We start from the raw sequence: 55,935 nt of genomic DNA, 5'->3' as shown, positions 1-55,935 counted from the left end.
GCGCAGACCCGCGGCGGCCTCGGCGTCTCGATCCCCGCCTGACCGCCCCGGTCCCGGGCGCCCGTACATCACCTCTGCGGGTGCGGGCGGCCTCGGGACCGGCCTACTCCCGCGCGGCCCGCACGGTGTGCTGGAGCAGCAGGGCGGTGGTCACCGGCCCCACTCCGCCGGGCACCGGCGTCAGCGCTCCCGCCCGCTCGGCCGCGGCCGGGGCCACGTCGCCGACGAGGCCTCCGTCCTCGGTGGGGTTCGTGCCCACGTCCACCACCACGGCCCCCGGCTTGACGTGCTCGGCGGTGATGAGCCCGGCCCGGCCGACGGCCGCGACCAGGATGTCGCCCGCCGAAGTCACGGCGGGCAGGTCGGCGGTGCGCGAGTGGCACACCGTGACGGTGGCGTGGCGGTCCAGCAGCAGGTGGGCCGCGGGCTTGCCGACGACCGTGGAGCGGCCGACCACCACCGCGTGGCGTCCGGCGAGCTCCACCCCGTGATGCTCCAGGATCCGCACCACCGCCTCGGCCGTCGCCGGCGCGAAGGCGGGGAGTCCGGCGGCCAGGCGGCCGAGCGAGAGCGGGTTGGCCCCGTCGACGTCCTTGGCGGGGACGATGGCGGAGGCGAGGTCCTCAAGCTTGGCACCCCCCGGAAGGGGGGTCTGCAGAATGATCCCGCTCACCTGGTCGTCGGCGCTCAACGACTCCAGGCGCTCCCGGATCTCCGCGACCGGCGCCTCCGGGCCCAGGTCCACGACCTCGCACGCGATGCCCGCCTTGCCCGCCGCGGTCACGATCGAGCGCACGTACCAGGCGCTGGACTCGTCCGCGGTGGCCGTGACCACGGCGAGCTTCGCCGGCCGGCCGGCGGCCGCCAGCTCGGCGGCCCGCTCCGCGGCGTCCGTCCGGATGGCGGCGGCGAGGTCCCTGCCGGACAGGGGACGCGCACTCATCGGCTGATCTCCTCACGCACGGCGGCGGTGACCCTCTCGGCCCCGGCCGCGATCTCGTCCACGCCGGCCGCCCTGCCGGCCAGCCCGGCGCGGACCTCCTCGTCCTTGATGCCGCCGAGGTTGACCTCGACGTTGACCCGGGCGGTGGTGGCCGCCGCCCGGGCGGCCTCCGCGGCGGCGGCGACGTCGGTGATGACGTTGCGGTTGCCGACGGGCAGCAGCTCCTCCGCGAGTTCGACCAGGCGCCGCGCGGCGGCGATGGTCTGGGCCGGGGGTTCGGCGGCTGCGGCCAGTGCCCCGGCGATCGCCGCCGAGCGGGCGGCCTTCTCCTCGTCGGTGGCCTTGGGCATCCGGTAGGAGTCGGTCACGGCGGTGAACGCCGCCGCGTCGTCCTCGGCGAGCTGGAGAGCGCGGTCCCGCAGGGCGTCCGTCTCGGCGAGGATCCGGCTGATCACCTGCTCGTGCGCGGCGTATCCGGGGCCGTCGCTGTAGCGGGCCACCATGCCCAGCAGCGCGGCGGCCTGGGCGGCGTGCAGGGCGGCCGACGCGCCCCCGCCGGGCGCGGGCACGCGGCCGGCCAACCGTTCCAGAAAGTCACTGATCGTCTGGTCGCGCATCCACGTCTCCCCGAGCCGTCCAAGAGATCGGGGTGGACCCGATCTCTTGTTGATCACGTCGTGGGTGTCACGTTACCGGGCTCGCGCGCCTTGCCCCTCCCCGGGAGACGGCGACACCGGCGAGGCACAGCAGGCCGCCGGCGAGGGTCAGCCAGCCGGGGACCTCCCCGAGGACCGCCCAGGCCATCAGGACCACCAGGGCGGGGACCACGTAGGTCGTGGCGCCCATCTTGCCGGCGGTGGTGCGGGCGAGCGCGTAGGCCCAGGTGGTGAACGCCAGAGCAGTCGGGAAGACGCCCAGGTAGACGACGTTCAGCGTCGCCGGCAGCGGAGCGGCCGCGATCTCCGTGACGAGCGGGCCCGCGAACGGCAGGCAGGCGGCCGTCCCGACGAAACAGCCGAACGTGGTGACCTGCAGGGCCGAGGCGTGCTTCAGCGCGGGCTTCTGGCAGACGACGCCGCCGGCGTACGTCACCGCCGCGAGCAGGCACAGCAGGACGCCGACGATCGACGCGCGGCCGCCGTCGGACATCGAGATCCCCACCACGACGGCGCCGGCGAACGACACCGCCATCCCCGCCAGCAGGCGAGGCGGGAAGCCCTCCCTGAGCAGCCAGCCGCCGAGGAGCGCGATCAGCATCGGGCCGACGTTGACGACCATCGCCGCCGTCCCCGCGTCCACCTCCTGCTCGCCCCAGTTCAGGACGACCATGTAGAGGCCGAACCACAGGAGCCCCGAGCCCAGGATGCCGGGCCACGCGGCACGCGGCGGCAGTCCCTCGCGTCGTGCCAGCCAGATGACGCCGAGCACCACCGAGCCCGCCAGCAGCCGGCCCAGGGCCAGGGCGCCGGGGGAGAAATACTGCGCGGCGCTGCGGATGGCGACGAAGGCCGAGGCCCACAGCACCACGGTGATGCCCGCTGCCAAGAGCGCCCGACGGTCCACGCGGGTCTCTGGCGCGATGATTTGCTCCATATGCGGAACTTTAGGGGTCGGACACTTCGCCCCCCGCCGAACTGTCGGCTGGCGGGCACGCAGGGACGGATGGCTTTTCCTGCCTTTATGACTGATTTATGAATGGTGAAGGCCGACGAGGGTAACGCCGTATTCCATCGAAGACGCCCCGGTCACGGACAGGGGCGGCGGCTCCACTCAGAGACGGTGCACCCATGTCACAGCACGACATCGAACGGCCGGCGGGCGACGGACCCCCGGCGGGCGGACCCGACCTGGGGCCGGAGAGCGAGACCGCGCCCGGCAGCCCGGCGGAGCTGCCCAAGCGATCGTGGTGGGACGTCCTCAAACGCACCGTCAAGGAGTTCCAGGAGGACAACCTCACCGACTGGGCCGCCGCGCTCACCTACTACGCGGTGCTGTCGATCTTCCCCGCGCTGCTGGCCGTGATATCCGTACTCGGGCTGTTCGGCCAGTCGGCCACCCAGTCGCTCGTCGACAACCTGGGCGCCCTGGCCCCCGGCCCCGCCCGGCAGACCATCGACACCGTGCTGCAGGCCCTGCAGAGCAGCCAGCGCGCCGCCGGGATCGCCGCGATCATCGGTATAGCCGTCGCGCTCTGGTCCGCCTCAAGCTACGTGGGGGCCTTCATGCGGGCCGCCAACGTCATGTACGAGATGCCCGAGGGCCGTCCCGTCTGGAAGACCCTGCCGCTGCGCCTGGGCATCACCGCCGTCCTGGTGATCCTGATGGCGGTCGGCTCGGTCGCGGTCGTCTTCACCGGCGGGCTCGCCGAACAGGCCGGAAAGGTCCTCGGGGTCGGCGAGACCGGGCTCGCGGTCTGGGGCGTCGTCAAGTGGCCGATCCTGGTGATCATCGTGGCCCTGGTCCTGGCCCTGCTGTACTGGGCGGCGCCCAACGTCCAGCACCCCGGGTTCCGCTGGATCACCCCGGGCAGCATGATCGCCGTCGTGCTGTGGATCGCCGCGTCCGCCGCGTTCGGGTTCTACGTGGCCAACTTCGGCTCCTACAGCAAGACCTACGCCGCCCTCGCCGGTGTCGTCGTCTTCCTGATCTGGCTGTGGATCACCAACATCGCCGTGCTGCTCGGTGTGGAGTTCGACGCCGAGCTCGCCCGCGAACGCGCCATCGAGGCGGGCCAGCCGGCCGGCGAGGAGCCCTACGCCGAGCCCCGCGACACCCGGAAGTTCGACGAGTAGCCGCCGGGCCCTCCTTGACCCGCTCGGGGACGGATACGGGCCCGGCGGAAGCCTCCGGCCCGCACCGAACACCGGCGCGGACTGAGCGCCGGTTACGGACCCGGCGGAGGGCCCCGGCACGGCGGGGGACGGACACTGCGGGGGACGGACGCGGAAGCGGGGTCAGCGGAAGTCGCCGGCGTGGTCGGCCGCCCACTGCCGGAACGTGCGGGCCGGCACCCCGGTGATCTCCTCCACCGTGGACGTGATCCGCTCCGGCTCCGTCACCATCCCCTCGTGGGCGTCGAAGATGCCTTCCACGACCGAGGCCGGCCAGCCCGAGTCGAGCATCTGCCGGCGCGCCTCCTCGGCCGGGATCTCCTCGAAGCGCGCCGGACGGCCGGCTGCCTCGCCGACGGCGCGCACCTGCTCGACCGTCGACAGCAGTTCGGGCCCGGTCAGGTGATGCTTCGCCCCGCCGTGCCCGTCGCCGGTCAGCACGCGGACCGCCACGGCCGCGATGTCCCGCTCGTGGATCAGCGACCTGGTCGCCGCGCCGAAGGGAGCGCGGACGACACCGCCGTCGCGGATCTCCGGCGCCCACGCCAGGGCGTTGGCCGCGAACCCGCCGGCCCGCAGGAAGGTCCACTCCAGCCCGGACCGCTCGATCAGCCGCTCGACGTCGGCGTGGAACTGGTTGATCGGGTCGCCCTGCCTCTCGACGTCCTCGCGCACGCCCGCCGAGGAGAGGTAGACGATGCGGCGCGCGTGCCGTCCGACCGCGTCCAGGACCGCGGGGGCACCGTCGGCGGTGAGGAACGGCCACACCAGGAACACGGACTCGACCCCGTCCAGCGCCGCCTCCAGCGTGTCCGGCGCGGACAGGTCGCCGCGCACGACGTCGACCTTTTCGGGCAGGCCGGCGGAGGAGGGATCGCGGACCAGCGCCCGGACGGCGACGCCCGCGTCCTGGAGCTGGGAAACGACCTGCCGGCCGACATTGCCGGTCGCCCCGGTAACAAGAATCATCAGATGTCCCTTTCATCGCCGATGGAGATCCCGCGGCCCGTCACCCGCGGGGATCTGCGACCAGCCTGCAACTTGAACCTTGGTTTAAGTCAAGCCGCCTCCGCTCCCGCGCAGCCGTACGGGAGACCGCGGGCGCAGCCGTACGGAGCAGCGGGGGCGTCAACGTACGGAGGCAGGAGCGTCAACGCATGGAGAGGGTGAGGCATCAAGGAGGTACGCCCCCGGATGACCGATTCGATAAAGGGGGTAAGACGAGCGTATGAGCGACAACCGGAGCAAGGACGCACCGGCCGCCGGCGCCGTGGAGGAAGACCAGCATGACCGAGGACAGGGAGCGGATCGCCACGGATTTTCACCAGGCGGTCAACATGACGGCCGGCGAGCTGGAGAGCTGGCTGGACACGCGGGAGTCCAAGGCCGTCGGGGACAAGTCCGGCCGCGGTGAGTCGATAGGCCACGAGTCCGGCCGCCGGATCATGGGGATTCTCCGGAAGGGCGCGGACGACCTGTCCGAGGAGGACTACGCCCATATGCGGGAGGTCGCCGGTTACGTCCGCCGCCACCTCGCGCAGCGCCCGTCAGGCGACGTCCACGACACCCCGTGGAGATACTCCCTCATGAACTGGGGGCACGACCCGCTCAAGTAGGCGTCCACCGGCTTCCGCGGTCGCGTCCGGGCCCGCCTGCCCGCCGCGACCGTCACCGGGGAGCCCTCGGGCAGGCGGCCGCGGACACGGCCGGCGGCGGCCGGCTGAGGGGCCGCCCCGACCGGGAACCGTTCCCGGCCGATCGACCCGGGAACCGTTCCCGGGCGGCCGTCCCGGACCGCTCCGGAAATCCTTTTGTCGCGCCTTTTCCCAGTCGCTGTCGGGGCCTGACAAAAAGCCGCCGACAATTGATTTCCAGCGATAAGAGTTTCTCTCCGCATGGGTCTAACTTCACAGCCATCCGGCTGTCAGGAGGAACCATGCGATCACTCCGGCTTCGGCGCCTGATCTCGATCTTCATCGGGACGGCCCTGGTCACGACTGCGCTGACCGGTACGGCGGGCGCCGAGACGTCCCCGGACGGGGCGAACGACTGGAATTGCAGACCGTCGTTCTTCCATCCGCACCCCGTGGTACTGGTCCACGGCACCTTCGAGAACATGGCGTTCAACTGGAGCAAGCTCTCACCGGTACTCAAGAAGAACGGCTACTGCGTCTTCGCGCTGAATTACGGCGGCGTCCCCGACGCGCCCGTTCAGGGAACCGGTGACATCGCGCAGTCGGCCGGGCAGCTGTCCGCTTTCGTCGACCGGGTGCTGCAGGCCACCGGGGCGCCGGAGGTGGACATCGTCGGCCACTCCCAGGGCGGCATGATGCCGCGCTACTACGCGAAGTTCCTCGGCGGCGCGGCCAAGGTCAGGAAGCTCGTCGGCATCGTGCCCTCCAACCACGGGACCACGGCCTCCGGCCTGGTGACGCTGGGCAGGCTGCTCGGCCTGCTGGACCCGGTCATCAGGGCGTGTCCCGCCTGCGGGCAGCAGCTCGTCGACGCGGAGTTCCTGGGCGCCCTCAACTCGGGCGGGGAGACCCTGCCCGGCGTCGAGCACACGGTGATCGCCACGAGATACGACGAGGTGGTCACCCCCTACACCTCCTCCTTCCTCAACGGCTCCGGAGTCAAGAACATCCTTCTCCAGGACAAGTGCCCCGGCGACACCAACGCCCACCTCGGCGTCAACTTCGACCCGGTGGTCCACCGGATCGTGCTGAACGAGCTCGGCTTCCTGACCGCCTACTGGCCGGTCGACTGCTCCGACCCGCTCGGATAGGGGACGGGCGGGCCGGCCGGCGGGCCGGCTCAGGGGCGGGGTCGTCGGTGGATCGAAACCCGTACGCTGGGCCCGTTGTCCCAGGTCAACGCTGGTGTGTGAAGCGGGTGGCACAGGGAGCGCCGACCAGGATCATATGGGCCGGGTTCATGACGCGGGGGCTTGTGCCGCTGATCGGGTTTGCGGGCGTGGGAGGCGGAACAGTTGGTGCAGTCGGCGCAGGGCTTGTTGGTCGCCGGAGGCGGAGGCGGCGCCGTTGTTGATCGCTTCGGCGAGGGTTGACCGGCCGGCGGCGAGGTCGCGGAAGACCTCGCCGCCGATCGTGATGGTCACGTCGGGGTGCTGGGCCGGGCCGTGCACCGTTTCGATGGTGCCGTCGTCGATGCGGGCGTGGAAGATCTCCTCCTCGACGCGGAACTCATACAGTGCGTGCAGGCCGGTGGCCGCCTCGGCGTCGAAGCACGCTCTCAGGCCGAGCACAGCCCAGCCGGGGTGGAAGGTCTCCTGTTCACGGGGTTCGTCCATTGCCCATTTCAGGCCCCACCGGGCCAAAGCCAGCACTGCGGGGCCGAGCTCCTCGCCAGCCCGGGTGAGGGCATAGGCCGCGGTGCGGGCCGGGGGAGGGAGGGTGACCTTGTGGACCAGTCCTTCGCGTTCCAGATGCTTCATCCGTGCGGCCAGCAGGCCGGTGCCCAAGCCGCGCAGGCTGTGTTGCAGGTCACCGAAGCGTTTGGGGCCGGTCAGCAGCTCACGGACGAGTAGCAGGGTCCAGCGTTCCCCGACGAGATCGAGGGTGCGCGCGGTCGCGCAGTACTGGTTGTAGGTTCGCTGTTCCACTTCAGCATTCTAATCCTGAAGCTTCTTGTTATTGAACTGAAATGTGTGGGCCTCCAGGAGGAGGCGGGCCAGAGCCTGCGGATGGGTGAGCATCACGTCGTGTGGGCCGTCCAGGACGATGGTCCGATACCCGATCGCCGCGGCGAACTGGTCAAAGGCATAGGTCTGCGGCCGGCAGTAGATGCCTGTGCCCGGTATCCGGTCGACGGCTCCGCTCAGCCGGGTCGTCTCGGTGAAGGTGCGCAGCGGCTGGGGTCGCAGGCGCGGGGCGAGCCAGGCCGCGTCGTCGGGGTCGGTGATGCCGAACATCGCCGGAGCCGGGGCGGGGACCTGGTTGCCTGCGCCGGTGCGGGCGGCGGCGGCCTGGATCGCGTGGACGAAGGCCTCAGGCGCCAGGCCGAACATGCTGGCCCCGTCGTCGCCGGCCCAGCCGTCCACCAGGATGACGTGGTCCACCAACCCGGGTCGCAGATCGGCCACCTGCCGGACGACCAGGCCCGCGTAACTATGCCCGACCAGCACCAGATCGTCTCTCAGGTCGTCTGCCAGGGTGTCATCGGCCACGGCGTCGAGGGCCGTGAGGACCTCCTGGACGTGCGCGTGCAGGCCGATGTCGCCGTTCAAGGTGAGGGCGGGGGTGATGGTGCGCGCCCCCGCTTGGTGAAGGAACGGGGTGAGGCGGTCCCAGGCCCAGGGGCCGTGCCAGGCGCCGTGTACGAGAACGAAGGTGGTCACGGGTGTCCTTCCGTGCGGATCAGGGGCAGCACGCGGCCGGCGAACTCTTCCAGACCCGCGTGGTGGTCGTCGGCGGCCAGGCGGATCACCACATGGTGTGCTCCGGCGCCGGTGTAGGCGTTGAGCCAGCCGGCGGCCTGGTGTGCCGTACCGGCGAACACGGCCTGGATGGTCTCGACGGCCTCCAGAGGGGCGTTGTAGTAGCGCTCGATGCTGGTTCGCAGGCGCCTGCGCGCACGCTCGGGGTCCTCGTCCAGGCACAGCGTCGCGTACAGCGCGGGGGTGAGCGTGCGGGCCGCCGACTGCTGGATGACAGCCAGGTCGCGAGCATAATCCTGTACGGCGGGCGGATAGGGCAGCCAGCCGTCGGCCAGTCGCGCCACCCGCCGCAACGCCGGTTCGCCGCCTCCCGCCAGCCAGATCGGCGGGCCTGCCGGCCGAGTCGGCGCAGGAGCCAGCCTCACGTCGTGGAAGTCGAAGTGCCGGCCGGTGAAGGAGACCTCCTCTGCGGTCCACAGCTGCCGCATCGCCTCGATCGACTCCTCCAGGCGACTGATACGGCGAGAAAAGGCGACACCGACCGCGGCGAACTGGGCCTCGGTGCCGACGTTGGGGAATCCGCCGCCCATACCGACGATCAGCCGCCCGTCGGCGAGCCGGTCCAAGGTGGCGAGCTGGTGCGCCAGCAGGATCGGATGGCGCAGCGCGGGCAGCAACACCGCGGTACCGAGCGTGATGCGCCGAGTGGCGATGGCCACGGCCGCCAGTAGAAGCAGCGGGTCGGCGCGTGGCCTGGTGACGGGGCTGTCGCCGGCCCAGACGGAGTCGAAACCCAGTGCCTCGGCGCGGCGTGCCAGGTCGATCAGCTGCTCCGGATCGTGGTCGCCGCGGACGGCCTGATCGCGTGTCGGCAGCAGGTAGCCGATTTTCAATGGAGTCATGCGGTCGCCTCTCAAGGTCGTCAGGTTCCTGATCCTAGGCGTTGACTTCCTGATTTTGAAGTCTAAGATTCATTTTCAGGAACTACCTGAGAGGATCTCATTATGACGAGCGCTCTTTACACCGCACAGGCCCACGTGACCGGCGGCCGGGCGGACGGCCACGGGCGCACCGCCGACGGCAGGCTGGAAGTGGACCTGCGACAGCCCAAGGAGCTGGGCGGGGACGGCGAAGGGACCAACCCCGAGCAGCTGTTCGCCATCGGCTACGCCGCCTGCTTCGCCGCCTCACTGGCGCTGGTGGGCCAGCGCAAGCAGGTGCGCGCGGATGACGCGGCGATCGACGCGAAGGTCATGCTCATCCCCGCCGGCAACGGCGGATTCAAGCTGGGTGTCGAACTCGAGATCGGGCTGCCGTCGATCGCGGACGCCACCCAGGCCTCCGACCTGGTCCGGGTGGCGCATCAGGTGTGCCCCTACTCCAACGCCACCCGCGGCAACATCGACGTGGCGCTGGTCGTCAACGGCACGCGACTGTGACCTCGCGCCGCGCGATGGATGCGCCTTCATGGAGAGTGCACCCGTCGCGCGGTGCGTGCGTTTCACGCACTACGGCTGACCTGCAAGAACAGGCTTAGCGTACGGTCGCGTTCCGCTGGATCGGAACCGACCCCGGGCGGAGCCGATCTGCTCTGTGGTGCACGCAGGTAGCCGTTGAGCGTGGTGCGCTTGACACCCGCCTCGTCGGCCGACCCGGCATCCCCCGAACACGCCGCGGCACCACCGGCGGGTCAGAGCCTGCCGAACCAGTCGCGCACGGCCCGCGGCCCGCCCGTCCCGAGGGCGACCATCAGCGCGGCGCGCGCCTTCGAGGGCGCGAGACCGCGGGCGCCGATCGCCCCCACCTTCCCGGCGAGGCCCGTGCCGAGGGGCAGGTCCTCCAGCGGGACCTCACGAGTGCGGCACCGGGAGGCGACGACCACCGGGATGCCCCACTCCGTCAGCTCGCTGATCGTCGTGAAAAGGCTGACCGGCACATTGGCCATACCGGTCCCCTCCAGCACGACGCCCCGGGCCCCGGCGTCCACGACCGCGGTCAGCAACACGGGATCCATCCCCGGATAGGTCTTGATCAAGGCGACGTCCGTCTCCGGCTCCCCCGCCGCCGCAGGCGGCCGGGACGGCGGCTCGGCCAGCGTCTCGACCCGCCCGCCGACCACGCGGCCCAGGACGGGGAAGGGGGCCGAGGAGAAGGCGGCCACGCTCGTGGCGTCGGTCATGGTGACCCAGCGGGCGGCGTGCAGCTCGTCGTTGAGGCAGACGACGGCCCCGGCGCCGCGCAACGCGTGATCGGCGGCGGCCGTGATGGAGGAGGCCAGGTTTCGCGGGCCGTCGCTGGACAGGTCGTCCAGGTACCGCATGGCGCCGGTCAGGACGATGCCCCCGCACTCCGCCGCCCGGCCCGCGAGCAGGTCGGTGAGGAAGGCGCAGTCCTCCAGCGTGTCGGTGCCGTGAGTGATCACGACCCCGTCGAATCCCCGATCGAGGATGGCCGAACGGGCCCGGCGGGCCAGTCCCAGCATGGTCGAGGGCGACGTGTCCCAGCCGGGCTCCGCCATCACGTCCTCCACCACCACGTCCGCCGCGAGCGCAGCCGGAGGGATGGTCTCCAGGAGCCCGGCCCCGGAGGCGACGCCCGCGGGATGGCGGGAGTAGGCGATGGTGTCACCGGTCGCCAGCAGCAGCACACGCTTCACCACATGATCCCTTCGACGGTCGCTACGGGGGCCGGCCCCGAGGGCGCCCCACGGTCCGGCGGACCGGACCGGGCCGTCCCGGACCGCGGTGGCCGGTGGTTCACGCCCGATCACCGCGGCCGGCGCGGGGGCGCCCACGGCGGTCGCCCCTATTTATAACCCATCCATACCCCCATTGGGGTTATTTGCAGAGGATCGGCTCCCCTCGGCGTGACCCGGACGGCGCGCGGGCCCCACCGAACCTCACGGGGACCAGGACGATCTCTCCCGCGGCGCGGCGGGCCGAGACGACCGGGTTCCGTCGCGTCCCGCGGCCACCGCCCCGCCCCCGTCACGATTCACGGCCGCGACCCGAGTTCCGTTACGGGAACGGCCGCCGTTCCGAGTTCCGTTACGGCGAGCGGTCACGGTCCGGGTTCCGTTACGGTTCGGGGCGCGGCGACAGTTCCGTCACGGCCCCCGCGACGCGGCCGTACGGCCCCGCCCCGCCCCGGCGGCCCGGCCGTCCAGCCGGGGCGCGAGCCGCCTCGACCTCGGCGGGACGGCCACCGGAAACGACCTTCCACCTGGCGCTCCCCGCCACCCGCCCTCGGAAGCGCACCCCCGCCCGCCGCCCCGCCCGCCGTCCGGCCAGGGGGCAGGCGGACCGCAGGCTCCCCGCCTGCGGACGCTGTGGCCGTCCCCGGTATCCGGGCGGTGAGTCGGTGACTTCAAAGTGCCGTCTTCCACTGCCACCCACGGGTGTCACATGATGCGTCTACTTACAAGAGGGAACCGACCGGTCGTAAGAGAACCGATCGAGACCCGGTCCCTCCTCTCTCGCATCAAGGAGTCATCTCGTGTCCACACCGCAGCCCCCGACGCTCGACGGCGGCACCGACCGTATGAGCGGACGCGCCTGGGCCGTGCTGCTCGTGCTGTGCGGCGCCATCTTCCTGGAAGGCATCGACGTGGCGATGCTGAACGTGGCCCTGCCGTCGATCCGAGCCGACCTGGGCATGTCCACCGGAGCGGTGAGCTGGGTGATGAGCGCCTACGTGCTCGGCTACGGCGGTTTCATGCTCCTGGGAGGGCGGACCGCCGACCTGCTGGGCCGGCGGCGGATGTTCCTGTTCTGGCTCGTCGTGTTTCTCGCCTTCTCCGGCCTGGGCGGGGTGGCGAGCGAGGGATGGGTCCTGATCGTCGCCCGTTTCGTGACAGGCGTGGCCGCCGCGTTCATGGCGCCCGCCGGCCTGGCCATCATCACGACGAGCTTCCCCGAAGGCCGGCAGCGCAACAAGGCCCTGCTGGTCTACGCGGGAACGGCCGCGGCCGGCTTCTCGCTCGGGCTCGTCGTCGGAGGCCTGCTGACCGCGATCGACTGGCGGTGGGTGTTCTTCGCCCCGGTCATCATGGCGTCGGTGATCCTCCTGGCCGCCCTCCTCCTCATCCCGGCCGAGAGCCGTCCGGCGCGTTCCCCCCACAGCTTCGACCTGGCCGGGGCCGCCAGCGTGACGGGAGCGATGCTCCTGCTCGTCTTCGCGGTCGTCAGCCTTGAGGATCCCGGGGCCGGATGGGGCCGGGCGGTCGCCGCCCTCGTCGGCGGCCTGGCGCTGCTGGCCGCCTTCGTGGCGATCGAGCGGCGGTCGGCCGCACCGCTCGTGCGCCTGGGCATCCTGCGTTCGGGTCCGATCGTGCGCGCCAACCTGGGCGCGATGCTGTTCGCCGGCTCGTTCTTCGGCTTCCAGTTCATCGCCGTGTTCTACCTGCAGGAGCTCCGGGGCTGGTCGTCCCTGGAGACGAGCCTCGCCCTCCTGGCCGTCGGCGTCGACGCCGTGCTCGCCCCCACCGTCACGCCGCGGCTCGTGAGCCGTTTCGGCAACGCCCGGGTGATCTTCGGCGGCCTGCTTCTCGCCGCCACGGCCTACGCCATGTTCCTGCCGATCGGGCTCGACTGGACCTACGCGGCCATGTTCCCCACCATGATCATTCTTGGCCTCGCCTTCGCCCTGGTCTACGGACCGCTCACCATCGCCGCCACGGACGGCGTCACGGAAGAGGAGCAGGGGCTCGCCGGCGGCCTGCTGTACACGTCGTTCCAGTTCGGCGCGGCGCTCGGCCTGTCGGCGGTGACCGCCGTCAACGCCGCGGCGGCCGGCGCCGGCGGCTCGCCCCAGGCGGGGCTCGACGGCTTCCGCGCGGCGTTGATCGTGCCGCTGGTCGCGGTACTCCTCGGCGCGGCCGTCACCGCGTCCGGCATGGGCAGGCGGCGCACGGCGGCCGCCGGGGCCCCTCACGAGGCGCTGGAGGCCGCAGAGGCGTCGCGCTAGGGCCGGCTTCCGGAGTCCGGGCGCCCCTGTGATCGCCCTTCCCGGACTCCGGGCCTCCCCCGGACGGCCGTCCCGGAGTCCGAACCTCCCCCCGGCAGGCCGTCCCCGACGGCCTGCCGAACCTTCCCGGACGGCGTAACGAACGGGCACGGTCCAGGAACTGAACAGGGAGGAGACAGCGGGCAGCCGGCGGTCCGGACCGGGAGGAAAAAGTGTCGGCCCAGTTCAGGGCGGGAATCCTCTATCTCCTGGACCGGTCGCGCTCGGGAGCGCTTCAGCGGAGAGGACGCGCCACGACGTCATGAATGTCCCAGATGTCCAATCAGGAGGAGACAATCGTGGAGTCCTTCACCGGCGGTAGGCTGCCGCCGGACGATGTCGTCGTGGCGGCCCTGCGCGCCGGAGACGAAGCGATGTTCGCGACGCTGCTGGACACCTGGTCGCGGGGGATGCTGTGGCTGGCCCGCACGCACGTGTCCACCAACGACTCGGCGGAAGAGATCGTGCAGGACACCTGGCTGGCGGTCGTCAGGGGGATCGGCGGCTTCGAGGGACGCTCGTCGGTCAAGACCTGGGTCTACCGGATCCTGGTCAACACGGCCAAGAAGCGAGGCATGCGCGAGAACCGCACGGTCCCGTGGAGCAGCGTCTTCGAGCAGGAGAGACCGACCGTCGACCGCTCGCGTTTCCAGGGCGTGGACGACCCCCTCCCCGGACACTGGAAGGAGCTCCCCGCGGCCTGGCCGACCCCGGAGGGCGAGGTGCTCGCCGCGGAGGTGCGCGGCCGGATCGCGGCGGCGCTGGCGGAGCTGCCGCCCCGGCAGCGGGCGGTGATCACACTCCGCGACGTGGAGGGGTGCACGTCTGAGGAGGTCTGCGAGATCCTGGAGATCTCCGCGGCCAACCAGCGCGTGCTGCTGCACCGCGCCCGCGCGTCGGTGCGCGGGCAGCTGGAGGACTATTTCGAGACGGCGAGGCGGTCGGCGTAGTGGAATCGGTTCAGCATCGAGACGGTAAGGCGGTCAGCGCCGTGAAGCGGTTCACCTGTGACGAGGTGGTGGAACTCGTGACCGTCTACATGGAGGGCGAGCTCGACGGGCCCACGGGCTACCGGTTCGAGGAGCATCTCGGCGGCTGCGAGGGCTGCGAACGCTACCTCGGCCAGTTCCGCACCACCGTCGCCACCCTGGGCGACCTGCGGCCCGACGGCCCGGCCGGCGACACGCGCGAGCGGCTACTGTCCGCCTTCCGCGACTGGCGGCGTTCCTGAGCCGAGGAAGGCCCCGCACAACCTCCTGAGCACCCGATCCGGAATGCCGTCGGCCCCGAGACAGCCGAGAGCCCTGATCATCGCCTGCGTCTGCTCCAGGTGAACGGAACACTCGGCGCATCCCGCCAGGTGGGCCTCGAAGCATCGCCGCCGCTCGGCGGAGAGTGCCCCTTCGAGATAGTCGGTGACGAGCTCCGTGATCTCACGGCAGCCGGCCGATCGCCCGGATCGGGATCCCGCTCGCATCATTCCCACCTGTGCCCCATGTGACGTAGTGCCGCTTGCGGATCGATCCGTTACACGCCGCCCCTCTGTAACGCTTGCGCGCCTCGCGGGTCTATAGATCCATACGCGCCGGGCGAAGGGGGCACGATGACCGATCTGGCCGCCGAGGACATGGTGATCCGGGATACCTCGGATGTGACGGACTTCGCGCGAAACTGCTTCCACGGCTCCGCCGGGGACCAGGTGGGGGTCGAGCTGGAGTTCCTGGTCTTCGACCGCACGTCTCCCGACTGCCACGTCCCGCTGGCCAGGGTCGCCGGCGCCCTGCCGCCGCTGCCCGGCGGGAGCCGGGTGACCTTCGAGCCGGGTGGCCAGCTCGAACTCTCCGGTCCGGCGGGTCCGTTGCCGGAGGCCATCGCCCGCCTCGCCGCCGACGTGGACGCCGCCCGCGCGGCCCTGCGGGAGGCGGGCCTGGTGCTGGCGGGAGTGGGCCTCGATCCGATACGGCCGGCACGGCGGCAGCTGCGCCTGCCCCGCTACGAGGCGATGGCGGAGTTCCTCGGCACGCCGTACGGGTCCCTGATGATGTGCTCGACGGCGTCGATCCAGGTCAACCTGGACCTGGGCGACCGGCCGGCGGTGCGGTGGGAACGCGCGCACCTGCTGGGGCCCGTCCTGACGGCGGCCTTCGCCAACTCGCCGCTCAGCGGCGGCCGGCCGTGCGGGTGGATGTCCGGCCGCCAGGCGGTGTGGGAGAACCTGGACCGCACGCGGACGGCCCCCGTCCCCGCGACCGGCGACCCGGCCGCGGCCTGGGCGGAGTACCTGCTCGACGCCCGGCTCATGCTCGTGCGCGAGAACGGGGACCGGTGCCGGACCGTCCGCGACGGCTCGACCTTCCGCGACTGGCTGGCCGCGCCCGCGCGCCCGCTGACCCTGGCGGACCTGGCCTACCACGCCACGACGATCTTCCCTCCGGTACGGCCGCGCGGCTGGCTGGAGATCCGCTACCTCGACGCCCAGCGCCCGGCGGACTGGCCGGTGTGCGTGGCGGTGACCCACGCCCTGGTGATGGACGACCGCGCCGCCGAAACGGCGATCGCCGCCGCCGAGCCGTACGCGGGGATGTGGCCGGGGGCGGCGCGCCACGGGCTGGCGGAGCCGCGGCTGAGGAAGGCCGCCGAGACCTGTTTCCGGGCCGCCCTCGCCGCGCTGCCCCGCCTGGGCGTGAGCGCGGGCCTGATCCGCGAGGTGGCCGCGTTCGCCGACCGTCACGTGACGACCGGCCGCCCTCCGGCCGCCGACCTGCTGGATCTGGTGAAAGGGCCGCCACGACGCCTGTCGGCCTGGCTGACCGAGGAAGGACAGGGATGAACAACTTCAAGGAACGGATCGCCACCGAGCTGATCGCGGTGCGGAACCGGTCGCTGGCCTACACGGAAGCCGAGGACGACCTGCTGGTCAGGCAGCATTCGCCGTTGATGTCGCCGCTGGTGTGGGACCTGGCGCACGTGGGCAACTACGAGGAGCTGTGGGTGCTGCGGGAGGCCGGCGGGATCACCCCGCTCCGCCCCGAGATCGACGACCTGTACGACGCGTTCAAGCACCCGCGCAAGGACCGTCCGAGCCTGCCCATCCTGGGACCGGGCGAAGCGCGCCGCTACATCGGGGGCGTGCGCGGCCGGGTCCTGGACGTCCTGGACGCGATCGACCCGGACAGCCCCGATCCCCTGCACCGGAACGCCTTCGTCTTCGGCCTGGTCATCCAGCACGAGCACCAGCACGACGAGACGATGCTCGCCACCCTGCAACTGTCGAGGGAGCCGGGCCTGGTCCGCGACGGCGACCTGCCGCCCGGCGGGTCCGGGGGCGCCGAGGAGGTGTTCATCCCGGCGGGCCCCTTCCTGATGGGCACCGGCACCCAGCCGTGGGCCTACGACAACGAGCGCCCCGCCCACCAGGTCGACCTGCCCGCCTACTGGATCGACAGGCTCCCCGTCGGCAACCTCGCCTACGCGGCCTTCATCGACGACGGCGGCTACGACGACCCGCGCTGGTGGACCCCGGAGGGCTGGCACTGGCGGCAGGAGAGCCACGCCGCCGCCCCGCTGTTCTGGACCAGGGACGGCGGCACCTGGTGGCGCACCCGCTTCGGCCGGCCCGAGCCCGTGCCCATGGACGAGCCCGTCCAGCACGTGTGCTGGTACGAGGCCGACGCCTACGCCCGCTGGGCGGGCAGACGGCTGCCCACCGAGGCGGAGTGGGAGAAGGCCTGCGGCTGGGACCCCTCCGCCGGGCGGGCGCGGAAGTATCCGTGGGGCGACGACGACCCCGGACCCGGCCGGGCGAACCTCGGGCACCGGGCGGCGCGGCCCGCCCCGCTGGGCGCCTTCCCCGCCGGGGCGAGCGCCTACGGCGTCGAGCAGATGATCGGCGACGTGTGGGAGTGGACCGCCTCCCTCTTCCTGCCCTACCCCGGCTTCCGCAGCTTCCCCTACCGCGAGTACAGCGAGGTCTTCTTCGGCAAGGACTACCGGGTGCTGCGCGGCGGATCCTGGGCGGCCGACCCGGCGGCGGTCCGCACGACGTTCAGGAACTGGGACCACCCGATCCGCCGGCAGATCTTCTCCGGCTTCCGCTGCGCCCGCTCGGCCGGCCCGGAGCAGGCGTAGATGTGCCGCCACGCCGCCTGGCTGGGCGCTCCCCGCACCCTCGCCTCGCTGATCCACGAGCCCGAGTACGGCCTGCTCCAGCAGTCCTACGCCCCGCGCCGGCAGCGCTACGGCACGATCAACGCCGACGGCTTCGGCATGGGCTGGTACGACGCCGCCCGCGCCGAACCGGTCCGCTACCGCCGTACGATCCCCATCTGGGCCGACGCCAACCTGCCCGCCCTCGCGCAGGTCAGCCGCTCGGGCTGCCTGCTGGCCGCCGTACGGTCGGCGACCGTCGGCATGCCGATCGAGGAGACCGCGACCGCGCCCTTCACCGACGGGCGCTGGCTGCTCAGCCACAACGGCCGCGTCGAGCGGGAGGCGGTACGGGAGCTCGCCGACGGCGCGGAGAGCTCCTGCGACTCCGCGTGGCTCGCCGCCGCGGTGTTCGTACGGCGGCGCGCGGGCCACCCGCTCGGCGACGCCCTGGCGGAGGTCGTCGCCCACGCCGGGGCGAAGGACCCCGGAGCCCGGCTGAACCTGCTCGCCTGCGACGGCGCGTCGATCGCCGCGACGGTCTGGGGCGACACCCTCCACCTCCATCTCGACGACGGCGTGCTCGTGGCGAGCGAGCCGCTGGACGACCGGTCCGGCTGGCAGGCCGTACCGGACCGGAACCTGGTTCTCGCCTCTCCCGACGGCGTGCGCGTCCAGCCACTGTGACCGGACGGAGCGAGACCACCGGAGAACACAGCACCCCGGTCACGGACCGACGAGCCGCCAGGCGAGGGGGACCGTGACCCATCGACCCAGGAGGCCCCGTGTCCGTCAGCCAGTCAGCCGTACACCTGGTCAACCATCTCGGCCACGACTACCTGCGCCAGGCACTTGAGAACGACGTCCGCACCGGGCTGACGTCCACGCCCAAGTGGCTGCCGCCCAAATGGTTCTACGACGCGGCGGGCAGCGATCTGTTCTCCCAGATCACCCGGCTGCCGGAGTACTATCCCACCCGCCGCGAGCTGGCCATCCTGCGCAGGGAGGCCCTCGACATCGCCACGCGCAGCGGCGCGGACACCCTGGTCGAGCTCGGCTCGGGGACCAGCGAGAAGACCGTCCTGCTGCTCGACGCCCTCTCCTCGACGGGGACGCTGCGCACCTACACGCCGGTGGACGTCGACGCGGTCACCCTCGGCGACGCCGCGCGGCGCCTCGCCGCCCGCTACCCCGGCCTGGCCGTGCAGGCGGTCTGCGCCGACTTCGAGCACCATCTGGCGCTGCTGCCGCGGGAGGGGCGGCGGATGGTGGCCTTCCTCGGCGGCACCATCGGCAACCTCGATCCGGCGGCGCGCGAGGTGTTCCTCAAGGAGTTGCGCGGCACCCTCCGGTCCGGCGACACCTTCCTGCTCGGCGCCGACCTGGTCAAGGACACCGGGCGGCTGGTCGCGGCCTACGACGACGCGGCCGGGGTGACCGCCGCCTTCAACCGGAACGTCCTGCACGTGGTCAACCGGGAGCTGGACGCCGACTTCGAACCCGACGCGTTCGACCACGTCGCGATCTACGACGCGCGGCAGGACTGGATCGAGATGCGGCTGCGCGCGAGCCGGGCCATGCGCGTGCGGGTCGGCGGCCTCGGCCTGACCGTCCCCTTCGCCGCCGGGGAGGAGATGCGCACCGAGATCAGCGCCAAGTTCCGCCCCGAAGGCCTGCGCAAGGAGCTGGCCGCGGCCGGATTCACGGTGAACCACCACTACACCGATCCGACCGGGGACTTCAGCCTCGTCCTGGCCCGCGCATGATCGCTGAGAGCTGGCGGGCGGCACGGTCCTCCGTACCGCCCGGCCACCTCGACGCCGCCGGATGCAACGTCCCCAGTGACCGGACACTCGACACCGTCATCGGACACCTCCGGCACGAGCGCGAGGTGGGCGGCTACCGGGCGGTCCCGGACCTCCACGCGTCCAGGGCCGCGCTGGCCGCGATGGTCGGCGCCGGCGCGGACGACGTCGCCTTCCTGGAGAGCGGGACGGCCGCGATGGCGGCGCTGCTGGGCGGATGGCCGCTCCCGCCGGGCAGCCGTGTCGGCGTCACGCGCGCCGAGTACGGCAGCACGGTCATGCTGCTGTACCGCCTGGCCCGGCTCCGCGACTGGAAGCTCCTCGAACTGCCCGTGGACGACGACTCCCGCCTCGACCCGGGCGGCCTCGCGTCCATGCTGGCCGGCGGGCTGGACCTGGTCGTCCTGTCGCACGTCTCCTCCCACCGGGGCGTCGTGCAGCCCGCGGCGGCGGTGGGCCGGCTGTGCCGCGCCGCCGGGGTGCCGCTGGTCCTCGACGTCTGCCAGTCCCTGGGCCACGTGGACACCGGCGATGCCGGTGCGACCGCCTATGTCGGGACCTCCCGCAAGTGGCTCGCCGGACCGCGCGGTGCCGGCTTCCTCGTCGTACCCGGCCTGGCCGGGGACATGGACGCCGCGGCTCCCGCGCTCGGCGGGCATGAGTGGGCGCGGAGAGACGTTCCCACATTCGACGGGCCCGGCGACGGGCCCGGCTGGGTACGGGGACAGGCTCCCGTGCTCGACGGGCCCGGATGGGCGCGGGGGGAGGTGTCACCGCTGGCGGGCGCGGCCCGCTACGAGACCTCGGAGGGATCGATCGCCGCGCGGGCCGGGTTCGGCGCCGCCGTACTGGAACACCAGGCTCTCGGCCCCGCCGCGGTCCACGCCCGCCTGGCGGAGCTCGGTGTCACGGCGCGGCGCCTCCTCGACGGGATCGGCGGCTGGCGGGCGGGCGAGCCGCTCGACGAGCCGTCCGCCATCGTCACCCTCAGGCCGCCGCCGGGCGTGGATCCCGAGGCGGCCGTCGAGGACGCCCGGTCGCGGGCGGCGGAGGCGTCCCTGCTGATCGGCACCGTGCCGGTCGGCCGGGCGCCCGCGGACCTGCCCACGCCCGTGCTGCGGATCTCCCCCTCCCCGGGCGCGTACCAGGAGGATCTGCACGCCCTCGCCCGCGTTCTCGACCGATGAGCCGCCCGGAGCGGCCGGCGAGGACACATCCCGGAAGGCAGGATGAGGCGATGCCCCCTCCCCCCTATCCCTCCCCGGACCCGGCCGCCTCCCAGGCTCCGGACCCGGCTTCCCCCGCAGACCCGGCTTCCTCCTCGGCCGTCACCCCCTCTCAGGCCCCCGCTCCCTCCCCGGACCCGGCTTCCTCCCCGGACCCGGCTTCCTCCCCGGACCCGGCTTCCTCCTCGGACCCGGCCGCCTTGCCCGACATGGCTTCCTTCCTGGACAGGGCCCGGGAGCTGCTCGCCGTGCCGTCGACCGCCGATCGGCCCGGCGAGCTGCACCGGGCGCTCGACCTGGTGCTCGGATCGGTCGGATCCGGTTTCACGGTGGAGCGGTTCGAGTCCGGCGGCAAGCCGAGCGCGCTGGTCTACCGCGACGCGGAACGCCCGCGCTTCCGGGTCGTCCTCAACGCCCACCTCGACGTCGTGCCGGCTCCCCCACACCAGTTCAGGCCGCGCCTCGACGGCACCCGCCTCTACGCCCGGGGCGCCCAGGACATGAAGGTGTCGGCGCTGGTGCAGGCCCAGGTCTTCCGCGAGCTGGCCGGCGGCCTGCCGTACCCGATCGCGCTGCAGCTCGTCACCGACGAGGAGGTCGGCGGGCGCGACGGCACGCTGCACCAACTGGAGCAGGGGGTCGTCGGCGACTTCGTCGTCATCGGCGAGCAGAGCGGGCTACGCGTGGTGACCGACTCCAAGGGCATGATCACCGCGGACCTGCGGGCCACCGGCCGGAGCGCCCACGGCGCCTACCAGTGGCTCGGCGACAACGCCCTGCTCAAGCTGGTCCGCAGCCTGGACAACCTGCTGGCCAGGTATCCCGCCGCCACCGAGGAGGTCTGGCGGACGACCGTCAACGTCGCACGGATCGAGACCCCGAACGAGGCCCGAAACCAGGTCCCGTCCCTGGCGGAGGCGTGGCTGGACATCCGCTTCCCGGCCCGGGACGCGGACCTGGACGGCAGGAGCGCCGAGGAGATCACGGCGTACCTGGCCGCCTTCTGCGAGCCCGGGGTCACTCCCGTCGTCCACCACGTCGACCCGCCCCACCATGCCGACCGGGACCGTCCCGAGGTGCGCGGGCTCCAGCGGGCCGCGCGGAACCAGGGCTACCGCGCCGACTTCCTCCGCAAGCACGGCGCCGCCGACGGGCGCTTCTACTACCAGCGAGGCGTCGACGCCGTCATCTTCGGCATCGGCGGCGACGGCCAGCACGGCCCCGACGAATACGCCGACATCACCACGATCGCGCCGTACTACCGGGCGCTGAAGGAGTTCCTCCTGGACCTCGGCACCATGCCCGCCCCTCCATGAGAACGGGCCCCCGGAAGCCGCCCGCATCGCCGGTACGGGGGATATCCGTTCCCTCTCACCGGGGAGATGAGGATCGCTCTGCCCGGCGATCCCTTCCGAGCTGGAAAAACCCAGGATTAAGGCATACGCCAACCGCCTGGAGCCCTTGAGATGAACCCTCGTTTCGCATTCGTCGCCGCCCCCCTGCTCGTCCTGGCCTACGGAGTCATCCGCATCCTCGACGGCCTCGACGGCAGCAGAGGCCCCGGCCTCGCCTGGACCACCGGTCACCTGGCATTCCTCGCCGCCCTGGCCCTGTTCGTCCCCATCTTCTGGGAGATGCGGCGGATGGCGAACCGCGACGCCCTGTCCACGGTGAGCGCCGTGATGGGCACCGTCGGTGTCCTGGCCGCCTCCGCGCAGTTCGTCATCGACATCGTGGTCGGGTTCCTCTCCGCCGACCACGCGGCGATGGGCGTCCTGTTCGACCGGATCCAGGCCGTCCCGGGTGTCTCCCTCGCGATCTACGACGGCGGCCCCTACCTCTTCTACCTCGGCCAGCTCGCCCTCGTCGTCCAGCTCGCCGTGATCGGCCGCGTCAAGGCCTGGACGCCGGTGCTGGTCCTGTTCGACCTCGTCCTCCCGATCGTCGACCGCGACTTCATCCCGCTCGGGGCGATCTTCCTGCTCGTCTCCTTCATCTCCCTCGCCCGCGGGATCGCGCCCACGGCCGAGCCCGTCGCCGCCCACGCCGCCCGGCGTGCCGTCACCCACGCGTGAGCAGCCCGGTACGGGCCGACCGGCGAGCCACCCCCTGGCCGCCGGTCGGCCGCGTGCGCCTCCGGCCCCGGCCATGGCCCCGGCTGTGGTCCTGGCTGTGGTCCCGGCAGGGGCCACCCTCCGGTACCGGGGTGCTCCGAGAGGGAGCAGGATGGGGCATCGTGTCCGATCTGCCATTCATCGCCCGGTTACGCAGCCGACTGCGAGCCCTTCCCCCCTGGTGGGTGGATGTGGCACTCACCTCCGTGGTGATGGTCGCGCAGCTGTGGCCGTTCCTGGCCCATGACAACCCCCACCCCGCGCCCTGGCACTGGTGGGGGTACGCGGTCGTGATCACCGCCGTGACACCGCTGCTCTGGCGCCGCCGGGCGCCTCTGCCCGTGCTGGCCGTCTCCCTCGCGGCGACCTCCATGTACGACTTCGTCGACAACGTGCCCGCGCAGCCGGTCTGGTACACCGGGATGATCTCGATCTACACCGTCGCCGTGTACTCCCCTCCTTGGCCCCGCCTGCTCATGCTCTTCATCACGATCTGCGGCGGACTGCTGCTGGTCGGCTCGTCCGAGACCGCGCTGCGCGGCACCGTGCTGTTCGTCGCCGCGTACGCGGGTGGCAGGGCCGTCTCCGTCTCCCGCGCCTACGCGGCGGTCCTGGAGGAGCGGGCCGCCGAACGGGAGCGCGAGCACCGGGTCGAGGCGGAGCGGGCCGCCGAACGGGAGCGGGCCAGGATCGCACGCGACATGCACGACATCCTGGCCCACGCCGTGAGCATCATGGTGGTCCAGGCCGAGGCGGGACCCGTGGTGATCAGAAGCGATCCGGCCAGGGCCGAGGCGGCCTTCGACGCGATCGCCGCCTCGGGGCGCGACGCGATGGTCCAGCTCCGGAGGATGCTGGGAGTGCTCAAGGAGGAGGAGGGGCCCCGCGCGCCGCAACCGACCATCGGCGACCTGCCCACGCTGGCCGGCCAGGTCACGGGCACCGGGCTCGACGTGGCCTACAGCACCCGGGGCGAGCCCCGGCCGCTCCCTCCCGACGTCGAGGTTGCCGCCTACCGGATCACCCAGGAGGCGCTGACCAACATCGTCAAACACGCGGGCGCCTCCCGCGCCGACATCCGCCTCCGCTGGGAGGACGACGCTCTGACGATCGACATCACCGACGACGGCCTCGGCTCCGGGCTCTCCCTCCCGCCGGGCGGCAACGGCCTGATCGGCATCCGGGAGCGCGCCGCCGCCTGCGGTGGCACCGCGACCGCGGGACGCCGCGCCGACGGGCCGGGGTTCCAGGTGTCGGTACGGCTGCCGCTGACCGCCGTCGCGGCCCGCTTCACCGTCTGAGCCCCGTACACCCGCGAGCGCGTGTCGTACCCGGCGACGCTGTTCCGAGCCCCGTACACCCGCGAGCCGTACCTCGGGAACATGTGCTCCTCGGAGGCCGGCTGCCGGGAGCCGTGCACCGGCGGGCGGCAGGCCCGCCGGTCGGTGGGATCAGACCAGGTCGCGGGCGACGGCGCGGGAGCGCAGGCGATGCGCCTTCTGCCGGCAGGCCGTACCGCAGAACCTGGCGGGCCGGCCCGTGCGGGCGAGGTGGATGGGGGCGCCGCACGTCTCGCACCGGGGCGTGGTCGCACCGGCCCGGCTCCCGTCACCACCCGCGGCCGCCGCCGGAGTGCCGTCACGATCCGCGGCCGGGGTTCCGTTACGGCCCGCGCCGGGAGTTCCGTCGCGCCCTGCGGGCGGGGTTCCGTTACGGCCCGCGGCAGCGGTTCCGTTACGGTCCGCGGTCAGGGTTCCGTTACGGCCCGGGACCGCAGGCCGGCCCCCGGTACGGCCGGCCGCCATGGCTCCACGGCTCACCGGAAGCGGCGCGACCGGCGCGGCGGAGGCGACGTCGGCACGGGCGTCGTAGTCGGCGCGGGCGACGGCGATCTCGTTCTGGTGCCTCTCCGTCCACATGACGAGCGACTGGATCGTGTCATGCAGGGTCACGCCCAGAGGCGTGAGCTCGTAGTCCACCCGGGGAGGCACGACGGGATGGACGGTGCGGCGCACCAGGCCGTCGCGCTCAAGCTGGCGCAACGTCACGGTCAGCATGCGCTGGCTGATGCCGTCGACCTTGCGGCTCAGCTCGGTGAAGCGCAGGACGCGCCGGTCCAGCAGAGCGATCACCAGCAGTGACCACTTGTCCGCCACCCGATCGAGGATCTGGCGGACCTCGCAGTCCTCCCTGGTGTCCCACTGGCGGGCGTCGTAGTCGTCCTCGGTTCCCAGGCAGTTACTCGGTGACTTCGAAGTGCCGTCTTCCATCACCACTCAATGCTGCCGCATGATGCCCTTACTTACAAGAGGGAACTGACAGGCCGCGAGAGACCCCTCGCGGACCGCCTTGCCCGACCTCCGCATCCCGAGGAGCCATCCCGTGTCCACATCGCAGTCCACGTCGCGCGGCAGCCGGCGATGGTAGAGGCGTTCTCCGAGCTGCAAAGGGAGTTTTTCGAGTTCGTCGCGGACATCAAGTACTCGACGATGACCACGGTGGACAGCAGGGGACGCCCCCGCTCTCGGGTCCTGGTGCCGATCTGGCAGGTGATCGACGGCCGTCCGGTCGGCTGGATCGCCACGTACCGGACCCCGGTGAAGACCGCCCATCTGGCACGCAACCCCCACGTCACCACCTCCTACTGGAGCCCGGCCCAGAACGCCGTGTACGTCGACAGCGTGGCCTCGTGGGTCGACGACCACGAGGTGAAGCGCGAGGTGTGGGAGCTCTACCGCCAGGGCAGCCCGCCGCCGGTCGGCTACGACCCGCAGACGTACTGGAAGAAGGGACCGTCTGATCCCGAGTACCACGTGCTGCGCCTGGACCCCTGGCGCGTGCAGGTGCTGCGGGGCCGGGACCTGGCCACCGGCCGGCCGGCGAGGGTATGGCGGGCCGAAGGCGCCGCCTGACCCCGCACCCCGGCGGACCGGAGCACGGATGGAAAGATCGTCCTGTGACGCTGCTTCTCTCCCGCTCCGACCTGGAACGCCTGCTCGATGTGGATGCGTGCCTCACGGCCCTTGAGCAGGGGTTCGCCGCCGCCGCCCCGGCTGTCGCACCTCAGCGGATCCGTACGGACCTGCCCGGTCCGGGTACGGCCACCGCGCTCATCCCGGGGCTGATCGAGGGCGTCCCCGCCTACACGGTCAAGGTCAACGCCAAGTTCCCCGGCGCGCGGCCCGCTCTGCGCGGTGTCGTCTGCCTGCACGATCTCGAAAGCGGCGAGCTGCTGGCGCTGGTGGACTCGGCGACCGTGACGGCGTGGCGGACCGGTCTTTCGGCGGCGCTCGGCACACATGTGCTCGCCCGTCCCGGCGCCGCCACGGTCGCGGTCGTCGGCGCCGGAGCCCAGGCCGAGCTGGTCATGCGGGGCCTCGCGGCGCTCCGGCCACTGGACCACCTGGTGGTCGCCGATCTCGACGCCCGGCGGGCGGCGGACTTCGCCGAGCGCCAGGCCGCCCTCTCGGGCACCCGCTGCGACGTGGTCTCCGACGCGGCCGTGGCGGCCGGCAGCGCGGAGATCGTCGTGCTCGCCACCTGGTCACGCGAGCCCCTTCTGCGTGCCGGGGACGTCGGAGCGGGCGTTCACGTCACCTCCCTGGGCGCCGACGAGCCCGGCAAGTCCGAGCTCGCCGCCGACCTGCTCCGGGCCGGCCGCGTCATCGTCGACGACGTGCCCCTGGCGGTCGCGATGGGTGCGCTGGGCAACGCGGGCCTCACCGCGGACGATGCGGCGGGCACGCTGGCCCAGGTGCTGCGGGGTGAGGTGCCCGGCCGTCGCGGCGACGACGAGATCACCGTCTACGCGCCGGTCGGGTTGCCCTGGCAGGACCTGGCGCTCGCCTGGGTCGCCTACCGCCGCGCCCTGGACAGCGGCACGGGCCTTGAGTTCGAGTTTCTCGGCTGACCTGCGGTCCCGCCCACCGGTACGGCGGCGCCCGCGCTCCCCGAGGCTGCCCGCGGTCCGGCGCCGTACGGCCTCCTCAGCCGTGCACCGCCATACGGACCGGATCCTCAGCGACCCGCGGTGCGGACGTGCGGGTCCTTGTCGAAGTGCATCACGGCCCCGCGGGCGCGATACTCCGGCCAGCCGGGTATCCCATGGTGGTCGGGGTCTCCCGTATGCGCGAAAGCGGCCCACGCGTGTTGCACGGCCACGGCCAGTGACGCCTGCTCCGGCCGGTCGGCCCCGGCGAGCATGGGCGCCTCGTTCCATGCCCTCAGCGTCCCGAAGACGGACGGCAGCTCGATGCAGTGGCAGGCGCCCAGCGGGCTTCCGGCCGGGGACCAGTCGAACCGGTAGACGTGGGAGCGGCCACCGGAACGCGCCGCCAGCCGCGGGATGTCACGCTCGAAGAAGTGGCCGGTGGCCAGGAGCTTGAGAACCTCCAGGGGAGTGGGGTGCACCGCCTCCTCGCTTGCCCTCCGGTATTCGTCCTCGGCCGCCTCGCCGAGGAAGCCGCGCGCGACCTCGACGGCCGCGGACCGGTCGAGGTCGCGGAGGCGCTCGTCGGAGGCGGTCCAGGCCGCCGCCTCGTCGCGCGTGGAGCCGATGAGCCGGTCCATGCCGTCGGCCCAGCCGGACGCGTTCAGGAGGTCGGCGGCCACCAGGTCGTCGTCGGCCACGAGCTGGAACGGCGGGGCGAGCCGCAGGGGCGGGGACGCCCGCAGAAGCTCGCCCTGGGCCGCCAGCAACCGGTCCACCGGCAAGGTGCGCAGGCGGTGCGCCTGGCCGGGACTGAGCTCCAGCGCTCGCAGGTAGCGCTCGGTGACGGTGGTCGCGTCGGCCGCCGTCATCGGGGCGATGCCGGTCGGCGTGCTCTGCATGACGACCCGCCGGAACAGGCCGTCGGCGTGCGGCGTGGACATCATGGCGAGCGCGGAGAGCGCACCGGCGGACTGGCCGGCGAGGGTGACCTGACCGGGGTCGCCGCCGAAGCTCGCGATGTTCTCCCGGACCCAGCGCAGGGCGGCGATCTGGTCGAGCAGCCCGGCGTTGCCCCCGCCCATGTCCTCGATCCGCCCGGCCGGGTAGAGGAAGCCCAGGGGGCCGAGCCGGTAGGTGACGGTGACGACGACGAGGTCCCCGTGCGCGGCCAGCTGGGCTCCGGAGTACCAGTCCTGCCCCCCGGAACCGGTGATGTAGGCGCCGCCGTGCAGCCAGACCAGCACCGGCAGGCGGCCCCGCAGGTCCGGGGTCCACACGTTCACGGACAGGCAGTCCTCGGACTGCCGGGGCAACCGCATCGGACCCACGATCCCGTCCAGCCGGGATGCCGACTGCGGTGCGGCCGGTCCCGGTTCGAAGGCGTCACGGACGCCCCTCCAGCCGGGCGGCGGCGCGGGCGCGGCGAACCTGCGCTCGCCCACCGGCGCCGCGCCGTACGGAATCCCGCCGAACCTCGTGACACCGCCGGTACGGCGGCCGCGGACCGCGCCGGCGGCCGTCTCGACCACCGGGTCGTGTGACGACGTCATCGCGGTCGCCTGCGCCGGTGCCACAGGCGGCTACGCGACCGGCACACTCGACGATCCCCTCGACAGCGTCCGCCGCTTCACCTGGCTTACGTCCTCCTCTGCCCCTGTGACAGGGCGTAGATCTTCGTGAGCCGTTCCGGCGACGCGGCGTACCGGGATCCAAATCACCTGTCCGTCTCGTGTCGCCTACGGCGAAGACTGCCAGCCGGTGCCCGAGACTGTCTTCTCCGAGCATGCTGTCCACCTCGCGGCATGTCCCGCCTTTCACCCCCGCCGGACCGGCCGGTGGATCACTTGCCGCGCTTCCCCTGGCGCTTGGCGGACCTGCCACCGAAGAGGCCTTTGACACGGTCCTTGATGCTCTTCTGCTGGCCGGTCAGCCGGCTGGGCGGCTCCTTGGCGAGCCAGGACAAATTCTCCAATATGAGGTTTTTCCTCCTGGCTGTTTCATGAGGCCTGTCGTAGGTCGACACCATCCGCCACGCGATCTCAGAGGTGACGGTGTTCTTCTTGCCGAAGGCCCGCTGGCTGACGGTGAGGGCTTCCAAGAGCAGCGAGCGGGCTTCCGCCATCTCGCCCTGCGCATGGAGCGTCGCGCCGAGGTTGGCCATCGCGGTGAGGGTGTGGGGGTGCTCCTCACCCAGCAACCGCCGACGCCCCTCCAACACCCGCTCCTTGAAGGTGCGGGCTCCGTCCAGATCACCCTGCGCATGGAGCGTCGCGCCGAGGTTGGCCATCGCGGTGAGGGTGTGGGGGTGCTCCTCACCCAGCAACCGCCGACGCACCTCCAACACCCCCTCCTCGAGGGCTCGGGCCTCGTCCAGATCACCCTGCGCATGGAGCGTCGCGCCGAGGTTGGCCATCGCGGTGAGGGTGTCGGGGTGCTCCTCACCCAGCAACCACCGACGCACCTCCAACACCCCCTCCTCGAGGGCTCGGGCCTCGTCCAGATCACCCTGCGCATGGAGCGTCGCGCCGAGGTTGGCCATCGCGGTGAGGGTGTCGGGGTGCTCCTCACCCAGCAACCACCGACGCACCTCCAACACCCCCTCTTTGAGGGCTCGGGCTCCGTCCAGATCACCCTGCACATGGAGGATCGAGCCGAGGTTGGCCATCGCGCCAAGGGTGTGAGGGTGCTCCTCACCCAACAGCCGCCGACACACCTCCAACTCCCGCTCCACGAGAGCGCGGGCTCCGTCCAGATCACCCTGCGAATGGAGGATCGAGCCGAGGTTGGCCATTGCGTCGAGAGTGTCGGGATGCTCCTCACCCAGCAGCCACCGACGCACCTCCAGCACCCCCTCCACGAGGGTGCGAGCCTTCTCCCATTTCCCCTGGGCGTGCAGGGTCGCGCCGAGGTTGGCCATCGCATTGAGGGTGTCAGGGTGCTCCTCGCCCAGTCGCTGCCGGCGGACCTCCAGCACCCCTTCCTCAAGAGTGCGGGCCCGTTGGTACTGCCCGGCGTTGCGCAGGAGGGTCGCCTGGTAGGCCACGGAGGTGACCGTTTCGAGGTCGTCGGTGCCGAGGACCGCCGTGAACGCCTGGACCAGCCGGTCCTGCAACCGGGTGGCCCGCGCCCATTGCCCCTGTAAATAGAGCGCCTCGACCAGGTCCCGGCCGGCCCGCAGGGTGTCGACGTCGTCGGGTCCCAGGATCCGGATCCTGGCCTCGTACACCTCTTCGTGGGCTTGGCACGCCGCCGCGCGGTCGCCCTGGGCCAGCAGCAGCAGCCCGTGCGTGTTGCGGCAGCGGAGACACTCCGGCGCGTCCCGCGGAAGCCGCGCGGCCAGGGTCAGCGCGTTCTCGACGGCGGTCGCGGCCCGGTCCGTCCTCCCCCGTGCCAGGAGGTAGAGCGCGACCTGATTCAGCAGGTCGACGGTCCCCCCGGTGTCGACGTGGAGCCGCCCGGCGTGCTCCGCGGCGGCGATGGCGTGCGCGAGCGCCGCTTCGCAGGCGGGCCAGGATCGCGGATCACGGACGTCGCGGGGGAACGCCGCGGTGGTCACGGCGAGCGCGAGCCCGGCCCAGAAGGGCTCGTCGCCGGCCAGTTCGGTGCGGGTGACCGTCTGGACCATGCGGTGGATCGACAGGAGACCGTCGCCGGTCTCGGCCAGGGAGTACTCACCGAGGGCCCGGGTCGCGTCGCGGCGCCGGAACGGGTCGTTCAGGGCCTCGGCGAGCTCGGCGGGCATGTCCGGCACCGGGGTGAGCCGGTCCAGCGGGATCGCCTCGGCCCCGAGGAACGCGGCGAGGCGGAACAGGGCCACGGCGGCCGGGGACCGGTCGGCGAGCCGGTCGAAGGACACCCGCCACGTGGAGGCGATCGTCGTGTCGTGCGCCCCGGCACGGCCCTGCACGAACAGTTCGGGTGACTGCCTCCGGAGCAGGCCGAGGTAGTCGGTCGCGCGCATGCCGTCGGCGATGACGCCGGCGGCCTGGGTCAGCGCCAGAGGCAGGCGGCCCAGGGCCTCCGCGAGCTCCCGCGCCGTGCCGGCGTCGGTCACCTGCCCCCGCCGCCGCAGATACTCCACGGCGGCCGGCAGCGGGAGGACCTCGATGTGCCGGGATTCGGCATGCTGCCATTCCCGGAGACGAGAGGTGATCAGCACGTGCCCGGAGTGCCGGTCGGGGAGGAGCGGGAAGACCTCGCCGGGGTCCTCCGCGTTGTCGAAGACCAGCAGCCAGTCCTTACGCCGGCGCAGCTCCTGGCGGAGCGCCGCCACCGCCTGGCCGTCCTGGTCGAACGGCAGGCCCAGCACCGTGGCGAGCTCGGCGTAGTCACCCCGCAGGGTCGCGGGGTCCTCCGCGCGGATCCACCACACCATGTCATAGGCGGCGGCGTGACGGGAGGCGTACTCGACCGCCAGCTGGGTCTTGCCCAGGCCGCCCAGGCCGGTGATCGCCTGGACGGCCGAGGTCGCGCGCCCGGCGCGGAAGGCACGGTGCAGGCCGGCCAGCGCGTCGTCCCGTCCCACGAAGTGCGGATCCGGGCGGTGCCCGCGGAGCTCCCACACCTCCTGGGCGGCGCCGGGAAACCGGGTCCGGTTGGCGGGGGCGTTCGGGAAACCCCCGCGGGCGACGCGCGCGACGCGGCCGGCCACCCCGTTCAGCAGGCGGCTGCGGGCTTCGTCCTCCTCGCCGACGTCGCACAGGTCGATCGAGATGATCGGCCCCATCGACGGCGGGACCTGGTGATCGGCCACCTTGACGGGGATCAGCGCCCGTTCCTTGCCCTCCAGCCCCTGGTAGTGGGCGGCGGTACGGGCGGCCATCTCCGAGGCCACGTAGTCCGGCGAGAGCACGCCGATGGTGTGGCGGCAGGTGGCCAGCGCCCTGTCGAGCCTGTCGAGGAGGTTCTCCCCGGGCAGGAAGTCCCACGCCTTGACGATCACTCCGTAGCCGGCGCCCTTCAGCTCCGCCGCGATCCACTCCGCCCACTGCGCGTCGGCGTCGGCGTGGCTGACGAAGAAGTCCGCCTCGTACTCAGTGCCCGGCACCGGCCCTCCCGCTCTCCGCGTCCGCCATGATCCTGTTTCTCAGCGCGGTGTCAGGGGCGCGGGCCACCCGGATAGCGGGGACTGCCGGACGGCCGGGCCGTCCGCTCGGCGACCCCCTCCAGCAGCCGGTCACGGGCCTCGGCCTCCTCGACGTCCACCAGGTCGATGTAGACCAGCGGCCCGAGCAGCGGGGCCACGTCACACTCGGCCACCCGGACCGGGACGAACCCGCGGGTCTTGCCGAGCAGCGTCTGGCGGTAGGCCGCGGTCCACTCCGCGCGGGTGAACAGCGAGGTCAGGTAGTCAGGCGAGAGCACGCCCAGGGTGTGCCGGCACATGGTCAACGCGTGATCCATGGCCGCCATGAAATTGTCGCCCGGCCGGAAATCCCATGCCTGGATCGTCGTGGTGTATCCGGCCGTCTCCAGCGTCGCGGCGATCCACGTGGCCCAGGGCTCGTCCTTGCCGTTGTAGGTGACGAAGAAATCCTTTGTGTGGCTCACCACCGGGCCGTTCTCCGCCATGATGCCTCCGCTCGACGCCCGGTGCGAACCGCTGTCCACCGCCATGTAACTTACCCGTACTCGGCATGCCGACCGCAATGAACGCCAAGTCGCATAAGCGCCCGTTTCCCCCGCGGGCTCAGCGGATCGGCCGCGCAACAGGCCACGCCATACGGCCACCATGGATGAATTATCCGATTTAGCAAGATATATCTAATTTAAACTCATAAATCCGATTTATAAGACGAGTAGAGGGAGGGCCTCCACTCCCACCGCGATCGGGAAGAGGCCGGGCGTCATCCGGTGTGGGGGGCCGCCGGACAAGGTAGGGGGGTGAGACCTCTGTCCACGGGCGGGCTGATCGTTCATCGTAGGAGTCGATCGACGATGAAGGCACCACCCGGCGTGCCGTGAGCTTGCGGAGGTTGGCATGGAGGACTACGGCATCACCGGCGCCGGGGTGGACCTGGAGATCACCGTCGGCGTCCCGCCCGAGCGGCTGTGGGACCTCATCACGGCCGTGCCCCGCATCGGCGAGTGGAGCCCGGAGTGCGAGGAGGGGGCCTGGATCGGCACCGGCGCTCCGGCGTTGCGGGAGGGCCAGCGGTTCCAGGGGCGCAACCGCCGGCAGGGCAGGGTCTGGACGGTGACATGCATGATCACCGAGGTGGAGCGCCCGCGCACGTTCGCGTGGTTGGTGCTCGACCGCGACGAGAACCCGGACCGCCCCTCGTCGAGGTGGCGCTACGAGCTGGAGCCGGGCGACTCGCCGGGGCAGACCCTGGTCCGGCACAGCTTCGTCCACGGTCCCGGTCAGAGCGGTCTGCGCGAGATGATCGAGGGCAACCCCGAGATCGCCTCGGTCATCCTCGACGTGCGGATGGGCGAGCTGCGCAAGCACATGACCGAGACCCTCGACGCGATGACGCGTCAGTGACCTCGGCGCCGGCCTGATCCGCCGGGCCGGCGCGGCCGCCCGTGTCCTGCCCGATGCGCGCAGGGGACCTCAGCGCGCGAGCGCGAGGGAGCGGATCTGGTCGAGGATGGACGGCCAGAGGGCTCTGGGCAGGTCGTGACCCATGCCGGGATAGGTGACCAGCCGTGCGCCGGGGATGGCGTCCGCCGTGGCCCGACCGGCCCTGAGCCGGATGATCGGGTCGTCCTCGCCGTGCAGGACGAGGGTGGGGATCCGCACCTTGGCCAGCGCCCTGCGCCGGTCTCCGGAGACGGCGACCGCGGCGCGCTGGCGCGCGTCGCCTTCGGGGGTTCCGGGGTGGCGCTCGTAGGACCGGCGGCCGATGTCGCCCACCTCCCGCTCGTCGAAGGGGTAGCGCGGGGAGCCGATGAGCCTCTTCATCGCCACCGCCTCCTGCGCCGCCTGGTCCGGGCTGGTCACCGGCATGCCCGAGATTTTCAGGATCGCCTTCAGGGTGGCCATCTTGGGCATGGTGCCGATCCGGGCCGCGGGGGTGGACATGATCGAGGTGAGGGTGCGCACCCGGGAGGGGTGCCGGATGGCGAGGGTCTGGGCGATCATCCCGCCCAGCGAGGTGCCGACCAGGTGCGCCGACTCCCACCCCAGCGCGTCCAGCACCGCGACGGCGTCCCCGGCCATGTCCTCCAGCCGGTAGGGCGCCGAAGACGGGCGGATCATGGTCGTGAACCAGCCCGGCGCCGGCGCGTCCGCCAGGTGGGTGGACAGGCCGGTGTCACGGTTGTCGAACCTGGCGACCTGGAAGCCGAGATCGACGAGCGCGTGGCACAGGTCCTCGGGAAAGATCAGCATCTGGACCCCGGTTCCGCTGATCAGCAGCAGCGGCTCCCCGTCGGGGGGACCGAAGGTCTCGTAGGCGAGTTCGATGTCTCCGTGGCTCGCGGTGCCCATGGTTTCGCCCTCTCGATAGGTCATACTGTGTATGAACCAGTTTTCAGTGAATCCGAATTCGCTGAATATAGATTCACTGAACGGGAGTCGACCTGTCAAGGGGGGCGCGTGTCCGCATCCGAGCCGACGGCCGCAAGCCGTAAGGCCAAGGCCGCGCAGACCGAGGTCGCGCTGAAGGAGGCCGCCCGCCGGGTGTTCGCCCGCAACGGCTATCTCAACACCAAGATCACCGACATCACCGCGGAGGCGGGACGCTCCGCCGGCTCGTTCTACAAGCACTTCGCGAGCAAGGAGGAGGTGCTCCAGGCGCTGCTGGCCGACTGGTTCGCCCAGGCGGGCGAGGAGCTGTCGACCCATGAGGCGGGCGACGACCTGTCGAAGGAGCCGGCCCTGCGCGCCCGCGTGGCCACGTACTGGCACACCTACCGGGCGCACCTCCCCGAGATCCATGCGCTGGGCCAGGCCGCACTGGTCGACCCGGAGTTCGCCGAGCGGGTGGCACAGATCAGGCACGCCCAGCTGCAGACCATGCGCGAGCACCTCCAGCGGCTCCAGGCCGCCGGGTTCGACCTACCCGGCGATCCCGCCGTCCTGGCATCGGCCTTCAACGCCCTGCTTGAAGGGTTCTGCGCGGTCTGGGCCGGCGGCGGCGGAGAACCCATCGGCCGGGTCCTCGGGGATGACGAGGCGATCGACACCCTCACCGGCCTGCTCCGGCACGGCCTCACCGGCCCCCGGCCGTAGCGGCCGACCGCTCACAGCACCGGCCCCGGCTATAACCGCCGACCACTCACCCCACCGGCCCCCGGCCACAACCGCCGACCACTCACCCCACCGGCCCCCGGCCACAACCGCCGACCACTCACCCCACCGGCCCCCGGCCACAACCGCCGACCGCTCACCCCAACCGGCGGCCGAGGGCGGCCCCTGGTCCGCCGTCGCCCGGAGCTCGCCGGATCAGGGGCAGACCCGCTGGTAGGGGAGGTCCTGCGCGTAGAGCCGCCACTCCTCTGGACTGATGGGACGGCCCGCCACCGCGCAGGTCTGGGACAGGACGTCGACCACCTCGGAGACGTTCCAGACACGCGCCGTCCCGTCGACCCCGGCGGTGGCCACGAGCCGACCGGTGGGGGCGAAGGCGATCGCCTGGACGGCTCCGTCATGACCATTGATCGGCCTGCCGATCTGCCGGTGCGTCTCGACGTCCCACAGTCTCACCGACCGGTCCTCGCCTGCGGTCGCGACGGTCTTCCCGTCGGGGCTGAACGCCACGGCGTACACCGGGCCCGTATGGCCGAGCATGGACGCGCCGACCTGTTTACGGGTGGCGACGTCGAGCAGGACCAGCCGGTTGTGACTGTCGGTGGCGGCCAGCGTGCGGCCGTCCGGGCTGAACGCGACGGCGACGAAGGGATCCTCGGCGCCCCTCAGGGCGGCGCCGAGCTGCCGGCCCGTGCCCGTGTCCCACAGGCGCGTCGTGCCGGCGGCCGAGGTGAGCAGGGTCCGGCCGTCCGGGCTCGGCACCATGTGGATCACCTCCTTGGCGTGCCCGGCCATGGAGATCCCGGTCCGGCGCCCCGTACGGACATCCCACTGACGGACGACGTTGTCCCCGCCGGAGGCGAAGAGGGTCTTTCCGTCCGCGCCGAAGGCGAGGACGAACGTGCGCCCCTCATGCCCGGACAGCGTCCCGATCTGCTCGCGGGAGGCCGCGTCCCACAGCCGGACCGTGCCGTCCTCACCCGCGGTGGCCAGCGTGCGGCCGTCGGGACTGAACCTCGCGACCATCACGGCACCGGTGTGGCCGGTCAGCGCGACGCTCCTCGGCGGGGTCGCGGCGACCTCCCACACTCGGGCGACGCCGTCGGCGTGGGCCGTCGCGAGCCGCCTGCCGTCAGGGCTGAACGACACCGAGCCGACGGGACCGGAGCCCCCGGTGAGCGCCGCGCCCAGCTGCCGGTGGACCGAGACGTCCCACAGCCGTGCGGTGTCGTCGCGGCTCGCGGTGACGAGTTCCCGGCCGTCGGGACTGAACGCGAGCGAGGTGACGTAGCCGGTGTGGCCGGTCAGCGTACCGATCTGCGCACCGGAGGCCGCGTCCCACAGCCGGGCCAGGCCGTCCGCGCTGCTGGTGGCCAGGACGCTTCCGTCGGGGCTGAACCGCACAGCCGTCACAGCGCCGCCGTGGCCGGCCAGACCGGTCCCCACCTCCCGGCGGGTGGTCACATCCCACAGCTGCGTGGCGTAGTCGTTGCCTCCCGTGGCCAGCCGGCGCCCGTCCGGGCTGAACGCCACGGTGGCGACGAAACCGTTGCGCCCCTTCAACGCGCCGCCGATCCGCCGGCGGGTCCGGGTGTCCCACAGCTGGATCACGCCCTCGTCCTCCGCATCCCCCACGGTCGCCAGCAGGCGGTCGTCCGGGCTGAACGCCGCGGAGATCACCCGGCCTCGGCGGACCAGCACGCCTTCCTGCCGGTGCGTGGCCACGTCCCACAGCCGGGCCGTACCGTCCTCACCGGCCGTGACCAGCCGGCGGCCGTCGTGGCTGAACGCCGCGGTGTAGACCCAGCCCGTGTGACCGGTGAGCGGGGAGCCCAGCGGCCGGCGGCGTGCGAGATCCCACAGCCGGACCGAGCCGCTGAGGCTCGTGGTCACGAGCAGGCCGCCGTCCGGGCTGAACGCCGCCGAGGTGTACCTCTCCGCGGGCTCGGTCAGCGGTGATCCGATCTGCTTCCTGGACGATCTGTCCCACAGGCGTACGGTTCCGTCGAGGCCGGCCGTGACGACGCTCCGGCCGTCGGGGCTGAACTGGGCCGACATCACGCCGCCGGTATGACCGAGCAGCTCACCGCGGCCCGGCCTGGCCAGGGCCGCCATCATGCCGTGCCGGCCGTCGGCGTTGAGGGGGTCGACGCGGGTGGCGGCGACGGCGAGGAGCTGGGACAGGACAGGGTCGGAGTCGCCGATCAGCGCGCCGCGGTCGGCCATGAAGCGCGCGGTGGCGATCTTCAGTTGCCGGTTGGCGGTTCCCAGGGCGTTCACGGCCAGCACCGTCGCGACGAGAGCGGCGACAAGCAGGATCGACAGGCTGCCGATGGTCAGGCGCACGAGCCTGCGCACACGCCGTTCCTCCCGGATGTCGGCGCTGTCGAGCTCGTCCTTGGTGAGACCGTGCAGGGGCGCGGCGATCTCGGCGACCTGGTCCCGGAAGACGCTGTCGCGCAGGGTCAGCCGGTCGGAATCTCTCGCCCACGACATGTCGACGTGGCGCGGCTCGACGCGCAGCCGGCCGTACAGCGCGGGGTGGACCGCCGTCGACGCCTCCCGGTCGAAGTCACCGGCCCGGCTGTCCCACCTCAGCGTGCCGCCGGTGACGACGAGCAGGATCCGGTCCGGGGTCCGGGTGGACAGCCAGTGGAGGATCTCCTTGCCGACCCCCTCGGACGCTGCCGCCTCGGGAGAGGCCATGATCACCAGCCAGGCCGAGGAGTCGAGAGCGGTGCGGAGGTCGTTCCACAGGTCCGGGGTGACGGCCAGCCCCGAGGCGTCCCGGAAGATGTTGAGCGCCCGGCGCCTGTTCCAGGGTTTCGCGAGTCGCCCGAGTCCTTCCTGAACGGCGGGTGCGAGCTTGCCGTCGGCGGCGTGCGAGTAGGAGATGAAGGCGGCGTAGCGTTTCGCCGTTTCCCTGCCGCCCGCTTTCGTGTCTTCCATGGAAGAGGAGGGTTCGGTCATATCTGGCCTCCGGCGCACCCGATCCATCGCTGGCGGGGATAGGACGTCCGGGAGGGAACGCCGGTTGGCCCGCGAGGTCCGCATCAGGCCCGTGCCGTACCGGGAATTCCGGAGCCCCGTCCCGGCCCGGCACGTCGATTCCCTGGCGCGATAAATGCGCAATCCAGAATAAAAGCGCCGCCCCGGCCGATTGTTAACATGACCGCGTCCGGAGAAATCCTGGGGGGAAAGCGTGGCCGCGAAAATCATGCACAGCCGATGGTCGGCGACACGTGATTCTCTCAGGGAGACCGGCGACCGGTTCGTCGAAATGGTCTCCTCCTCGCGGGACCCCCGGGCCAAGGTGACCGCCGACTGGTCCGTGGCCGACACCGCCGCCCACGTGGCGACCATCGCCTCGCTGTACGCCTCGATCCTGCGGCCCGACGAGCTCCCCCACCCGTTCCCCGCCCTCGAAGGTCACATCCTGGCCGCCACGGTGGACACCGTCGCCCGTCTCAACGACATGGTCCTGCGAGACTTCACCGAACGGGATCCGCAGGTGCTCGGCCGGCGGCTCCGCGCCGACATCGACCGCATCCTGCGAGCGGGCGAGCACCTCGACCCCGCGACGCCGGTGACCTGGCTCGGCGGGGCCCGGGTCCCCGCCGCGGGAGTCCTCGCTCACCTGATCAACGAACTGATGATCCACGGGTGGGACATCGCCCGCGCCACCGGCGCCCACTGGGCGATGCCGCCGCAGGACGCCGCCCTGTTCTTCGACATGTTCCTCATCGGAGTGCTCCGCCACGACATCGGGCGGCTGCTGGACACGGGAGAGCCCGCGCGCGGGCGCCGCATCGCGGTCGAGTTCCGCTCCAGGCACACCGTCCCCGTGACGCTGGTGCTCCGCGACGGCCGGGTGTCGGTCGAGGAGCCGGGCGGCGGCACCGACGTGCGCCTGTCCTTCGATCCGGCGACACTCAACCTGATGCTGTTCGGCCGGGTCGGCAAGGTGCGTGCCGCGCTCACCGGCAAGGTCCGCGTCGCAGGCCCCCGGCCATGGCTGCTGCCCGCGTTCCTCCGCGCCGTGCGCCTGCCGTCGAACTCGTATCCGCTGTCACGCCCCGACTGAGCCGCCGCCGTCTTCCTGGGTTCCCGGATTCCCGGGTTCCCGGGTTCATGCCGTGACCGTGGACGACGGCGCGGACGCCGCACTCGCCGAGCTCCCGGAGAAGGAGAGCAGATGGATCTTCCCCAGGTCGTGTCCCGAGACGAGTGGCTGACCGCTCGCAAGGAGCTTCTCGCGAAAGAGAAGGAGTTCACCCGCATGCGGGACGTGGTCACCGAGGAACGCCGCGGGCTGCCCATGGTCAAGGTGGACAAGGACTACGTCTTCGACGGCCCGGACGGCGAGGTGGATCTGCCGGGGCTGTTCGACGGCCGCCGCCAGCTCATCGTCTACCACTTCATGTGGCTCTGGGACACCGACGAGGGCTGCGCGAGCTGCTCGCTCCTGGTCGACAACATCGGCCACCTGTCGCATCTGCACGCGCGCGACACCTCGCTGGTCCTCGCCTCCCGTGCGCCGCTGGCCGGCATCGAGCGGTTCAGGGCGCGCATGGGCTGGACGGTGCCGTGGTACTCGTCGTACAGGAGCGACTTCAACTACGACTTCAACGCCACGATGGACGAGTCCGTCGCGCCCGTCGAGTACAACTACAAGGACAAGGCGACGCTCATGCGGGAGGGCCTGGCCTTCTTCGTGAAGGGCGACGGGCACGGCATGAGCGTCTTCCTGCGCGACGGCGACAGCGTGTTCCACACCTACTCGACGTACGGGCGGGGTGCCGATCTACTGGTCGGCACGTACAACTACCTCGATCTGACACCACTCGGCCGGCAGAAATACATCAACGAGTTCCTCCACCACGACAAGTACGACGTCTAATGCTGTGACCAGAAAGGTTCACCGGCCTCGCCGTCCCCGCTTTCCACGTGGTGTCCCGCCTCCTCCAGGGCGATGACGGCCTGCTGCTCTGTCTGCTGGGGAACCAGAACCAGGTCGGCGTGGAAGGTGGAGGCGACGAACACCGGTATCGCCGCCTGTGCCAGCGGTGTGACGATCGCCGCCAGCATTCCGGGGACGTCCAGGTCATGGGCGGTGGCGCCACTGTAGAAACCGATCCACCGTTCCCCTGACTCCAGAGGCCGGACCGCACGGACAACGGTCAGCCCTTCCGGCCCGCGGACAAGCACGACCCAGTCGTCCCCGGGTGACGCCGCATGCGGCAGTTGCTCGACGGCGAACACTGAGGAGACGATGCGCAGGTGCTGAGTCGTAGGCGAGTTCATGGACGCGTGTCTACCAGAGACCCTGCGACCTTCGCTCGTTCGGCCAGCGGCACCCAGTGAACGCTTCCGGTCACCGCACCAGCCACGAGCATGGCTCCCACCACCTCACGGTCGCCCAGAGTCGCCGCGTACGCGCGGGCGGAATCGGCGTACACGGCATTCACCAGGAACGTGGACCGCACCAGCGCGGCCACTGTCCCGATCCGGCCGTCAACATGCTTACTCGCCGGGCCGACAACAAATTCGTGGAACGAACTACCGGTTGAAACCCACCTTGGCTGAACCTCGACCAAGGCACCTCGGCTCACGGATCCGGCCCTCAGGGCCGACCACGACAGATAGCGATCCCAAAATCACGTCATCAAGTGATCCAAGTCGCCCCCACACCGTCCAGGCCACTCCCCGGCCGCACGGGCATGCCCCCACGGGAACCCACAGGCAGACGGCGCATCGATCTGCGCCCCTGCCCGGCTGGCGCTGACCGCTCCTTGTCGGCGGCCGGTCACCGGGCGGCGGGCGGCCGCGAAAATCGATGGACGGGCCGCCAGGGCGGTGGAATAGTCCCCAGCGTGATCGTGCCTGCCGCTCCCCCGCCGGTCCCGCTGGCTGACGGTCTCGTCCTGAGACAGTCGTGTCCGGCGGACCTCGACCAGATCGGCGCGCTTCTCGCCGAACGCGGGGAGCCCGCCGACGCCCTCGACCACCGGCTGGTCGTGACGGACCCCGAGGCCGGGTGGCCGGCCTGTGCCGTGGTGGTCGACGGCGACCGGGTCGTCTCCACCGCGACGCTCCTCGACGAGGAGCTGCGGCTGGCCGACGTACGGCTCCCCGCCGGCCAGGTCGAGCTGGTGGCCACGGACCGGGAGTACGAAGGCCGCGGGCTCGTGCGGGCGCTGATGCGGTGGGCGCACGAGCGCTCCACCGCCCGGGGTCACGTTCTGCAGATAATGATCGGGATCCCGTACTTCTACCGGCTGTTCGGCTACGAGTACGCCGTCGACATACCGCCCGCGCCGGTCGTGCGCACCCCACCGGCCGGGGACGGGACACCCGCGCTACGGGCCGCCCTGCCTTCGGACATCCCGGCGATGACGGCGCTGCAGGACATGGCGCAGAGCCGGTTCGACGTGGCCGTGCCGCATCCGGCGACGCGCCGGCGATGGCTGCTGGCCCACGAGGCGAGCACGACCTGGGTGGTGGAGCGCGGCGACCGCGTCGTCGCCACAGGGCGCACCACGCCGCCGGACGACGACGAGGTGCTCCTGGCCGAGGCCGCCGCGCTCGATCAGGAGGCGGCGCTGGATCTGCTCCGTGGCGTGGCCGCGCTCGTCCCCGGCGGGCAGGTACGGGTCGTCGAGCGGGCGGGCACGGTGGCCGCGGCGGCCTGGAGCGACCTCCTTCCCGCCGAGCGACGGACGGAGGCGGAGCAGTACTACCTCCGTGTCCCGGACGTGACGGCGCTGCTGGACCGGCTGCGGCCGGTGCTGTGGCACCGCCTTGTCGCGGCCGGGATCGACCGCGCCGGCCGCGACATCGTCATCTCCACTTTCGGCGCCCACTACCGGATACCGGTCCATGCCGACGGCCTGGGCGCGGTCACCGCCGGCGGCGCGATGCAGAGGCCCGGAGTCGTGGACGGCGCCGGGGTGGCACCTGACTACCTGCCGGCGCTGCTGTTCGGCCCACACGGGATCGACGGGCTGTCCCGGATCCGGCCCGATGTCTACCCCGGCCCCGACAGCCGGCTGTTCCACGCGCTGTTCCCGCCGCTCACCGCCGACGTTCTCAGCTACTACCTGCCGTACTGACGTCGGCATCCGCCACCCGCGCATGACGCGGCGATCTCGTCGTTCGACCGGCCGGTGGCGCCTTCCGGTTTTTGGAGGGGAATGTCCAGCCTTGGAAACCGATGCCGAGTGATCACAGGCGACACACCGCGGCAGAGCCCGACCCAGCGGAGATCAACCGCTTAACCTGCGGAAACAGGATCACCGAGGGTCGGCTATCCCACTGGGTGCGACCTTTGACGTTCGATTTCAAGGAGAGCACATGCGGAGAACACTCACCGTCGCCCTGGTGGTGCTGAGCGCGGGAGCGGGCACCGTCGTGCCCGCGCTGGCCGAGAGCCGCCTCCGCCTCAACGTCATCGGGCTGACCAGCGACCAGCGCCTGGTGAGCTTCGACAGCCACTCCGCCGACCACACCCGCGACCTCGGCAAGATCTCCGGACTCCAGGAGGACACCAGGATCGTCGGCATCGACTACCGCGTGCAGAACCGCAAGCTGTACGGCATCGGCGACCTGGGCGGTGTCTACACGCTCAACGGGGCCGCCTGGGCGCGCAAGGTCTCCCAGCTGACCGTGGCGCTGAGCGGCAGCCATTTCGGCGTCGACTTCAACCCCGCCGCCAACCGGCTGCGCGTGATCAGCGACACCGGGCAGAACCTGCGGCACAACATCGACGACCCGGTCGGCACCCCCGCCGCGGGGACGACCGCGGCCGACGCCACGCTGACCAATCCGGCCATCCCGCCGGCTCCGGGCGCCACCGCGCTCGGCGTCTCGGGCGCCGGATACACCAACAACGACCTCAGCGCGGTGACCTCCACGACGCTCTTCGACGTCGACACCACCGCCAACCGGGTGAGCGTCCAGTCTCCCGCCAACGCGGGCACCCTGGCTCCGACCGGCAGCCTCGGCGTGGCCGCGACCGGTGGAGCGGGATTCGACGTCTACAGCTCGCTTCGGAACGAGGTCACCGTCTCCAACGTCGCCTTCGCCACGCTGCGGGTCGGCGGCTCCTACAAGTTCTATCTGATCGACCTGCTCACCGGCGCCGCCACCTTCCAGAACGCGTTCCCCGCCAATCGTCAGGTCGTCGACATCGCCATCCCGCTCTTCCGGAAGTGACCCCCGCCCCCGTCGTCAGGGCCGCCCGGCGCGGCGGGCGGCCCTGACCGCCGGCGCTACGTCGTGGCCAGCGCCTCCGTGGGGGCGAGGCGGGAGGCGCGGATCGCCGGGTAGAGGCCGGCCAGAGCGCCGATGGCGAGGGTGGCGGCGACCCCGCCGACCACCGCCCAGGGTGGGACGACGGCAGGCCAGCCCTGGTAGACGGCGTACCCGGCGGTGACCGCGGCGCCCAGCGACGCGCCGCCTGCCCCGCCCAGGGCAGAGAGCAGGAGGGACTCAGCGAGGAACTGGGTGCGGATCTGACCTCGGGTCGCGCCCAGCGAGCGGCGCAGGCCGATCTCCGCCCGTCGTTCCAGCACCGAGATGACCATGGTGTTGGCCACTCCCACCCCGCCGACGAGCAGGGCCACCGCGCCCAGACCGAGCAGCAGCCCGGTGAACGCCTCACCCGCTGCCTGCTTGGCGGCGAGCGCGTCCGAGGGGCGGGAGACCTCGACCTCGTTGGGCGCCTCCGGGTTGGCGGTGGCGCCGAGCACCGAGCGGACCGACTCCACCTGGGATTCCTCGGAACGGGTGTAGACGGTGGTCGGATGCCCGTCGAAGCCCAGTTCGGACTCGGCCGCCGGCCAGCCCACCAGCGCCGCGGTGTCCAGCTCGGGGGCGAGCGGGGCCGGGTCGAGGATGCCGACCACGGTGAACCACTCGCCGCCGATCAGCACCTGCGTGCCGGGTTTTACCCGGCCGATCCCGAGCCGCTCCGCGGCGGTCGCGCCGAGCACCGTCGCCGGGTAGGCGGCCGTGGCGGCGTTGAGCCAGGTGCCGCTCCTGACCTCGGCGCCGATGGCGGCGCGCAGGTCGATCCGGGCGGCGTAGGCGGCGATCCCCTTGGTCTCCGTCGCGGGGACCTTGTCGGTGCGATAGACCTTCGCGCCGTCGACGGAGCCGATCGCCGACACCGCCGACACCGGGCCGATCCGGCCCACCATCGCCTCGGCCTCGACGGGCAGCCGGGCCTGCTCGCCGGTCATGGTCGTACCGGGCGAGACGGTGAGCAGGTTGGTGCCGAGCGAGGCGAGGGCGCGGTCGAGGTCGGCGCGGGAGGAAGAGGAGATGCCGACGACGGCGACCATCGCGGCGATGCCGATGGCGATGCCCAGCGCGGACAGGAAGGCCCGCATCGGGCGGGTGCGCAGACCCACCGCACCGACCTTGACCACGTCGCCCGGCCACATCCGGGCCGGCTGCAGCGCGTCGGCGGCCATCAGCTCACCTCCGGCACGGCGGCGTCGCGCCGGACGGAGTCGGCCACCACCCGGCCGTCGCGCATCCGCACCTGGCGGGGCAGGGACGCGGCGATCTCCCGGTCGTGCGTGATGATCACGACGGTGGTGCCGGTGGCGTGCAGCTCGCGCATGAGCCGCATCACCCCGGCCCCGGAGGCGGAGTCGAGAGCGCCGGTCGGCTCGTCGGCGAGCAGCAGCGCGGGGTCGCCGGCCACGGCGCGCGCGACGGCGACGCGCTGGCGTTCGCCGCCGGACAGCTCGTGCGGCTCGTGGTCCATGCGGTGGCCGAGGCCCACCCGCTCCAGCGCCGCCGCCGCGCGACGGCGCCGCTCGCCGGACCGCAGCCCGGAGTACAGGAGCCCGTCGGCCACGTTGTCCAGCGCCGCGGTGCCCGCGGCCAGGTGGAACTGCTGGAAGACGAAGCCGATGCGGCTCGCCCGCAGCGCGGACAGCTTGGCGTCGGAGAGCCGGCCCACGTCGTACCCGCCGATGTGCACGCTGCCCGAGGTGGGCCGGTCGAGGGTGCCGAGCACGTTCAGCATGGTCGACTTGCCGGAGCCGGACGGGCCCACGATGGCGACGAGCTCGCCGCCGCCGATGTGCAGCGAGACGCCGGCGAGCGCGGTGACACCGCCGGGATAGACCTTCGTCACGTCCGTCAGGGAGATCACTTCGGCATCCCCACGGTCGCGCCCTCGGCGATCCCGTCCCCGGATACCTCCACCTGGCCGCCGCTGAACAGGCCGGTCCGGACGGGGACGTACGTCGAGGCGGCACCCCTGACGACCTCCACGCCGAAGCCGCCCTCCTGCAGCGCCAGCAGCGCGGCGACCGGGACGGTGAGCACGTTCTCGCGCGTGCCGGCGGTGAAGGAGACGTCCACCGAGGCCAGAGCATAGGCGCCGACGGCCTTGCGGGCCTTCCCGCCCACGAGCTCGACGACCACCTCGACCTTGGTCTGCGCGTCTTCGCCTTGGCCCTCACCCGGGTCGATCACTGTGGTGACCTCGTCGACCCGGCCCTTGACCGTCGTGTCGTCGGGGAGCGTGACGGTGACCTTGGCGCCCTTCCTGGCCAGCCGCTGGTCGGCGGCGTCGAGCTCCACGGTGACGGCCCTGGTGGTGCCGGTGTAGGAGAGCACCTTGCCGCCGGGCGCCGTCAGGTCGCCCTTCCCCGCCTGGAGACTCTCCACGCGGACGGCGTGGGGGGCGAAGACCACGTGCCCGAGCTCGACGGTGCCCGTCTCGTCCAGGCCCCGGTCCTCCTGCCACCGCATGACCGCCTCCGCCGTGGCGTAGGTGTACTCCTCGTCCACCGTGAACCCGCCGTAGCCGAGCGCCTTCAGGTTCCTCTCCAGCTGCCTGACGTCCGGCCCCTCGACGCCCTGCGCCAGCGTGCGGTAGGCGGGCAGCGAGCCGTACAGCAGCGTCACCGGCCTGTCGTCCACCTTGTACAGCGCCTTGCCGCGGGTGATCCGGTCGCCGGTGCCGGGCAGGCGGGTGAGCGTGCCGGACAGCCTGCTGGTCGCGGTGGTCGCCGGGCCGTAGCCGAGCTCTCCGTCGGCGCTCTGGGTGTCGATGAGCGTCTGGCGGGTCACCGCGGCGGTCTCCGGCGGCAGCGCGCTCTCCGCCGTGTCGCCGGCCGGGCCTCCGCCGCCGAGTCCCAGCGTGGCCACGCCCGCCGCGCCGGCCGCGGCCGCGGCGACGACCGTAAGGGCGACCCTCCCGCCGCGGCGCCTCCGCCGGCGCGGGCGCGTCTCCTCCACGGCCGCCCGATCCGCCCGGTTCTCCTGGTCCGTCTGGCCCGCCCGACCCACCTGGTCCGTCTCGTCCGTCCGGTTCTCCTGGTCCCGCACGGCGGCTCCGTCCGTCACTGGTCCGCTCCGCCGCCCGGGCCTCCCGAGAAGATGCCCTGGCAGCTCTGCTGGGCCTTGGCGAAGTCCGGGTCCTCGCCCATCTTCCTGTCGATCCTGATCCCGCGCTGGCCCGGCTGGGGGTCGGGGAACTCCTCCAGGCCGTTCTCGCGCATGCACGCGGCGAACTTGCGGCCTTTCTCCTCGGCCTCGGGGTCCGCCTGCTTGGGGCCGTTCTCCATCGGGCTGTACTCACGGCAGGCCTCCATGGCCTTCTCCGACTCCGGGCCCTTCTTCAGGGTGAGCCTGATGCCCTCACCCGGCTTGGGATCCTCCATGTCGACGCCGTGCTCGCGCATGCACTGCGCGAACTTCACCCCCATCTCGTCCGGGCTCACGCTCTTGGCGGCGCCGGCCGCGCCGTCGCCTTTCTTGCCGCCGCCCGCCGAGGCCACCGTGCTGCCACCGTCGTCCGCGCCGCATCCGGTCAGGGCCAAGGTCAGCGCCAGCGGCAGTGCCACCAGCGCGCTGCGGATCCGAAGTCGCATCGTCCCGTCTCCTTCCGTCGTGGCCGGACCCCTTCCGGCCTGTCGGAAGGTGATGTAACGCGACGGCGTGTTTCCCCGGCGTTTCCATGACCGCCGGCCGTCTCCGCGGCCACCGAGAACGATCACTAACGGGGAGGAAACGCGGTGATCGGCGACCATTGCCCATGAGGACCGTCACGCGTCGGCACGCGGAGCGGCCCCGGTCCCTGGGGAGGTATGCGGCGGATGCGGGTACTGGTGGTGGAGGACGAGCCGTTGCTCGCCGACGCGATCGCGGAGTGGCTGCGTGACGAGAGGCACGCGGTCGACGTCGCCTACGACGGCGCGGCGGCGCTGGAACGCGCGAGCGTCAACGGCTACGACGTGGTCGTCCTGGATCGGGACCTGCCCGCCGTACACGGCGACAAGGTCTGCCGCGAGCTGGTAGAGGCCGGCTCGGCGGCGCGGGTGCTGATGCTCACCGCCGCCGCCGAGGTCACCGACCGCGTGTCCGGCCTGTCGCTCGGCGCCGACGACTATCTCACCAAGCCCTTCGCCTTCCCCGAGCTGGCCGCCCGCGTCCAGGCACTCGGGCGGCGCTCGCGCCCGGCCGCGCCGCCGGTGCTGCGCCGCGCGGGCATCACGCTGGACCCGGCGCGCCGCGAGGTGTTCCGCGACAGCCGCTACGTTCCGCTGTCGAAGAAGGAGTTCGCCGTCCTTGCCGAGTTGCTGCGCGCCGACGGGGCCGCGGTCTCCAGCGAGCACCTGCTGGAGAAGGCGTGGGACGAGCACGCCGACCCGTTCACCGGCGCCGTACGGCTCGCCGTCCTCAAGCTGCGCCGCAAGCTCGGCACCCCGCCGGTCGTCGAGACCGTCACGGGAGTGGGGTACCGGATCCCGTGAACGTACCGAGGCTGCTGCCGCGCCGCGTCACCCTGCGGGCCCGGCTGACCCTGATCTACGGCGGCCTGTTCCTCGTCGCCGGGACGGTGCTGCTCGGCACCACGTACGCGCTGTTCAACCAGCAGCTCACGCGCTCCGCACCGAAGGTCCTCACCCTGGGAGGGCCCGGTCCGTCCACCGTCGCGGACGGCGAGGCGCCGAAGCGGCAGATGGTGTTCTTCAGCAGGAGCGGCGAACCGATCAGCAGGGCCGATGCCGAGAGCTTGATGGCCGACGCCGAGAGCTGGATGAGAGAGCAGCGGACCACGCTGCACGAGGCCGCGACCACCTCGCTGCTCACCCTGGGCGGGATCGCGCTCGTCGTCGTCGGCGGCGCCGCGGCCGGCCTCGGCTGGCTGGTCACCGGCCGGATGCTGGCCCCGTTGCACCGGGTCACCGACACCGCCCGGCGGATCGCCGCGGCCCCGGCGGCCGGGCGGGGGCTGCACGAGCGCATCGCCCTGCGCGGCCCGGACGACGAGGTCAAGGATCTCGCTGACACCTTCGACATCATGGTCGAGCGGCTCGACGGGTCCTTCGACGGGCAGCGCCGCTTCGTCGCCAACGCCTCGCACGAGCTGCGCACCCCGCTGACGCTGGGCCGCGCGCTGGTCGAGCTGGCCATGCACCGCAAGTCGGCCTCCGAGGACGTCAAGCAGCTGGGCGAGAACCTGCTGGAGATCAACTCCCGGCACGAGCGGCTGATCAACGGGCTGCTGCTGCTCGCCGGCTCGGAGAACGAGATCACCGAGCGCCTCCCGGTCGACCTGGCCGACGTGGTCGGCCATGTGGTCGCGCAGACCGCCCCGGAGGCGGCGCGGGCCGGGATCACCGTGCACGAGCAGGCGGCCGAGGCGCCCACCACCGGCGACGCGCTTCTGCTCGAACGGCTGGTGCACAACCTGGTGGAGAACGGCATCCGGCACAACGCCGGGGAGGACGGCTGGGTACGCGTCGCCTGCCGTACCAGGAACGACGGACGGGTCGAGGTGGAGGTGGGCAACAGCGGGCCGGTGGTGCCTCCGTACGAGATCCCGGCGCTTTTCGAGCCGTTCCGCCGCCTGGGCGCCGACCGCCTGGTCACCGCCAAGGGCGCGGGGCTCGGCCTGTCCATCGTGCGCTCCGTCGCCCGTGCCCACGGCGGCGAGGTCACCGCCCGGCCGCGCGAGGGCGGCGGCCTGGTGGTGACCGTCGCCCTGCCTGCCTGTCCCGACGAGGGCGCGACGGGACATCCCTGACGGGGACGCGAAGGGGACAGGCCTTCCCCTTGGGAGCGTCCCGGCTTGGGTGCGGCTCTTGGGTGCGGCTTGGGTGCGGCGCCGGCTTGGGAGCGGCGCCGGCAACATTTGCTATCAACGATAGAAGTGAGAGCAACACTATTGCATTCGGCGCTCCAATGACTAGCGCTGCTAGGCTGAGGTCATGTCCATTCAAGAGCGCCGCGAACGCGAGCGGACGCACCGTCACCGGTTGATCGTCAAGACGGCCCGCGAGCTGGCCGAGACCGAGGGCTGGGAGGCCGTCACCACACGCCGCCTGGCCGAGCGGATCGAATACAGCCAGCCGGTCCTCTACAGCCACTTCGCGGGCAAGGACGCCATCGTGACCGCGGTCGCGCTGGAGGGATTCGAGGAACTGGCCGGCGCGCTGAGCCGTGCCCGCGCCTCGGCGGCCACCCCGGCGGAGGCGCTGACCGCCGTCGCCCGCGCCTACACCGGCTTCGCGGACGCCAACCCCGCGCTGTACGACGCCATGTTCACGCTCGCCACCGACCTGCCGTTCGGGCGCCCCGACTCACCCGCACCGCTGAAGGCCGCCTTCGGGGAGCTGCTCGCCGTGTGCACATCGGCGGCCGGCGACCGCGACGCCGAGACGTTCACCGAGGTCGCGTGGAGCGCGATGCACGGCCTCGTCACGCTCGCCCGCGGAGGCCGGCTCCGCGCCGGACAGTGGGACCAGCGCCTGGGGCTGCTGGTCGGCCAGCTTCTCGCCGCGCCCGGCCGGCCGTGATCCGTGGCCGCGGTCATGGCCCCGGCCACGGCCACGGCGTGGAGCGAGGCGTCGAGGACGGCGTGCGGCACCGGGACCGGCCGGTTGCTCCCGGTTCCGGATATCCGGACGGTCAGCGCGTCCGCGCGCCGGTGCCCGGCCGCTCCCGGGCCGGCAGGCTCCGCTTCCTGGCGTCCCGCCACACGCCGTACCGGCACAGCCCGCGCAGGTTGTAGAAGTTTCCGTACGCCAGCGGGGTCACTCTCAATTCCAGCCAGCTCTCCTTGTCCAGCACCCTGTGCCACTTCTCCAGGGGGAGATGGATGTGGCTGTCGAGTCGCGTCTTGTCCTGACTCGTGATCTTCAATACGTCGGCGTGGTCGCCGTGGGCGCGCAGCAGGAGGTACGGCACGCGTAGTGGCGGGAAAGCGGGCCGGAACCACCACGCCATCGCCAGCGCCGCGAACGGCGACGCGGCGGTCACCAGCCAGGCCTCGGGGTGCCGGCTCAGCTCCGCGGTGCCCAGGTACATCAGCACGCCGGCCGGATACGCCATCACGTTCGCCCCCGCCCACAGGGTCCCCAGCCTCAGCAGCCACCCCAGGCAGCCGATCCTGGCACGGCCACCGGCGTCACGCCGCGCGAGCGCGAAGAGCACGGCGGGCACGATCGCGCAGGCGATGAGGAGCGGGTCCGTCCAGCGCACCCCCAGCCCGTACGTGGCCGGCTCTGCGGGTGCCGCGAGATGAAGGGGGGCGGCGTACCGCAACGACGCCAGGTACGCGACCAGTGACCCTGCCATATGCCGTGTCCACCCTAGATCGTTCTGCCGGTGCGGACAGGTTTACATGGATTGCCCGAGCCGTACAGACGGTCCGCGCCTCCCGGTCGTCCCGGGCCGCACCGCTGTACATGGGACCACCGGCGTCAACGCTCGTGATCGGCGCCTGGCGCACAGCCGAGCAGGCCCGGCGCCTCGTCCGGAGGCCCGTCCGACGCCGGTCGTCCCTCCGCCGGAGGCCGGGTCAGCCGCCTGCCGAGGCGCTGGGCGGGTGCCTCGATCAGGCGGTGGGTCAGGTAGCCGAGCGGCACCAGGACGAGGAAGAACAGCGGCAGGTTCGGGCTCACCCGCAGCAGGAGCGGGTGGAGCAGATAGAGGGAGAAGCTGATCACCCCGAGGTGGGCGAGCCAGCGGGGGAACGACCTGTGCCGCAGCGCGAACGCGGCCGCGAAGAAGCCGGCGGCCAGCAGGATCGCCGGCGCCCAGCCGGGATCGTCCTTGGCGAAGACCCCGCAGGCCAGGACCGTCAGCACGGCGGCGATCGCGGTACGCCACCGGATCGTCCCCTGCTCGGCACGGTACACGGCCGTGCCGGCGAACATCATGGCCAGGACGGTCAGCCCCTGCCACGCGCCGATCCGGCTCCCCAGGATCACCAGCGCCAGGCCGAGGAGGCCGCCTGTCACCGCGGCGGCGGCGCGTGTCCCCCCGCGCGCCCACGCCGATACGGCGACGACCGCGACGACCGCGACCCCGAGAAGCGCCGCGACCAGGTCGGCGCGGCCGCTGATGGTCGCGCCCGGCAGCAGGAGTCCGAGGAGTACGGCCAGCAGCGCCAGGACGACCGCGGTCGTGGCCGACCGGTGTGCCTGCCGCATGGCGAACAGCCCGACCGCCAGCAGGTAGAAGGCCATCTCGTAGGAGAGCGTCCACATCACGTCGATGACAGCGGGCACGCCGAGAAGTTCCTGCAGCATCGTCACGTTCCCGAGGACGACGAGGGGCAGGGGGCGCGTGCTCAGGCCCGGGTGAAGGACGAACGCGCCGCCGTACGCGAGGAGAAGCGCCAGGCCGAGGGCGGCCAGCAGCAGGGGGAGGAGGCGGAAGGCCCGGCCGATCCAGAAGGCTCGCAGGTCACCGCGCCGTTCCAGGGAGGCGGGGATGATATAGCCGCTGACCAGGAAGAACACGAAGACGCCCCAGGTGCCGACGTCGATCCTGCGGTCCACTTCGGCCCAGAGGCCCGGGATGAAGGTCCAGGCGGCGTGATGGAGCGCGACGGCCAGGGCGGCGGGTCCCCGCAGGGCGTCCAGCCAGGCCAGCCGGGAAGGGTTCGGGGCCATTCGCTTGACTTTAGGCGATGGACACCGGCCTGAGGACGCCGCCGCCTCAGGCCTCGGGCGGCGGGGCGACCGAGGCCCGCACGATGAGGCGTGAGCGGAGTGTGTGCCTCTCGCGGCGGGGCTCGGCCCCCTCAAGGGTGTCGAGGAGCACCTCCGCCGCCTTCGCGCCGAGCCGGTGCACGGGCTGTTCGATCATCGTCAGGGGCGGCTCCATGACCGCCGCCCACGCGCTGTCGTCGAACCCGATCAGCGCGATGTCGCGCGGGTAGGAGAGCCCCGCCGCCCGCAGGGCGCGCAGGGCGCCCGTCACCGCGTCGGTCTCGGTGCAGAACACGGCGGTGATGCGGTCGGGGAGGGCGAGCATGCGGGCGACCTCCTGGGTCGCCCGCTCCTCGGTCTTGCGGCCGACCATCACCAGCTCGGGATCGAAGGGGATGCGCGCGTCGTCGAGCGCGTCGAGATAGCCGCGCAGCCGCTCCCCGTCGGTCCACAGGTTGCGGGACGCCGCCGCCAGCAGTCCACGCCGGGTCGCGGGCGCCTCCGACGCGGGCGGCCCCCACACGAACCCGACGCGGCGGTGCCCGGCCGCGATGAGCATCTCGACCGCCTCCCGCGCCGCCTCGCGGTTGTCGATGACGACCGCGTCGAGATCGAGCGACGCGACCGCGCGGTCGACGAGCACGACGGGGATGCCCCGGTCCATCGCCGCCCTGATGTGCGCGACCTCGCCGCGGTCGACCGCGGCCGACGCGATGATGACGCCGTCGACGCGCTTGTCGATGAGCACGTTCGTCGCCGCGACCTCCTCGTCGAGATCCTCGTACGTGCTCAGCACGATCGTGTCGAAGCCCCGGGCCCGGGAGGTGTCGGAGATCCCGCGCACCACGCCGGCGAAGAAGGGGTTGCCGATGTCGGCGACGATCACCCCCAGGGTGTGGCTCACCCCTGTCGACATGCTGCGCGCGAGCGCGTTCGCGCGGTAGCCGAGTTTCTCGGCCGCCGCGAGCACCCGCTCCCGCAGCTCCGGGCTGACATACCCATACCCGCCGAGCGTGCGGGCCGCGGTCGCGCGGCCGACACCGGCCTCGGCGGCCACCTCGGAGATCGTCGGCGGCCCCGCCGCCTGGCCCCGGTCAGCTGGCATGGATGGCGTCCCTCATTTCTCACGTTCGGAGGCTCGCCACATGCTAGCCACGGCCGGTTGCCCCGCGGGCCTGCCGTAGCCGAACGCGCCTTCGACGAGACACTGCCCGTAGGCCGTCTCCGCGCCCTCGCGCAGGGCGCGCTCGATCATGTGGCGCCGCGGCGGGGTGTGCGCGGACCAGCCGCCGCGCAGCAGCGCGACCGCGAACCCGGCGAGGAAGGCGTCACCGCAGCCCATCGTGTCGATGATCTCTCGCGGGTCCTCCACCCGGCGCGCCGGGGTCTCGACAGTGACGCGGCCGTCGTACGCGATCGCTCCGTCCACGCCGCGGGTGGCGAGCGCGAGCCGCGCGCCCCGCCGTACGACCTCGGCCAGGAGCGCGCGCGTGGCGGCTCCGTCGAGGTGGGAGCACGACAGCAGCACCAGGTCGGCGTGCGGGCAGACGCGGTCGAGATAGGAGGGGGTGCGGAACTCCTCCTCGCTGGAGAGGTCGAAGCTCACCAGCGTGTCGAGCCCGGCCAGTTTCGGCAGTTCGCTCTCGCTGCGGGAGTACACGCTCGAATGCGCGAGGTCGAAGGACGACACGTATTCGAGCAGCCCGTCGTCGAGCACGAGCGGCTCCCGCACCGTGACCCCGCCGCCGTTCCAGCCGAGGAAGACACGGTCGCCGTCGTCGACGCGCAGGATGGAGACGCCGGTCTCACCGGCCCGTACGGCGCAGCGGTCGACGGCGACCCCCTGGGCGGCGATCGCCTCGCCCAGGAACCGGCCGAGGTCGTCGTCGCCGAAGACCCCCAGGTAGGCGGCTCCGAGGCCGAGGCGGTGGGCGTAGACGGCGACGTTCACACTGTTGCCGCCCGGATAGTCGATGCCGCGGTCGACGAATCGGTCGACGATGTTGTCGCCGAAGCCGAGGACTCTCATGGATGCTCCTGTGCGCGGGCCCCGCGCGTCACGGAGCGGGGCCCGGGAGGGTGCGCGGGCGCCGGCGGGGCACCGGCGTACGCGGACGGTTCGGTTGTGGCATGTGCGAGGGTGCGGTCGCCGAAGGCCGCGCGTGGGGTGCCCCCGCCCGGGACGATCCTCCGGGCGGGGGCGGGAGGCGGGGCTCAGTGGTCCACGACGCGGTGGTGGTGGCGCTCAGTGGTCCATGACGCGGTAGTACTCAGTAGTCCATGACGCGGTAGTAACGGCGCAGGTCGAGTGAGTGGTCGCGCACCCTTTCGAGGTGCTTGCTGACGCGGCCCATCACGGTGTCGAGCACGAGCGGCGCGAGGAGGCCGCGGAACTCCGGGCTGATCCCTATGAGGGGGTAGTCACGCGTGTCGAAGACGGTGACGTCCTTCGAGACGCGCCTGGCGAAGGACTCGGCGCGGTCGGTGAGGGGACGTGTCTCGTCCTCCCCCTGAAAGATGATCACACTTGTGTCCGGTTCGAGTAGTTCGAGGGAGCCGTGGAAGAACTCGGCGCTGTGCACCCTGGTGGTGCGCAGCCACTGCATCTCCTCAAGGATGCACATGGAGTACAGGTAGGTGAATCCCCATAGGTTTCCACCGCCGATGAGGAAGTGGTAGCCGGTGTCCTTGTGGGCCTCGGCGAAGGCGGACGCCGCCGGCTCGGCCCGCTCCGCCACGTCGACGAGGATCCGCGGGATGTCCGCCAGCTCGTCGGCGAGCTTCTCGTAGCCGTCGAACTCGCCCCTCCGCGAGAGCAGCCGGCCCATGAAGAGCAGCAACTGCACGTCGAAGGGCCAGGTCTTCGGCTCCGAGATGAGGGCGATGTCGACGTTCCGGGCGATGGGCGACTCGGGGTATCCGGTGAAGCCGACCGTGTAGGCCCCCCTGGACCTGCAGTACTCGATGGCGCGGATGCTGTCGTCGGTCGTGCCCGTGACCGAGGTGAAGATCGCCACCGAGCGTCCGCCGAGGGTCGCGTCGCCCGAGGCGACCAGCTCCGCCGCGATCACGGCGCGCACGTTGAGGGCGGAGCTGCGCCGGGCGAGGTGCTCATACGGCCACATCTGGGCGTAGGTGCCGCCGGCGCCGACGAGAAGGAGGTTGTCGAACCCCTCGTCCACGAGTCGATCGACGAGTTCCTCGATCCGGGGGCGCAGTGCCACCGCGCTCGCCATCTGCGAGAGGAATTCCGGCTCGTTGAATCCGAGCATCTTCGCGTCCTTTCGGGAATGCTTGCGGCCGGCGCCGCCCTGCGGCCTGATACCGGTATCACGCGGGGATCACGCTGGCACAGGAAGTCGCACGACGTCAACACCACACCCGTCGGCGAGATTATTTACCTATCCGATCTGCGGTTATATAGGAGATAGCGAAGCCGGAGCCGACCTCGAAAAGAAGATCTTGATTTCAGCTCTGGTACCGGTATCAGATCCTCTGTACAGTCAGCCGACACCAAGCGGTTCGTGTCAGAGACACCCCCACGGCGGATCTGAGGTGCCTCAGCACCGGCGGTCCCCTTCTCCCCCCGAGAGAAAGGAAGCCCATGCGCCCTCGCGCACTGACGACGTTCGCGGCACTCGCCGGGGCCTCGGTGCTCACCCTCGCCGGCTGCTCCGGCGGTCCGGCGAACGCCCCCGCGGCCGACGTCGCCGCCGAAGCGGAGTTCTCCGGCACCCTGAGCATCCTCACCAAGTTCGCCGGCGATCCCCTCAGCCCCTACTTCGAGGACCTCGCCGCCGAGTACGAGCGGCTGCACCCCGGAGTGAAGATCGAGCTCATCCAGGAGACCGATCAGAGCATCAAGGACAAGACCAAGACCCTGACGGCCTCCGACGCCCTCCCCGACATCTACTTCACCTGGACCGGCAACTGGGCGGAGAACTTCGTACGGGGTGGCCGCGCGGCCGACCTCAGCAAGGTGATCGGGCCCGACACCCCGTGGGGACGGACCTTCAGCAAGGCGTCGCTGTCCGCCTTCGCCTACGACGGCCGCTACTACGGGATTCCCCTCTACAACAACGGCAAGTTCATGGGCTACAACAAGGCCGCGTTCGCCAAGGCCGGGGTCAAGGTGCCCGCCACCTTCGAGGAGCTCCTCAGCAGCTGCCCCACGTTGCGCGAGGCGGGATACGAACCCGTCGCCTTCGGCAACAAGGACGGCTGGCCCGCCCTGCACTACCTGCAGCAGCTGTTCGCCTACACCGTGCCGGAGGCCACCCTCCAGGCCGACTTCCGTCCCGCGACGGCCAAGCTCGACCACCCCGGCTACGTCACCGCGCTCAAGCAGTTCAAGACCCTCGTCGACACGTGC

At 71.8% G+C, this 55,935-nt stretch carries 53 protein-coding genes (2 of these 53 only partly in view); 28 read left to right on the top strand and 25 right to left on the bottom strand.

What is annotated here, in order from left to right; genetic code table 11:
- Positions 1-42: the final stretch of a VOC family protein gene (locus tag SROS_RS01640; protein ID WP_012887127.1), read on the top strand. The gene continues 468 nt to the left of window position 1, outside the view; the window shows 42 of its 510 coding nt (coding positions 469-510); its start codon lies beyond the left edge, outside the window; its stop codon occupies positions 40-42.
- A gap of 61 nt (positions 43-103) precedes the next feature.
- Here the strand turns inward: SROS_RS01640 and SROS_RS01635 are convergent, their stop codons facing one another.
- From SROS_RS01635 to SROS_RS01625, 3 genes are all read right to left on the bottom strand, one after another.
- Positions 104-943 carry a bifunctional 5,10-methylenetetrahydrofolate dehydrogenase/5,10-methenyltetrahydrofolate cyclohydrolase gene (locus SROS_RS01635; protein ID WP_012887126.1) on the bottom strand — a complete coding sequence of 280 codons (840 nt, stop codon included), beginning with the start codon at positions 941-943 and terminating at the stop codon, positions 104-106.
- Positions 940-1,560, bottom strand: a complete 621-nt coding sequence (locus SROS_RS01630) for a cyclodeaminase/cyclohydrolase family protein (protein ID WP_012887125.1) — start codon at positions 1,558-1,560, stop codon at positions 940-942. The genes SROS_RS01635 and SROS_RS01630 overlap by 4 nt, the downstream gene beginning before the upstream one ends.
- A gap of 67 nt (positions 1,561-1,627) precedes the next feature.
- Complete coding sequence (locus tag SROS_RS01625) at positions 1,628-2,536, bottom strand: DMT family transporter (RefSeq protein ID WP_012887124.1); 909 nt, start codon at positions 2,534-2,536, stop codon at positions 1,628-1,630.
- 194 nt (positions 2,537-2,730) lie between these two features.
- On the opposite strand from SROS_RS01625, the gene SROS_RS01620 reads away from it, so the two are divergent.
- The gene (locus tag SROS_RS01620) at positions 2,731-3,735 is read left to right on the top strand and encodes a YihY/virulence factor BrkB family protein (RefSeq protein WP_012887123.1); all 1,005 of its coding nucleotides are present in this window, start codon (positions 2,731-2,733) and stop codon (positions 3,733-3,735) included.
- 162 nt (positions 3,736-3,897) lie between these two features.
- Here the strand turns inward: SROS_RS01620 and SROS_RS01615 are convergent, their stop codons facing one another.
- A complete protein-coding gene (locus SROS_RS01615; protein WP_012887122.1) occupies positions 3,898-4,743 on the bottom strand; it encodes an NAD(P)H-binding protein in 846 nt (281 codons plus the stop codon).
- Between the two features lie 317 nt (positions 4,744-5,060).
- On the opposite strand from SROS_RS01615, the gene SROS_RS01610 reads away from it, so the two are divergent.
- A complete protein-coding gene (locus SROS_RS01610) occupies positions 5,061-5,390 on the top strand; it encodes a DUF3140 domain-containing protein (RefSeq protein WP_012887121.1) in 330 nt (109 codons plus the stop codon).
- Between the two features lie 320 nt (positions 5,391-5,710).
- A complete protein-coding gene (locus SROS_RS01605) occupies positions 5,711-6,559 on the top strand; it encodes an esterase/lipase family protein (protein WP_012887120.1) in 849 nt (282 codons plus the stop codon).
- Between the two features lie 147 nt (positions 6,560-6,706).
- Here the strand turns inward: SROS_RS01605 and SROS_RS01600 are convergent, their stop codons facing one another.
- The 3 genes from SROS_RS01600 to SROS_RS01590 are packed head-to-tail and all read right to left on the bottom strand — an operon-like array spanning position 6,707 to position 9,072.
- Positions 6,707-7,396 carry a winged helix-turn-helix transcriptional regulator gene (locus SROS_RS01600; protein ID WP_012887119.1) on the bottom strand — a complete coding sequence of 230 codons (690 nt, stop codon included), beginning with the start codon at positions 7,394-7,396 and terminating at the stop codon, positions 6,707-6,709.
- Between the two features lie 9 nt (positions 7,397-7,405).
- A complete protein-coding gene (locus tag SROS_RS01595; protein ID WP_012887118.1) occupies positions 7,406-8,131 on the bottom strand; it encodes an alpha/beta fold hydrolase in 726 nt (241 codons plus the stop codon).
- A complete protein-coding gene (locus tag SROS_RS01590) occupies positions 8,128-9,072 on the bottom strand; it encodes an LLM class flavin-dependent oxidoreductase (protein WP_012887117.1) in 945 nt (314 codons plus the stop codon). The genes SROS_RS01595 and SROS_RS01590 overlap by 4 nt, the downstream gene beginning before the upstream one ends.
- A gap of 102 nt (positions 9,073-9,174) precedes the next feature.
- Here SROS_RS01590 and SROS_RS01585 point away from each other — a divergent pair, with 102 nt between their 5' ends.
- A complete protein-coding gene (locus SROS_RS01585) occupies positions 9,175-9,609 on the top strand; it encodes an organic hydroperoxide resistance protein (protein ID WP_012887116.1) in 435 nt (144 codons plus the stop codon).
- A gap of 251 nt (positions 9,610-9,860) precedes the next feature.
- On the opposite strand, the gene SROS_RS01580 is transcribed toward SROS_RS01585, so the two are convergent.
- Positions 9,861-10,826, bottom strand: coding sequence for an asparaginase (locus tag SROS_RS01580; protein WP_218919799.1), 966 nt, complete (start codon positions 10,824-10,826; stop codon positions 9,861-9,863).
- Positions 10,827-11,665: 839 nt separating this feature from the next.
- Between SROS_RS01580 and SROS_RS01575 the strand changes: the two genes are divergently transcribed.
- The 3 genes from SROS_RS01575 (at position 11,666) to SROS_RS01565 (ending at position 14,405) form a co-directional block, all read left to right on the top strand.
- A complete protein-coding gene (locus SROS_RS01575) occupies positions 11,666-13,135 on the top strand; it encodes an MFS transporter (RefSeq protein WP_012887114.1) in 1,470 nt (489 codons plus the stop codon).
- 338 nt (positions 13,136-13,473) lie between these two features.
- Positions 13,474-14,124 (top strand): RNA polymerase sigma factor, encoded by a 651-nt coding sequence (locus SROS_RS01570; RefSeq protein ID WP_037934604.1) that lies wholly within the window; start codon positions 13,474-13,476, stop codon positions 14,122-14,124.
- A gap of 41 nt (positions 14,125-14,165) precedes the next feature.
- Positions 14,166-14,405, top strand: a complete 240-nt coding sequence (locus tag SROS_RS01565; protein WP_012887112.1) for a zf-HC2 domain-containing protein — start codon at positions 14,166-14,168, stop codon at positions 14,403-14,405.
- Here the strand turns inward: SROS_RS01565 and SROS_RS54325 are convergent.
- Positions 14,370-14,651: an anti-sigma factor family protein gene (locus SROS_RS54325; RefSeq protein ID WP_012887111.1), complete on the bottom strand. Its 282-nt coding sequence runs from the start codon at positions 14,649-14,651 to the stop codon at positions 14,370-14,372. The two genes, SROS_RS01565 and SROS_RS54325, sit on opposite strands and share 36 nt — an antisense overlap.
- Positions 14,652-14,777: 126 nt before the next feature.
- Here SROS_RS54325 and egtA point away from each other — a divergent pair, with 126 nt between their 5' ends.
- The 8 genes from egtA to SROS_RS01525 all read left to right on the top strand — a co-directional run bounded on the left by egtA (position 14,778) and on the right by SROS_RS01525 (position 23,766).
- Positions 14,778-16,004, top strand: a complete 1,227-nt coding sequence (gene egtA / locus SROS_RS01560; RefSeq protein WP_012887110.1) for an ergothioneine biosynthesis glutamate--cysteine ligase EgtA — start codon at positions 14,778-14,780, stop codon at positions 16,002-16,004.
- A complete protein-coding gene (gene egtB, locus SROS_RS01555; RefSeq protein ID WP_012887109.1) occupies positions 16,001-17,302 on the top strand; it encodes an ergothioneine biosynthesis protein EgtB in 1,302 nt (433 codons plus the stop codon). Before egtA ends, egtB begins: the two co-directional genes overlap by 4 nt.
- The gene (gene egtC, locus SROS_RS01550; protein WP_012887108.1) at positions 17,303-18,007 is read left to right on the top strand and encodes an ergothioneine biosynthesis protein EgtC; all 705 of its coding nucleotides are present in this window, start codon (positions 17,303-17,305) and stop codon (positions 18,005-18,007) included.
- Between the two features lie 98 nt (positions 18,008-18,105).
- On the top strand, positions 18,106-19,086 hold the full coding sequence (gene egtD, locus SROS_RS01545) for an L-histidine N(alpha)-methyltransferase (RefSeq protein ID WP_012887107.1): 981 nt from the start codon (positions 18,106-18,108) through the stop codon (positions 19,084-19,086).
- Entirely contained in the window at positions 19,083-20,312 is a 1,230-nt protein-coding gene (gene egtE / locus SROS_RS01540; protein ID WP_012887106.1) for an ergothioneine biosynthesis PLP-dependent enzyme EgtE, read from the top strand. The genes egtD and egtE overlap by 4 nt, the downstream gene beginning before the upstream one ends.
- A 248-nt stretch (positions 20,313-20,560) precedes the next feature.
- Positions 20,561-21,667: a M20 family metallopeptidase gene (locus SROS_RS01535; protein ID WP_043651126.1), complete on the top strand. Its 1,107-nt coding sequence runs from the start codon at positions 20,561-20,563 to the stop codon at positions 21,665-21,667.
- Positions 21,668-21,817: 150 nt separating this feature from the next.
- Positions 21,818-22,426, top strand: a complete 609-nt coding sequence (locus SROS_RS01530; protein ID WP_012887104.1) for a hypothetical protein — start codon at positions 21,818-21,820, stop codon at positions 22,424-22,426.
- A 161-nt stretch (positions 22,427-22,587) separates the two neighbouring features.
- On the top strand, positions 22,588-23,766 hold the full coding sequence (locus tag SROS_RS01525; RefSeq protein WP_012887103.1) for a sensor histidine kinase: 1,179 nt from the start codon (positions 22,588-22,590) through the stop codon (positions 23,764-23,766).
- A gap of 150 nt (positions 23,767-23,916) precedes the next feature.
- Here SROS_RS01525 and SROS_RS54160 read toward each other — a convergent pair whose 3' ends face one another.
- On the bottom strand, positions 23,917-24,735 hold the full coding sequence (locus SROS_RS54160; RefSeq protein ID WP_012887102.1) for a winged helix-turn-helix transcriptional regulator: 819 nt from the start codon (positions 24,733-24,735) through the stop codon (positions 23,917-23,919).
- 150 nt (positions 24,736-24,885) lie between these two features.
- Between SROS_RS54160 and SROS_RS01515 the strand changes: the two genes are divergently transcribed.
- Entirely contained in the window at positions 24,886-25,377 is a 492-nt protein-coding gene (locus SROS_RS01515) for a pyridoxamine 5'-phosphate oxidase family protein (protein WP_012887101.1), read from the top strand.
- 44 nt (positions 25,378-25,421) lie between these two features.
- Complete coding sequence (locus tag SROS_RS01510; RefSeq protein ID WP_012887100.1) at positions 25,422-26,375, top strand: ornithine cyclodeaminase family protein; 954 nt, start codon at positions 25,422-25,424, stop codon at positions 26,373-26,375.
- A gap of 107 nt (positions 26,376-26,482) precedes the next feature.
- Here SROS_RS01510 and SROS_RS01505 read toward each other — a convergent pair whose 3' ends face one another.
- The 3 genes from SROS_RS01505 to SROS_RS01495 all read right to left on the bottom strand — a co-directional run bounded on the left by SROS_RS01505 (position 26,483) and on the right by SROS_RS01495 (position 31,967).
- Positions 26,483-27,946: a carboxylesterase/lipase family protein gene (locus tag SROS_RS01505; protein ID WP_012887099.1), complete on the bottom strand. Its 1,464-nt coding sequence runs from the start codon at positions 27,944-27,946 to the stop codon at positions 26,483-26,485.
- Between the two features lie 290 nt (positions 27,947-28,236).
- The gene (gene fxsT / locus SROS_RS45580) at positions 28,237-31,443 is read right to left on the bottom strand and encodes an FxSxx-COOH system tetratricopeptide repeat protein (RefSeq protein ID WP_012887098.1); all 3,207 of its coding nucleotides are present in this window, start codon (positions 31,441-31,443) and stop codon (positions 28,237-28,239) included.
- A gap of 50 nt (positions 31,444-31,493) precedes the next feature.
- The gene (locus SROS_RS01495; protein WP_012887097.1) at positions 31,494-31,967 is read right to left on the bottom strand and encodes a toll/interleukin-1 receptor domain-containing protein; all 474 of its coding nucleotides are present in this window, start codon (positions 31,965-31,967) and stop codon (positions 31,494-31,496) included.
- A 409-nt stretch (positions 31,968-32,376) separates the two neighbouring features.
- Between SROS_RS01495 and SROS_RS01490 the strand changes: the two genes are divergently transcribed.
- Positions 32,377-32,883, top strand: coding sequence for an SRPBCC family protein (locus tag SROS_RS01490; protein ID WP_012887096.1), 507 nt, complete (start codon positions 32,377-32,379; stop codon positions 32,881-32,883).
- 69 nt (positions 32,884-32,952) lie between these two features.
- Here the strand turns inward: SROS_RS01490 and SROS_RS01485 are convergent, their stop codons facing one another.
- Positions 32,953-33,855: an alpha/beta fold hydrolase gene (locus SROS_RS01485; protein ID WP_245564538.1), complete on the bottom strand. Its 903-nt coding sequence runs from the start codon at positions 33,853-33,855 to the stop codon at positions 32,953-32,955.
- Positions 33,856-33,939: 84 nt separating this feature from the next.
- On the opposite strand from SROS_RS01485, the gene SROS_RS01480 reads away from it, so the two are divergent.
- Positions 33,940-34,575 carry a TetR/AcrR family transcriptional regulator gene (locus SROS_RS01480; RefSeq protein WP_012887094.1) on the top strand — a complete coding sequence of 212 codons (636 nt, stop codon included), beginning with the start codon at positions 33,940-33,942 and terminating at the stop codon, positions 34,573-34,575.
- A gap of 213 nt (positions 34,576-34,788) precedes the next feature.
- On the opposite strand, the gene SROS_RS01475 is transcribed toward SROS_RS01480, so the two are convergent.
- Positions 34,789-37,542 (bottom strand): TIR domain-containing protein, encoded by a 2,754-nt coding sequence (locus tag SROS_RS01475; protein WP_169369220.1) that lies wholly within the window; start codon positions 37,540-37,542, stop codon positions 34,789-34,791.
- 253 nt (positions 37,543-37,795) lie between these two features.
- Here SROS_RS01475 and SROS_RS01470 point away from each other — a divergent pair, with 253 nt between their 5' ends.
- Both SROS_RS01470 and SROS_RS01465 read left to right on the top strand, forming a co-directional pair.
- Complete coding sequence (locus SROS_RS01470) at positions 37,796-38,677, top strand: maleylpyruvate isomerase N-terminal domain-containing protein (protein WP_218919798.1); 882 nt, start codon at positions 37,796-37,798, stop codon at positions 38,675-38,677.
- A gap of 111 nt (positions 38,678-38,788) precedes the next feature.
- A complete protein-coding gene (locus SROS_RS01465; protein WP_012887091.1) occupies positions 38,789-39,493 on the top strand; it encodes a DUF899 domain-containing protein in 705 nt (234 codons plus the stop codon).
- Here the strand turns inward: SROS_RS01465 and SROS_RS01460 are convergent.
- Positions 39,490-39,855 carry an ACT domain-containing protein gene (locus tag SROS_RS01460; RefSeq protein WP_245564536.1) on the bottom strand — a complete coding sequence of 122 codons (366 nt, stop codon included), beginning with the start codon at positions 39,853-39,855 and terminating at the stop codon, positions 39,490-39,492. The two genes, SROS_RS01465 and SROS_RS01460, sit on opposite strands and share 4 nt — an antisense overlap.
- A gap of 611 nt (positions 39,856-40,466) precedes the next feature.
- On the opposite strand from SROS_RS01460, the gene SROS_RS01455 reads away from it, so the two are divergent.
- Both SROS_RS01455 and SROS_RS01450 read left to right on the top strand, forming a co-directional pair.
- Complete coding sequence (locus SROS_RS01455) at positions 40,467-41,705, top strand: GNAT family N-acetyltransferase (protein WP_012887088.1); 1,239 nt, start codon at positions 40,467-40,469, stop codon at positions 41,703-41,705.
- A gap of 241 nt (positions 41,706-41,946) precedes the next feature.
- Positions 41,947-42,807 carry a DUF4394 domain-containing protein gene (locus tag SROS_RS01450; protein WP_012887087.1) on the top strand — a complete coding sequence of 287 codons (861 nt, stop codon included), beginning with the start codon at positions 41,947-41,949 and terminating at the stop codon, positions 42,805-42,807.
- A 56-nt stretch (positions 42,808-42,863) separates the two neighbouring features.
- On the opposite strand, the gene SROS_RS01445 is transcribed toward SROS_RS01450, so the two are convergent.
- The 4 genes from SROS_RS01445 to SROS_RS48515 are packed head-to-tail and all read right to left on the bottom strand — an operon-like array spanning position 42,864 to position 46,490.
- On the bottom strand, positions 42,864-44,069 hold the full coding sequence (locus SROS_RS01445) for an ABC transporter permease (protein WP_012887086.1): 1,206 nt from the start codon (positions 44,067-44,069) through the stop codon (positions 42,864-42,866).
- A complete protein-coding gene (locus SROS_RS01440; protein WP_012887085.1) occupies positions 44,069-44,761 on the bottom strand; it encodes an ABC transporter ATP-binding protein in 693 nt (230 codons plus the stop codon). Before SROS_RS01440 ends, SROS_RS01445 begins: the two co-directional genes overlap by 1 nt.
- Positions 44,758-45,963, bottom strand: a complete 1,206-nt coding sequence (locus SROS_RS01435) for a peptidoglycan-binding protein (protein ID WP_012887084.1) — start codon at positions 45,961-45,963, stop codon at positions 44,758-44,760. Before SROS_RS01435 ends, SROS_RS01440 begins: the two co-directional genes overlap by 4 nt.
- Positions 45,960-46,490, bottom strand: coding sequence for a hypothetical protein (locus SROS_RS48515; RefSeq protein ID WP_012887083.1), 531 nt, complete (start codon positions 46,488-46,490; stop codon positions 45,960-45,962). The genes SROS_RS01435 and SROS_RS48515 overlap by 4 nt, the downstream gene beginning before the upstream one ends.
- Before the next feature lie 225 nt (positions 46,491-46,715).
- Here SROS_RS48515 and SROS_RS01425 point away from each other — a divergent pair, with 225 nt between their 5' ends.
- The 3 genes from SROS_RS01425 (at position 46,716) to SROS_RS01415 (ending at position 49,421) form a co-directional block, all read left to right on the top strand.
- Positions 46,716-47,372, top strand: a complete 657-nt coding sequence (locus tag SROS_RS01425) for a response regulator transcription factor (protein WP_012887082.1) — start codon at positions 46,716-46,718, stop codon at positions 47,370-47,372.
- A complete protein-coding gene (locus SROS_RS01420; RefSeq protein ID WP_012887081.1) occupies positions 47,369-48,649 on the top strand; it encodes a sensor histidine kinase in 1,281 nt (426 codons plus the stop codon). The genes SROS_RS01425 and SROS_RS01420 overlap by 4 nt, the downstream gene beginning before the upstream one ends.
- A 184-nt stretch (positions 48,650-48,833) precedes the next feature.
- Positions 48,834-49,421: a TetR/AcrR family transcriptional regulator gene (locus SROS_RS01415; RefSeq protein ID WP_012887080.1), complete on the top strand. Its 588-nt coding sequence runs from the start codon at positions 48,834-48,836 to the stop codon at positions 49,419-49,421.
- A gap of 112 nt (positions 49,422-49,533) precedes the next feature.
- Here the strand turns inward: SROS_RS01415 and SROS_RS45575 are convergent, their stop codons facing one another.
- From SROS_RS45575 to SROS_RS01390, 5 genes are all read right to left on the bottom strand, one after another.
- Positions 49,534-50,202 (bottom strand): hypothetical protein, encoded by a 669-nt coding sequence (locus SROS_RS45575; RefSeq protein WP_012887079.1) that lies wholly within the window; start codon positions 50,200-50,202, stop codon positions 49,534-49,536.
- Between the two features lie 125 nt (positions 50,203-50,327).
- Positions 50,328-51,524: an acyltransferase family protein gene (locus SROS_RS01405; RefSeq protein WP_012887078.1), complete on the bottom strand. Its 1,197-nt coding sequence runs from the start codon at positions 51,522-51,524 to the stop codon at positions 50,328-50,330.
- Between the two features lie 46 nt (positions 51,525-51,570).
- Entirely contained in the window at positions 51,571-52,668 is a 1,098-nt protein-coding gene (locus tag SROS_RS01400) for a LacI family DNA-binding transcriptional regulator (protein WP_012887077.1), read from the bottom strand.
- 12 nt (positions 52,669-52,680) lie between these two features.
- Positions 52,681-53,592, bottom strand: coding sequence for a PfkB family carbohydrate kinase (locus tag SROS_RS01395; protein ID WP_012887076.1), 912 nt, complete (start codon positions 53,590-53,592; stop codon positions 52,681-52,683).
- A 241-nt stretch (positions 53,593-53,833) separates the two neighbouring features.
- The gene (locus SROS_RS01390) at positions 53,834-54,835 is read right to left on the bottom strand and encodes an SIS domain-containing protein (protein ID WP_012887075.1); all 1,002 of its coding nucleotides are present in this window, start codon (positions 54,833-54,835) and stop codon (positions 53,834-53,836) included.
- A gap of 332 nt (positions 54,836-55,167) precedes the next feature.
- Here SROS_RS01390 and SROS_RS01385 point away from each other — a divergent pair, with 332 nt between their 5' ends.
- A protein-coding gene (locus SROS_RS01385) for an ABC transporter substrate-binding protein (RefSeq protein WP_012887074.1) crosses the window boundary here: on the top strand, positions 55,168-55,935 show its 5' portion. The gene runs 552 nt beyond the window's last position; only the first 768 of its 1,320 coding nucleotides appear in the window; the start codon lies at positions 55,168-55,170; its stop codon lies off the right edge, out of view.

The sequence above is a fragment of the Streptosporangium roseum DSM 43021 genome (genome assembly GCF_000024865.1).
GTDB lineage: Bacteria > Actinomycetota > Actinomycetes > Streptosporangiales > Streptosporangiaceae > Streptosporangium > Streptosporangium roseum.
The sequence above is the reverse complement of the archived record's forward strand: the minus strand, read 5'-3'. Positions and strand labels throughout refer to the sequence as shown.

What these genes read in the sequence shown, in the direction of transcription:
- SROS_RS01400 (WP_012887077.1), bottom strand. Translation starts at nt 52,668, where the DNA reads ATGCCAGCTGACCGGGGCCAGGCGGCGGGGCCGCCGACGATCTCCGAG.
- SROS_RS01395 (WP_012887076.1), bottom strand. Translation starts at nt 53,592, where the DNA reads ATGAGAGTCCTCGGCTTCGGCGACAACATCGTCGACCGATTCGTCGAC.
- SROS_RS01475 (WP_169369220.1), bottom strand. Translation starts at nt 37,542, where the DNA reads ATGGAAGACACGAAAGCGGGCGGCAGGGAAACGGCGAAACGCTACGCC.
- SROS_RS01530 (WP_012887104.1), top strand. Translation starts at nt 21,818, where the DNA reads ATGAACCCTCGTTTCGCATTCGTCGCCGCCCCCCTGCTCGTCCTGGCC.
- SROS_RS01495 (WP_012887097.1), bottom strand. Translation starts at nt 31,967, where the DNA reads ATGGCGGAGAACGGCCCGGTGGTGAGCCACACAAAGGATTTCTTCGTC.
- SROS_RS01535 (WP_043651126.1), top strand. Translation starts at nt 20,561, where the DNA reads ATGGCTTCCTTCCTGGACAGGGCCCGGGAGCTGCTCGCCGTGCCGTCG.
- SROS_RS01585 (WP_012887116.1), top strand. Translation starts at nt 9,175, where the DNA reads ATGACGAGCGCTCTTTACACCGCACAGGCCCACGTGACCGGCGGCCGG.
- SROS_RS54160 (WP_012887102.1), bottom strand. Translation starts at nt 24,735, where the DNA reads ATGGAAGACGGCACTTCGAAGTCACCGAGTAACTGCCTGGGAACCGAG.
- SROS_RS54325 (WP_012887111.1), bottom strand. Translation starts at nt 14,651, where the DNA reads ATGCGAGCGGGATCCCGATCCGGGCGATCGGCCGGCTGCCGTGAGATC.
- SROS_RS01635 (WP_012887126.1), bottom strand. Translation starts at nt 943, where the DNA reads ATGAGTGCGCGTCCCCTGTCCGGCAGGGACCTCGCCGCCGCCATCCGG.
- SROS_RS01405 (WP_012887078.1), bottom strand. Translation starts at nt 51,524, where the DNA reads ATGGCCCCGAACCCTTCCCGGCTGGCCTGGCTGGACGCCCTGCGGGGA.
- SROS_RS01490 (WP_012887096.1), top strand. Translation starts at nt 32,377, where the DNA reads ATGGAGGACTACGGCATCACCGGCGCCGGGGTGGACCTGGAGATCACC.
- SROS_RS01485 (WP_245564538.1), bottom strand. Translation starts at nt 33,855, where the DNA reads ATGACCTATCGAGAGGGCGAAACCATGGGCACCGCGAGCCACGGAGAC.
- egtB (WP_012887109.1), top strand. Translation starts at nt 16,001, where the DNA reads ATGAACAACTTCAAGGAACGGATCGCCACCGAGCTGATCGCGGTGCGG.
- SROS_RS01515 (WP_012887101.1), top strand. Translation starts at nt 24,886, where the DNA reads ATGGTAGAGGCGTTCTCCGAGCTGCAAAGGGAGTTTTTCGAGTTCGTC.
- SROS_RS01630 (WP_012887125.1), bottom strand. Translation starts at nt 1,560, where the DNA reads ATGCGCGACCAGACGATCAGTGACTTTCTGGAACGGTTGGCCGGCCGC.
- SROS_RS01625 (WP_012887124.1), bottom strand. Translation starts at nt 2,536, where the DNA reads ATGGAGCAAATCATCGCGCCAGAGACCCGCGTGGACCGTCGGGCGCTC.
- egtE (WP_012887106.1), top strand. Translation starts at nt 19,083, where the DNA reads ATGATCGCTGAGAGCTGGCGGGCGGCACGGTCCTCCGTACCGCCCGGC.
- SROS_RS01505 (WP_012887099.1), bottom strand. Translation starts at nt 27,946, where the DNA reads ATGACGTCGTCACACGACCCGGTGGTCGAGACGGCCGCCGGCGCGGTC.
- SROS_RS01615 (WP_012887122.1), bottom strand. Translation starts at nt 4,743, where the DNA reads ATGATTCTTGTTACCGGGGCGACCGGCAATGTCGGCCGGCAGGTCGTT.
- SROS_RS01450 (WP_012887087.1), top strand. Translation starts at nt 41,947, where the DNA reads ATGCGGAGAACACTCACCGTCGCCCTGGTGGTGCTGAGCGCGGGAGCG.
- egtC (WP_012887108.1), top strand. Translation starts at nt 17,303, where the DNA reads ATGTGCCGCCACGCCGCCTGGCTGGGCGCTCCCCGCACCCTCGCCTCG.
- SROS_RS01390 (WP_012887075.1), bottom strand. Translation starts at nt 54,835, where the DNA reads ATGCTCGGATTCAACGAGCCGGAATTCCTCTCGCAGATGGCGAGCGCG.
- SROS_RS01605 (WP_012887120.1), top strand. Translation starts at nt 5,711, where the DNA reads ATGCGATCACTCCGGCTTCGGCGCCTGATCTCGATCTTCATCGGGACG.
- SROS_RS01445 (WP_012887086.1), bottom strand. Translation starts at nt 44,069, where the DNA reads ATGGCCGCCGACGCGCTGCAGCCGGCCCGGATGTGGCCGGGCGACGTG.
- SROS_RS01610 (WP_012887121.1), top strand. Translation starts at nt 5,061, where the DNA reads ATGACCGAGGACAGGGAGCGGATCGCCACGGATTTTCACCAGGCGGTC.
- SROS_RS01465 (WP_012887091.1), top strand. Translation starts at nt 38,789, where the DNA reads ATGGATCTTCCCCAGGTCGTGTCCCGAGACGAGTGGCTGACCGCTCGC.
- egtA (WP_012887110.1), top strand. Translation starts at nt 14,778, where the DNA reads ATGACCGATCTGGCCGCCGAGGACATGGTGATCCGGGATACCTCGGAT.
- SROS_RS48515 (WP_012887083.1), bottom strand. Translation starts at nt 46,490, where the DNA reads ATGCGACTTCGGATCCGCAGCGCGCTGGTGGCACTGCCGCTGGCGCTG.
- SROS_RS45575 (WP_012887079.1), bottom strand. Translation starts at nt 50,202, where the DNA reads ATGGCAGGGTCACTGGTCGCGTACCTGGCGTCGTTGCGGTACGCCGCC.
- SROS_RS01415 (WP_012887080.1), top strand. Translation starts at nt 48,834, where the DNA reads ATGTCCATTCAAGAGCGCCGCGAACGCGAGCGGACGCACCGTCACCGG.
- SROS_RS01590 (WP_012887117.1), bottom strand. Translation starts at nt 9,072, where the DNA reads ATGACTCCATTGAAAATCGGCTACCTGCTGCCGACACGCGATCAGGCC.
- SROS_RS01425 (WP_012887082.1), top strand. Translation starts at nt 46,716, where the DNA reads ATGCGGGTACTGGTGGTGGAGGACGAGCCGTTGCTCGCCGACGCGATC.
- SROS_RS01620 (WP_012887123.1), top strand. Translation starts at nt 2,731, where the DNA reads ATGTCACAGCACGACATCGAACGGCCGGCGGGCGACGGACCCCCGGCG.